General features: G+C 68.1%; 48 protein-coding genes, 2 tRNA genes and 1 pseudogene (1 of these 51 running past the window's edge). 33 read left to right on the top strand and 18 right to left on the bottom strand.

Going from position 1 to position 57,671, the window contains the following annotated elements:
* Positions 1–390 carry the 3' portion of a PHP domain-containing protein gene (locus VH571_RS06970; protein WP_423263890.1) on the top strand. Its footprint begins 465 nt before the window's first position, so 390 of the gene's 855 nt are visible here — the last part of the coding sequence; the start codon falls outside the window, past its left edge; its stop codon occupies positions 388–390.
* A gap of 170 nt (positions 391–560) precedes the next feature.
* Here the strand turns inward: VH571_RS06970 and VH571_RS06965 are convergent, their stop codons facing one another.
* Entirely contained in the window at positions 561–2,030 is a 1,470-nt protein-coding gene (locus tag VH571_RS06965; protein WP_423263889.1) for a DEAD/DEAH box helicase, read from the bottom strand.
* 98 nt (positions 2,031–2,128) lie between these two features.
* On the opposite strand from VH571_RS06965, the gene VH571_RS06960 reads away from it, so the two are divergent.
* Positions 2,129–2,854 carry a ferritin-like fold-containing protein gene (locus VH571_RS06960; protein ID WP_423263887.1) on the top strand — a complete coding sequence of 242 codons (726 nt, stop codon included), beginning with the start codon at positions 2,129–2,131 and terminating at the stop codon, positions 2,852–2,854.
* Between the two features lie 69 nt (positions 2,855–2,923).
* On the opposite strand, the gene VH571_RS06955 is transcribed toward VH571_RS06960, so the two are convergent.
* The gene (locus VH571_RS06955; RefSeq protein WP_055963010.1) at positions 2,924–3,226 is read right to left on the bottom strand and encodes a hypothetical protein; all 303 of its coding nucleotides are present in this window, start codon (positions 3,224–3,226) and stop codon (positions 2,924–2,926) included.
* A gap of 2 nt (positions 3,227–3,228) precedes the next feature.
* Positions 3,229–3,453 carry a DUF3107 domain-containing protein gene (locus VH571_RS06950; protein ID WP_055963008.1) on the bottom strand — a complete coding sequence of 75 codons (225 nt, stop codon included), beginning with the start codon at positions 3,451–3,453 and terminating at the stop codon, positions 3,229–3,231.
* Between VH571_RS06950 and VH571_RS06945 the strand changes: the two genes are divergently transcribed.
* From VH571_RS06945 to VH571_RS06935, 3 genes are read left to right on the top strand one after another with little or no spacing between them, the layout of a single operon-like run.
* Positions 3,446–3,577, top strand: a complete 132-nt coding sequence (locus VH571_RS06945) for a hypothetical protein (protein ID WP_255521726.1) — start codon at positions 3,446–3,448, stop codon at positions 3,575–3,577. The genes VH571_RS06950 and VH571_RS06945 overlap by 8 nt on opposite strands.
* A gap of 10 nt (positions 3,578–3,587) precedes the next feature.
* Positions 3,588–6,746 (top strand): PD-(D/E)XK nuclease family protein, encoded by a 3,159-nt coding sequence (locus tag VH571_RS06940; RefSeq protein ID WP_423263885.1) that lies wholly within the window; start codon positions 3,588–3,590, stop codon positions 6,744–6,746.
* Complete coding sequence (locus VH571_RS06935) at positions 6,743–10,000, top strand: UvrD-helicase domain-containing protein (protein WP_423263884.1); 3,258 nt, start codon at positions 6,743–6,745, stop codon at positions 9,998–10,000. The genes VH571_RS06940 and VH571_RS06935 overlap by 4 nt, the downstream gene beginning before the upstream one ends.
* A 78-nt stretch (positions 10,001–10,078) precedes the next feature.
* Here VH571_RS06935 and VH571_RS06930 read toward each other — a convergent pair whose 3' ends face one another.
* The gene (locus VH571_RS06930; RefSeq protein ID WP_055963003.1) at positions 10,079–11,089 is read right to left on the bottom strand and encodes a phosphotransferase; all 1,011 of its coding nucleotides are present in this window, start codon (positions 11,087–11,089) and stop codon (positions 10,079–10,081) included.
* A 73-nt stretch (positions 11,090–11,162) separates the two neighbouring features.
* On the opposite strand from VH571_RS06930, the gene nudC reads away from it, so the two are divergent.
* Both nudC and VH571_RS06920 read left to right on the top strand, forming a co-directional pair.
* On the top strand, positions 11,163–12,113 hold the full coding sequence (nudC, locus tag VH571_RS06925; protein WP_055962999.1) for an NAD(+) diphosphatase: 951 nt from the start codon (positions 11,163–11,165) through the stop codon (positions 12,111–12,113).
* Between the two features lie 14 nt (positions 12,114–12,127).
* The gene (locus VH571_RS06920; RefSeq protein WP_055962997.1) at positions 12,128–13,840 is read left to right on the top strand and encodes an ATP-dependent helicase; all 1,713 of its coding nucleotides are present in this window, start codon (positions 12,128–12,130) and stop codon (positions 13,838–13,840) included.
* Here the strand turns inward: VH571_RS06920 and VH571_RS06915 are convergent.
* Positions 13,818–14,267: pseudogene (locus VH571_RS06915) on the bottom strand (hypothetical protein); the annotation flags it as partial. The gene VH571_RS06920 and the pseudogene VH571_RS06915 sit on opposite strands and share 23 nt — an antisense overlap.
* Positions 14,268–14,660: 393 nt before the next feature.
* A complete protein-coding gene (locus VH571_RS06910) occupies positions 14,661–16,025 on the bottom strand; it encodes a zinc-dependent metalloprotease (RefSeq protein WP_055962994.1) in 1,365 nt (454 codons plus the stop codon).
* Between the two features lie 125 nt (positions 16,026–16,150).
* On the opposite strand from VH571_RS06910, the gene VH571_RS06905 reads away from it, so the two are divergent.
* The 3 genes from VH571_RS06905 (at position 16,151) to VH571_RS06895 (ending at position 20,859) form a co-directional block, all read left to right on the top strand.
* Positions 16,151–17,278: a YlbL family protein gene (locus tag VH571_RS06905; RefSeq protein ID WP_423263883.1), complete on the top strand. Its 1,128-nt coding sequence runs from the start codon at positions 16,151–16,153 to the stop codon at positions 17,276–17,278.
* A gap of 139 nt (positions 17,279–17,417) precedes the next feature.
* Positions 17,418–20,405: a UPF0182 family protein gene (locus VH571_RS06900; protein ID WP_423263882.1), complete on the top strand. Its 2,988-nt coding sequence runs from the start codon at positions 17,418–17,420 to the stop codon at positions 20,403–20,405.
* A 380-nt stretch (positions 20,406–20,785) separates the two neighbouring features.
* Positions 20,786–20,859, top strand: a tRNA-Met gene (locus VH571_RS06895).
* Between the two features lie 105 nt (positions 20,860–20,964).
* Here the strand turns inward: VH571_RS06895 and VH571_RS06890 are convergent.
* Positions 20,965–21,705, bottom strand: coding sequence for a FadR/GntR family transcriptional regulator (locus VH571_RS06890; RefSeq protein ID WP_423263881.1), 741 nt, complete (start codon positions 21,703–21,705; stop codon positions 20,965–20,967).
* A gap of 289 nt (positions 21,706–21,994) precedes the next feature.
* Here VH571_RS06890 and VH571_RS06885 point away from each other — a divergent pair, with 289 nt between their 5' ends.
* Genes VH571_RS06885 through VH571_RS06855 form a run of 7 tightly spaced genes read left to right on the top strand, consistent with a single transcriptional unit; the run spans position 21,995 to position 29,185 of the window.
* Positions 21,995–23,302 carry an MFS transporter gene (locus tag VH571_RS06885; RefSeq protein ID WP_423264019.1) on the top strand — a complete coding sequence of 436 codons (1,308 nt, stop codon included), beginning with the start codon at positions 21,995–21,997 and terminating at the stop codon, positions 23,300–23,302.
* A complete protein-coding gene (locus VH571_RS06880) occupies positions 23,302–25,047 on the top strand; it encodes a dihydroxyacetone kinase family protein (protein ID WP_423263879.1) in 1,746 nt (581 codons plus the stop codon). Before VH571_RS06885 ends, VH571_RS06880 begins: the two co-directional genes overlap by 1 nt.
* Positions 25,048–25,101: 54 nt before the next feature.
* A complete protein-coding gene (locus tag VH571_RS06875; RefSeq protein WP_423263878.1) occupies positions 25,102–25,605 on the top strand; it encodes a ribose-5-phosphate isomerase in 504 nt (167 codons plus the stop codon).
* Positions 25,602–26,387 (top strand): triose-phosphate isomerase family protein, encoded by a 786-nt coding sequence (locus VH571_RS06870; RefSeq protein WP_423263876.1) that lies wholly within the window; start codon positions 25,602–25,604, stop codon positions 26,385–26,387. Before VH571_RS06875 ends, VH571_RS06870 begins: the two co-directional genes overlap by 4 nt.
* Positions 26,384–27,211: a sugar phosphate isomerase/epimerase family protein gene (locus VH571_RS06865; protein ID WP_423263874.1), complete on the top strand. Its 828-nt coding sequence runs from the start codon at positions 26,384–26,386 to the stop codon at positions 27,209–27,211. Before VH571_RS06870 ends, VH571_RS06865 begins: the two co-directional genes overlap by 4 nt.
* A complete protein-coding gene (locus tag VH571_RS06860; protein ID WP_423263873.1) occupies positions 27,208–28,116 on the top strand; it encodes a phosphogluconate dehydrogenase C-terminal domain-containing protein in 909 nt (302 codons plus the stop codon). Before VH571_RS06865 ends, VH571_RS06860 begins: the two co-directional genes overlap by 4 nt.
* 55 nt (positions 28,117–28,171) lie before the next feature.
* Positions 28,172–29,185 (top strand): glycosyl hydrolase family 18 protein, encoded by a 1,014-nt coding sequence (locus tag VH571_RS06855; protein WP_423263871.1) that lies wholly within the window; start codon positions 28,172–28,174, stop codon positions 29,183–29,185.
* 68 nt (positions 29,186–29,253) lie between these two features.
* On the opposite strand, the gene VH571_RS06850 is transcribed toward VH571_RS06855, so the two are convergent.
* On the bottom strand, positions 29,254–30,525 hold the full coding sequence (locus VH571_RS06850) for an exonuclease domain-containing protein (RefSeq protein WP_423263870.1): 1,272 nt from the start codon (positions 30,523–30,525) through the stop codon (positions 29,254–29,256).
* Positions 30,526–30,607: 82 nt separating this feature from the next.
* Between VH571_RS06850 and VH571_RS06845 the strand changes: the two genes are divergently transcribed.
* Positions 30,608–31,417, top strand: coding sequence for a carbon-nitrogen hydrolase family protein (locus tag VH571_RS06845; RefSeq protein WP_423263869.1), 810 nt, complete (start codon positions 30,608–30,610; stop codon positions 31,415–31,417).
* Positions 31,418–31,555: 138 nt separating this feature from the next.
* Here the strand turns inward: VH571_RS06845 and VH571_RS06840 are convergent, their stop codons facing one another.
* A complete protein-coding gene (locus tag VH571_RS06840; protein ID WP_423263868.1) occupies positions 31,556–32,755 on the bottom strand; it encodes an aminotransferase class I/II-fold pyridoxal phosphate-dependent enzyme in 1,200 nt (399 codons plus the stop codon).
* 168 nt (positions 32,756–32,923) lie between these two features.
* Here VH571_RS06840 and VH571_RS06835 point away from each other — a divergent pair, with 168 nt between their 5' ends.
* The 6 genes from VH571_RS06835 (at position 32,924) to VH571_RS06810 (ending at position 39,163) form a co-directional block, all read left to right on the top strand.
* Positions 32,924–34,507 carry a trypsin-like peptidase domain-containing protein gene (locus VH571_RS06835; protein ID WP_423263867.1) on the top strand — a complete coding sequence of 528 codons (1,584 nt, stop codon included), beginning with the start codon at positions 32,924–32,926 and terminating at the stop codon, positions 34,505–34,507.
* Positions 34,508–34,598: 91 nt separating this feature from the next.
* On the top strand, positions 34,599–35,675 hold the full coding sequence (locus VH571_RS06830; protein WP_123942774.1) for a glycosyltransferase family 2 protein: 1,077 nt from the start codon (positions 34,599–34,601) through the stop codon (positions 35,673–35,675).
* A gap of 2 nt (positions 35,676–35,677) precedes the next feature.
* Complete coding sequence (locus VH571_RS06825) at positions 35,678–36,487, top strand: CDP-alcohol phosphatidyltransferase family protein (protein WP_055962971.1); 810 nt, start codon at positions 35,678–35,680, stop codon at positions 36,485–36,487.
* A 26-nt stretch (positions 36,488–36,513) separates the two neighbouring features.
* The gene (locus VH571_RS06820) at positions 36,514–37,368 is read left to right on the top strand and encodes a glycosyltransferase family 2 protein (protein ID WP_423263866.1); all 855 of its coding nucleotides are present in this window, start codon (positions 36,514–36,516) and stop codon (positions 37,366–37,368) included.
* A 96-nt stretch (positions 37,369–37,464) separates the two neighbouring features.
* On the top strand, positions 37,465–38,760 hold the full coding sequence (locus tag VH571_RS06815) for a CDP-glycerol glycerophosphotransferase family protein (RefSeq protein WP_423263865.1): 1,296 nt from the start codon (positions 37,465–37,467) through the stop codon (positions 38,758–38,760).
* Positions 38,761–38,848: 88 nt separating this feature from the next.
* Entirely contained in the window at positions 38,849–39,163 is a 315-nt protein-coding gene (locus VH571_RS06810) for a helix-turn-helix domain-containing protein (RefSeq protein WP_123942767.1), read from the top strand.
* Positions 39,164–39,238: 75 nt separating this feature from the next.
* Here the strand turns inward: VH571_RS06810 and VH571_RS06805 are convergent, their stop codons facing one another.
* The 5 genes from VH571_RS06805 to VH571_RS06785 all read right to left on the bottom strand — a co-directional run bounded on the left by VH571_RS06805 (position 39,239) and on the right by VH571_RS06785 (position 42,762).
* Complete coding sequence (locus VH571_RS06805; protein WP_423263864.1) at positions 39,239–39,472, bottom strand: hypothetical protein; 234 nt, start codon at positions 39,470–39,472, stop codon at positions 39,239–39,241.
* A gap of 136 nt (positions 39,473–39,608) precedes the next feature.
* The gene (locus VH571_RS06800) at positions 39,609–40,454 is read right to left on the bottom strand and encodes a hypothetical protein (RefSeq protein WP_423263863.1); all 846 of its coding nucleotides are present in this window, start codon (positions 40,452–40,454) and stop codon (positions 39,609–39,611) included.
* A 10-nt stretch (positions 40,455–40,464) separates the two neighbouring features.
* Entirely contained in the window at positions 40,465–41,220 is a 756-nt protein-coding gene (locus tag VH571_RS06795) for an ABC transporter ATP-binding protein (RefSeq protein ID WP_055962961.1), read from the bottom strand.
* Positions 41,220–42,032, bottom strand: a complete 813-nt coding sequence (locus tag VH571_RS06790; RefSeq protein WP_423263862.1) for an ABC transporter permease — start codon at positions 42,030–42,032, stop codon at positions 41,220–41,222. The genes VH571_RS06795 and VH571_RS06790 overlap by 1 nt, the downstream gene beginning before the upstream one ends.
* A gap of 37 nt (positions 42,033–42,069) precedes the next feature.
* Positions 42,070–42,762: an NTP transferase domain-containing protein gene (locus tag VH571_RS06785; RefSeq protein WP_055962958.1), complete on the bottom strand. Its 693-nt coding sequence runs from the start codon at positions 42,760–42,762 to the stop codon at positions 42,070–42,072.
* A gap of 293 nt (positions 42,763–43,055) precedes the next feature.
* Between VH571_RS06785 and VH571_RS06780 the strand changes: the two genes are divergently transcribed.
* From VH571_RS06780 to VH571_RS06770, 3 genes are all read left to right on the top strand, one after another.
* The gene (locus VH571_RS06780; protein WP_423263861.1) at positions 43,056–44,561 is read left to right on the top strand and encodes an ABC transporter ATP-binding protein; all 1,506 of its coding nucleotides are present in this window, start codon (positions 43,056–43,058) and stop codon (positions 44,559–44,561) included.
* Entirely contained in the window at positions 44,537–46,102 is a 1,566-nt protein-coding gene (locus tag VH571_RS06775; RefSeq protein WP_423263860.1) for a hypothetical protein, read from the top strand. Before VH571_RS06780 ends, VH571_RS06775 begins: the two co-directional genes overlap by 25 nt.
* Before the next feature lie 77 nt (positions 46,103–46,179).
* On the top strand, positions 46,180–46,455 hold the full coding sequence (locus VH571_RS06770) for a DUF3039 domain-containing protein (protein ID WP_123942759.1): 276 nt from the start codon (positions 46,180–46,182) through the stop codon (positions 46,453–46,455).
* Positions 46,456–46,515: 60 nt separating this feature from the next.
* Here VH571_RS06770 and VH571_RS06765 read toward each other — a convergent pair whose 3' ends face one another.
* Complete coding sequence (locus VH571_RS06765) at positions 46,516–47,766, bottom strand: nicotinate phosphoribosyltransferase (protein WP_423264018.1); 1,251 nt, start codon at positions 47,764–47,766, stop codon at positions 46,516–46,518.
* Positions 47,767–47,959: 193 nt separating this feature from the next.
* Between VH571_RS06765 and murI the strand changes: the two genes are divergently transcribed.
* The 3 genes from murI to VH571_RS06750 are packed head-to-tail and all read left to right on the top strand — an operon-like array spanning position 47,960 to position 50,198.
* On the top strand, positions 47,960–48,826 hold the full coding sequence (gene murI, locus VH571_RS06760; protein WP_423263859.1) for a glutamate racemase: 867 nt from the start codon (positions 47,960–47,962) through the stop codon (positions 48,824–48,826).
* Positions 48,823–49,551 carry a ribonuclease PH gene (gene rph, locus VH571_RS06755; RefSeq protein WP_423263858.1) on the top strand — a complete coding sequence of 243 codons (729 nt, stop codon included), beginning with the start codon at positions 48,823–48,825 and terminating at the stop codon, positions 49,549–49,551. Before murI ends, rph begins: the two co-directional genes overlap by 4 nt.
* A gap of 2 nt (positions 49,552–49,553) precedes the next feature.
* Complete coding sequence (locus VH571_RS06750) at positions 49,554–50,198, top strand: non-canonical purine NTP pyrophosphatase (RefSeq protein ID WP_423263857.1); 645 nt, start codon at positions 49,554–49,556, stop codon at positions 50,196–50,198.
* A 108-nt stretch (positions 50,199–50,306) separates the two neighbouring features.
* Here the strand turns inward: VH571_RS06750 and VH571_RS06745 are convergent, their stop codons facing one another.
* From VH571_RS06745 to VH571_RS06735, 3 genes are all read right to left on the bottom strand, one after another.
* The gene (locus VH571_RS06745; RefSeq protein ID WP_423263856.1) at positions 50,307–50,987 is read right to left on the bottom strand and encodes a DedA family protein; all 681 of its coding nucleotides are present in this window, start codon (positions 50,985–50,987) and stop codon (positions 50,307–50,309) included.
* Between the two features lie 162 nt (positions 50,988–51,149).
* Positions 51,150–51,231, bottom strand: a tRNA-Leu gene (locus VH571_RS06740).
* Between the two features lie 42 nt (positions 51,232–51,273).
* Entirely contained in the window at positions 51,274–52,536 is a 1,263-nt protein-coding gene (locus VH571_RS06735; protein ID WP_423263855.1) for an MFS transporter, read from the bottom strand.
* Positions 52,537–52,622: 86 nt separating this feature from the next.
* Here VH571_RS06735 and mnmA point away from each other — a divergent pair, with 86 nt between their 5' ends.
* The 3 genes from mnmA (at position 52,623) to VH571_RS06720 (ending at position 57,636) form a co-directional block, all read left to right on the top strand.
* Positions 52,623–53,750: a tRNA 2-thiouridine(34) synthase MnmA gene (mnmA, locus tag VH571_RS06730; RefSeq protein WP_084816215.1), complete on the top strand. Its 1,128-nt coding sequence runs from the start codon at positions 52,623–52,625 to the stop codon at positions 53,748–53,750.
* Between the two features lie 9 nt (positions 53,751–53,759).
* Positions 53,760–56,042 carry an NAD-dependent DNA ligase LigA gene (ligA, locus tag VH571_RS06725; RefSeq protein ID WP_423263854.1) on the top strand — a complete coding sequence of 761 codons (2,283 nt, stop codon included), beginning with the start codon at positions 53,760–53,762 and terminating at the stop codon, positions 56,040–56,042.
* A 187-nt stretch (positions 56,043–56,229) separates the two neighbouring features.
* A complete protein-coding gene (locus VH571_RS06720; RefSeq protein WP_423263853.1) occupies positions 56,230–57,636 on the top strand; it encodes an alpha/beta hydrolase in 1,407 nt (468 codons plus the stop codon).
* Positions 57,637–57,671 lie beyond the last annotated feature (35 nt).

Below are 57,671 nucleotides of genomic sequence, written 5' to 3'. Positions count from 1 at the left end.
GCCGGGATCCTGCACTGGCGCAGTGGGTACTACGAACCGCACGAGGCGCCCTCGCCCCTGCTCGGCATCCGCATCATCCGTGCGGCAGGTGGCGTGCCTGTGCTCGCGCACCCGGCCACCCGCGGGCGTGAGGCGAACCTGCCGCAATCCCACTTGCTCGAGCTCGTCGAAGCCGGGCTCGGCGGCGTCGAGATCAGCCACCGCGACAACACCGAGGGCGGCAAGCAGACGCTGCGCGCGCTCGCCGACGAGTATGACCTCATCGTGACCGGGTCGAGCGACTACCACGGCGAGGGCAAGCCCAACCGGCTCGGCGAGAACACTACCGAGCCCGAGCAGCTGGAGCGCATTATCGACCGAGCGACCGGGGCGGCGCCGTTCGTCGGCTGATTCGCCAGACGAGTCTCGGCGGTGGGGCCCGCGCCCTGCACCCCTCCCGAATTCGAAGGAGATCTTGGAGACACGCCGCGCCGATCCGCCTCACTTTCGCGAAACGGCGCGGATCTCCTTCAAATTCGGAACAGGGCTGGGGACAGAGCCCGGTCGAGCTGGGCCCCTCGCTACTCCTGAGGAGCCTGCGAGGTCGACGACTGCTCGCCGGCCGGGCGACGTCGGCGGTTGCGGCTGCGTGAGCGTGCGGGCCGAGCCTCGCCCTCGGTCGACTCGGCGGGCGCGCTGGTCTCGGTGACGGGGGAGGAGGATCCTGCGCTGTCGCCGCCCCGGGTGCGCGAGCGACCCGAGCGACCGTCGGAGGAGCGGCCCTCAGACGAGCGCCCCTCGGAGCGCCCACCCGACGAACGGCCACCGGTCGACGGTGCCGTGCGGGGCGGGACCTCGCGCGACGTCGGCTTGAGCCGGCCGCGGGTGCCCTCGGCGATGTCGAGGTCGGTGAAGAGGTGCGGGCTCGACGAGTAGGTCTCGACCGGCTCGGGCATGTTCATCTCGAGCGCGCGGTTAATGAGGGCCCACTTGTGCAGGTCGTCCCAGTCGACGAAGGTGACGGCGATACCGGTCTTGCCGGCACGGCCGGTGCGGCCGGCACGGTGCAGGTAGGTGTCGTGGTCGTCGGGCACCGTGTGGTTGATCACGTGCGTGACGTCGTTGACGTCGATGCCTCGGGCCGCGACGTCGGTCGCGATCAGGATGTCTTTCTTGCCGGCCTTGAAGGCGGCCATGGCCCGCTCGCGCTGCTCCTGGTTGAGGTCGCCGTGCACCGCCGCAGCGCTGAACCCGCGGTCGTTCAGCTCTTCGACGAGCTTGGCCGCCGCGCGCTTGGTGCGGGTGAAGATGACGGTCTTGCCGCGACCCTCGGCCTGGAGGATGCGCGCGATGACCTCGTCTTTGTCGAGCGAGTGCGCGCGATAGACGACGTGCTTGATGTTCGCCTGCGTGAGGCCCTCGTCGGGGTCGGTGGCGCGGATGTGGATCGGCTTCGTCATGAAGCGGCGCGCGAGGGCGACGATCGGCCCGGGCATAGTGGCCGAGAAGAGCATGGTGTGGCGGGTCGGCGGGATCTGGGCGAAGATCTTCTCGATATCGGAGAGGAACCCGAGATCGAGCATCTTGTCGGCCTCGTCGAGCACGACCTCGGTGACGTCTTTGAGGTTGAGCAGACGCTGGCCCGCGAGGTCGAGGAGCCGACCCGGGGTGCCGACGACGATCTGCGCACCGTCTTTGATCTGCTCGACCTGGCCCTCGTACGCCTTGCCGCCGTAGATCGAGACGATCTTCGTGTCGGGGCGGTTCGCCGTGGCGATCTCGAGGTCTTGGGTCACCTGCACGCACAGCTCGCGGGTCGGCACGACGACGAGCACCTTGACGCCGGGGGCCGGGTGGTGGCCGATGCGCTGGATGATCGGGAGGCCGAAACCGAAGGTCTTGCCGGTGCCGGTCTTCGCCTGGCCGATGATGTCTTGGCCGGAGAGAGCGAGCGGAATGGTCTGGGTCTGGATCGGGAAGGGCTCGACGATGCCCTTTGCCGCCAGTGCATCGACCATGTCCTGGTCGATGGAGAGGTCGCTGAATGTCAAGTGTGGCCCTGTTTCATATAGAGGGGTAAGCCCACAGTTTAGCCGGTCGCATGCAAGCCCTCACCGGACGCCGGGCCGCAACCCTCTAAGGTGGTGCCGTGGTGTCATGGAGGGGGTTCCGGTTCGGTCGGTCGTCGACCGCCGGTCAGCGTCCCCGACCCGCCCCGAGGCCCATCCCGGTGAGCCGAGTCGAGCTGGGCGATTTCACTCCCGATCTCGACGTCTATCTCGGCCTCGTGGCCTACTTCCAGCTCGCTCTGTTCGAGTCGCTCGGCCACGCGTCGAGCCTGGCCCCGTCTACCCGCACGAAGGCGCTGACCGGCGTGATCGCGGCGTCGACCCTCGAGCGACACAAGGCCATGCTCACCCTGATCGAGCGCGCCGACAAAGACGCGTCCGACGTGATGCAGCCGCACGCCGATCTGATCGACGACTTCCAGCGTCGCACTGCCGGCCGCGACTGGCACGAGGCCATGCTGGCCACCTACGTGGCAGCCGGCCTGCTCGACGACGTGTTCGTCCGCCTCGCCGATGGTCTGCCGGGCGACTACCGCGATCGCGTGGTCGCCGGTCTCGAAGTCGATGCCGAGAGCGATGAGACCGCGATCGTCGCCGAACTGTCGCTCGGGATCGGAGCCGATCCTCGCCTGGCCTCACGGCTGGCGCTCTGGGGTCGTCGTCTCGTCGGCGACACCCTTCTGGTGGCCCGCGCGGCGATCGCGGCCTCGCACCAGTCGGCCGACGACGAGCGACTCGAACCGGTCTTCACCGAGTTGATCGCCGCTCACACCCGGCGGATGGACGCCCTCGGCCTGACGGCCTAGTCGTCAGCGAGACTGGCGCGCCGGCAACACGGCAGGATCCGGCACACCGCCGCACCTGCTAAACGCACTTCAGGCGGTCTTACGACCCTGGAACAGCTCTTCGAGTAACTCGCGATCAGCGGCCTCGCGGCGCCGGGCGAAGACGCGCGCGACGCCGACGGCGGTCAACGCGGCGACGAGGAGCGTCACGATCCAGATCCAGCCGGCGTCCGACTTCCACTCGAGCCAAGTCAGGACCTCCCAGACCACGATGGCGGCCGAGGTCGACCAGCCGGCGACCCAGAACAACCCGCGCGTCGCCTGCCCGGGGAGGGCGAAGTGCACGATGAGGCCGATCAGGGCACCGCCTAGAGCGGCGAAGAGGAGTTCCACCGTTAGCTGACGAAGCCGACGCGGCCGCGCTCGACGCTGCCGACCTCGACGTAGGCGAGACCCGACGTGGGCACGATGTAGACCTTGCCCTTGCTGTCTTTCAGGGTGAAGTACGTCTTGCTTCCGTCGAGGGCCTCGGCGACGACCTTCTCGACGTCGGCCGGGGAGTCGTTCGACTCGAGGGTGATCTCACGGGGGCTGTTGGCGATACCGATGCGAATGTCCACGAGCACGACGATATCCGACTTCGTCGAAGCCCGCGGGCGGCGTTCACTCTGGGCAGAAGAGCCGAGGATCCCCGTGGTCGCCAGCCGTCGGATCCTGCGCTTCGATGTCGGCGGCAGCCGCTAGCGTCGACAGCGTGATCGCACCCCTCGATGCTTCCCAGCGCCTCGTCCTCGAGCTTGCCGACGGCGAGAGTGCCGCCGTGATCGGCGCCCCCGGGTCGGGCAAGACGACGGCGCTGATCGAGTTCGTGCTCGATCGGGTGCATCGCGACGGGTGGGGCCCGGCGGCCGTGCTGGCTCTGTCGCCGACGCGCGGGTCGGCCACCGCGCTCCGAGACACCCTCGCGGGGCGCCTCGACATCCCGTCGCCCGGCCCTCTCGCTCGAACGATCTCGTCGCTCGCCTTCGACATCGTCGGGCACGCGGCGCGGCTGGCGTCGAGCCCCGCGCCCACGCTGCTCACGGGCGGAGAGCAAGACGCCATCATCCGCGACCTTCTCGACGGGCATCTCGACGAGGGCACCGGGCCTGCCTGGCCCGACGAGCTCGGCCCGGTCGTCCGAGGTCTGCGGGGGTTCCGCACCGAGCTCAGAGAGGTGCTGATGCGCGCGACCGAGCACGGCATCGACGCGAACCGGCTTCGCGAGCTGGGTGCGACGAACGGTCGTCCCGAATGGAGCGCCGTCGCCGACTTCGCCGACGAATACCACGCTGTCGTCGACGGCCTCCAGGTGTCGGCCCTCGACGCCGCCGAGCTCGTCGACTACGCGGTCGCAGCCCTCGACCGGGGCGAGTCGTCGCCTCTCGTGGCCGACTTGAAGGTGATCGTCGTCGACGACGCCCAGGAGGCGACCGAGTCGACCCTCGCGCTGCTGCGAGCATTCGCCCGACGGGGAGTGGCCATCGTTGCGTTCGGTGACCCCGATCTCGCCACCAACGCGTTTCGCGGCGGCTCGCCCGACGTTCTCGGCCGCCTCGCCACCCGACTGGGCCTCTCCCGGGTCACGACCATCACGCTCGAATCGGTGCACCGGCACGAGCCCTCGCTGCGCGGGTTCGTCTCGTCGATCACCGAGCGGATCGGCACGGCGGGTGCCGGGCGGCAGCACGCGGCACTCTCGGCGGCGCCCGAGTCGTTGGGCGCCGCTGCACTGCAGCGCATCGAGTCGGACAGCCCGGCGCACGAGATCGCGTCGGTGGCCCGGGCGCTCCGCGAACACCATCTGTTCGGCGGGGTTCCGTGGTCGAAGATGATTGTCGTCGTCCGCAGCGGTGCTCTGGTGCCCGCGGTGGCGAGATCGCTGCACCTGGCCGAGGTGCCCACCCGCACGCCGATCGCCGGTCGGGCGGTGCGCGACGAATTCGGCGCCCGGCACCTGCTTCTCGCCGCCTCGGTCGCCACGGGGCGCGACGCCCTCACGCCGCTCGTCGCGGGCGAATTGCTCGCCGGGCCGCTCGCCGGCTTCGACTCCCTCAGCCTTCGCCGCCTTCGCCTCGCTCTCCGGGCGGAGGAGCTCGCGGGCGGCGGCACCCGATCCGCCGACGAACTGCTGGTCGAGGCGCTCTCCGGGCCGGGCCGCTTCGCCACGATCGACTCCCGCTTCGCTGCACGGGCCGGGCGCTTCGCGACGAGCCTCGACCGCGCCCGCGCCGATGCGTCGAAAGGCCTCAGCATCGAAGAGATCCTCTGGGGGCTCTGGGAGCGAAGCGGCCTCGCCGACGAGTGGAGCGCGCAGTCGCGGGGGCACGGCATCGTCGCCTCCGAGTCAGACCGGCAGCTCGACGGGGTCGTGGCGCTCTTCACCTCGGCCAAGCGATTCGTCGAGCGATCGCCCGAGGCCTCGGCGCTCGCCTTTCTCGACGCGATGATCGACGCGGATGTGCCCGAAGACACGCTGTCGCCGCAGGCGCTCGCCGAGACCGTGCTCGTGACGACCCCGTCCGGGGCCATCGCGGCCGAGGTCGACGTCGTGGTCGTGGCCCGACTGCAAGACGGGGTGTGGCCGAACCTGCGGGTGCGGGGCGGGCTGCTCTCTCCCGACGCTCTGGTCGAGGCGGCGGATGGGGATCCTTCGGTGTCGTCCGTCGGTGAAGTGCCTCCCGACGGAGCTCCTGCCGGGTCGTCTGCCGCAGGCTCCTCCGCCGGGGCTTCCACCGGGGCGTCCGTCGTCGACCGCCGGGCCGGCGTGCTCTCCGACGAGCTCCGGATGTTCGCGCTCGCCGTCTCGCGGGCCCGTCAGCAGGTCATCCTGTCGTGCACGGCTAACGACGACGAGTCGCCGTCGATGTTTCTCCGCCTGCTGCCGCCCACCACCCCGCTCGTCGACGTGCGGCCGCCCCTGTCGCTGCGGGGCCTCGTGGGCCACCTCCGACACGCGCAGCTCGCCTCCCGCAGCGCCGTCGACTCGGCCGATGCCGCGATCGGCCTGGCGCGCCTCGCAGCGGCCGACGTCGCGGGCGCCGCCCCCGGCGAGTGGTACGGCCTTCACGAGCCCTCCACCCTCGACGAGCTCGTCGACCTCGACGATCCCGAGGCCCGAGTGCGAGTCTCGCCGTCGGCCATGGGCAGTTTCGAGGAGTGCCCGCTGCACTGGTTCGTCGACCGGTTCGGCGGCTCGTCGTCGAGCACAGCCATGGGGCTCGGCACGGTGATCCACGACGTGATGGAGAACGCCGTCGAGATCGACGCCGACTCGCTCTGGAGGAGCGTCGAGGCGCGCTGGGGCGAGCTCGAATTCGAGTCGGAGTGGATCGGAGCCGCGGAGAAGAAACGCGCCCGCGCCATGACCGAGAGCCTCTCGGCCTACCTGACCGACTTCGTCGCGAGCAACTCCACGCTGCTCGGCGCCGAGTCGGCTTTCGAGCTCGACGCGGCGCCCGCCCTCCTCCGCGGGATGATCGACCGGGTCGAGCAGCAGGCCGACGGAAGCGTCGTCATCGTCGACCTCAAGACCGGCAAGTACGCCCCCTCGGCTCCCGAGGCGGAGAAGAACCCGCAGCTCGGCAGCTACCAGCTGGCGCTCGCCGAGGGCGCGCTCGAGGCAGCGTCGGCCGATTCGCCCCGGGGCGGTGCGAAACTCCTGTTCGTCGCGGTGTCGACCGCCAAGAAGCCCTACATCGAGCGATCGCAGACGGCATTCGACGGGGAGGCCCTTACGGCCTTCCGAGAGCGCGTGCAAGACGACGCCCGCGGCATGGCGAAGCGCGTGTTCGAGGCGCGGATCGACGAGCACTGCCTTCAACGGCACGGTGGCTCGTGCCGAATTCACGTGGTCGGAGAGGTCACCCAGTGAGCGATTCTTTCGACGAGGGTGTCGCCGTGTCTACGCTCTCAGTTCAGTACTCCGCCATCGACATCGCCGAGGCCCTCGAGCTGCCTCCGCCCACGATCGAGCAGCGCGCCGTCATCGAGGCGCCGCTCGAGCCGGCCCTGGTCGTCGCGGGCGCCGGCAGCGGAAAGACCGAGACGATGGCGAGTCGAGTCGTCTGGCTGCTCGCCAATGGATTCGTCACAGTGCCCGAGGTGTTGGGGCTCACCTTCACACGCAAGGCGGCCGGCGAGCTCGGCGAAAGGATCGGCCGGCGGATCGACCTCCTCGTCGAGCGCGGACTCCTCGACACGCAGCGCGACCCGTTCGAGACGCCGACCGTGTCGACCTACAACGCGTTTGCCAACGCGATCTTCCGCGATCACGCGTTGATCGTGGGCCGTGAGAGCGAGTCGCAACTGCTCGGCGAGGCATCGGCCTGGCAGCTCGCCCGCTCCCTCGTCGTCAGGAGCACCGACGAGCGTCTCGCCACCCTCGGCAAGTCGGTCGACCAGATCACCGAGGCCGTCCTGTCGCTGAGCCACGCCCTCGGCGAGAACGTCGCCGACCCCGCCGCAGTGTCGGCCATGGCCGACCGTTTCCTCGACGTCGCCTCCCTGCCGTTCAGCGGTAGAGCGCCTCGTCCCCACGTGCGACGGGCAGCGGCAGCACTCGAGACGCTTCCCCCGCTCGTCGACCTCGCGACCGCGTTCGCCGACGAGAAGGCGCGTCGGGGCTTCGTCGAGTTCTCGGACCAGGTCGCCCTCGCCCTCGAGGTCTGCGAGACATCCGTCAGCGTGGTGGGGGAGTACCGCGACCGGTTCAAAATAGTGCTGCTCGACGAGTACCAAGACACCAGCGTCGTTCAGACCCGGCTGCTCTCGCGCCTCTTCGGCGGCACGGCGGTCATGGCTGTCGGTGATCCGCACCAGTCGATCTACGGCTTCCGGGGCGCGAGCGCAGCGAACCTCGGGCGCTTCCCGGTCGACTTCGACGCGCGACCCGATGCCTCGTACACGCTCTCGACGAGCTGGCGAAACCCGGTCAGGGTCCTCGACTCGGCCAACGTGGTCGTCGACGAGTTGTCCCGCAGGTCTGACGTCGCGGTCGGCACGCTCGCGGCCCGCCCGAACGCGCCGCTCGGCGAGGTCAGCGCGGCCTTCGCCGAGACCCTGCCCGAAGAGGCAGCCGCGGTGGCCGAGTGGTTCGAACGGGAGCTGCGGATCCTGAATCCCGACGGTACGAAGCGCACCGCCGCCGTGCTCTTCCGCTCCAAGAAGAACGTGCAGGCCTTCGCTGCGGCCCTGCGTGCGCGCGGGGTGCCGTTCCACATCCTGGGGGTGGGCGGCCTGCTGTCGAGGCCCGAAATCGTCGACCTGGTCAGCTGCCTGCGCGTGTTGCACGATCCGGCAGCCGGGTCGGAGCTGATTCGGCTGATGGCCGGGGCCCGATGGCGCATCGGCATCCACGACATCGCGATGCTTCGCGAGGTCTCGTCATGGCTGTTCCAACACGACCACGCTCAGCAGAAGCTCCCCGACGAGGTGCGCGCCCGACTGCGGGCTTCCGTCGCCGCGGGCGAAGACGGGTCGATCGTCGACGCCCTCGACTTCGTGGGCACGGCTCCCGAATCGCACGGGCAGCTGCGGCGATTCAGCCCGGAGGGCCTCTCGAGGCTGCGGGCGCTCGCCCGACAGCTGGCCTTCCTACGCAACCGGGTCGGGCTCGATCTCGTCGACCTCGTGGCCCTGGTGCAGCAGGAGATGCTCCTCGACATCGAGGTGGCGGCGGTCAGCGGCTCCGTTCACGGCCGGGCGTACCTGCAGGCGTTCGACGATGAGGTCGCGGGCTATGCGGCCACCGACGAGTCGGCCAGCCTCGCCGGGTTCCTCTCCTGGATCAGCGCGGCCGAGCGCCGTGACGACATGGGGCCGCGCTCCGACGCCAGCGAGGCCGGCGTCGTTCAATTGCTCACCGTGCACGGGTCGAAGGGCCTCGAATGGCAGCTCGTCGCCGTGCCCCGGCTCGTCGAGGGCGAGCTGCCCGGCACAGCTCGCGAAGGCAACGGCTGGGTCGCGTTCGGCGAACTGCCCTACGAGTTCCGCGGCGACGCGATGGAGCTCCCGGTGCTCGCCTGGCGCGGAGCCGAAGACCAGAACGAGTTCCACGAAGCCGTCGAGGTGTTCCGTGACGAGCTCAAGCAGCGACACCTCGCCGAAGAGCGTCGACTGGCCTACGTGGCCCTCACCCGTGCGCAAGACGCCCTGCTGCTGACCGGGTCGTTCTGGGCCACGCAGAAGCGACCGCGAACGGCCAGCGTCTATCTGCGCGAGCTCGCCGAGGCGGAGATCATCGACGCGGGCCTCTTACCCGACGCGTCGGCGTTCGAGGAGAACCCCCTGGCGGCGGAGTACCGCACCCCCGAGTGGCCGTTCGACCCGCTCGGTGCCCGGCGACCCGCGGTCGAGAACGCCGCAGCTTTTGTGAAGACCGCCATCGAGCGACACGACGACGACGCGGGCCGCTGGAACGCCGACATCGAGCTCCTGCTCCGCGAACGGCAGGCGGCTCGAGAGAACGCGGTTGTGACGGCTCTTCCGCAGCGCATCCCCGCGTCGCGATTCAAAGACTACGTCGACGACCCGGCGGCAGTGGTCGCTGCGCTTCGGCGGCCGTTGCCCGAGAGGCCCTATCGAGCCACGCGTCTCGGCACCCTCTTCCACGACTGGGTCGAAGCGCGATACCGACCCACCGGCCGACTCGAGACCCTCGACTCCGGCGGGCTCGATCTCGACCTCGACGAGGGCGAGCGCGGTGTGCTCGCCGCGGGAGTACCGATCGATGTCGACGACGCCCGTCGGCTGGCAGAGCTGCAGGCGACCTTCGAGGCGTCGGAGTGGGCTGAACTCGAACCCGTCGACGTCGAGCTCGAGATCCACCTGCCCCTCGGCTCTCGCACCGTCATCTGCAAGATCGACGCCGTGTTCGAACGCGACGGCCGCTTTCAGGTCGTCGACTGGAAGACCGGCAAGGCGCCGCGCGACGCCGACGAGCTCCAACTCAAGCAGCTCCAGCTCGCGCTCTACCGGGATGCCTACGCCTCATTCCGGGACATCGACCCGGGTCAGATCGACGCGGTGTTCTACTTCGTGGCCGACGACGAAAAGCTCGAGCCGAGCCACGTCAGCGACCGCGATGAGCTCGAGAAGCTGTGGGGTGGCGTCGAAGCGAGGCTCTGACCGAGCCACGGGCCTCCCTGCCGGCGGGCCCGCCGAACCGGGCGCAACCGGCGGAAACCGGTCAGGACGGGCACCGCGTCAGGCGGACTCGCTCCGGTGTCGCTCCGTCGCCGCCAGCAGGTTCTCGACGCCGGCGACGTCCAATGCCTCGGTCGACCCCGACACCAGCGGACGCTCGTCGGACTGCTGCACCGAGTCGACCAGCCGAGACATCATCGCGACGGCGTCGTCGACGACCTCGGTGTTCTTCGTGTGGCTGCCGTGCAGCAGATACCGCGCGAGATCGAGCTCGTGGTACAGCGTCGCGCGGTTGCGGAGCTGGCGCTCGCTGGTGCCGCGGGCCGCAGCGTACGCATCGAAGACCGCATCGACGCTGTCGTCGTTGGGGGCTCCGAGCACCCAGGCGAGGTCACGCGCAGGATCCGCGATCTGCAGCTCGTGCCACCCCAGAATTCCGCTGATCCGGTCGCCCGACACCAGCACCGACGAGGCCTCGAGCGATCCATTGATCACCGTCGGCTGGAACTGCCAGAGCTGAGAGTCTTGAATCGCCGACTCCCAGCGCTCCACGAGAGCGGCGGGGAGGAGCCCCGTCGCCGCGGCGCGGTCGACCACGCTGGCGGACGACCGCATGGCCTCGAAGGGCGTGTGACTGGTGAGCCCCGAGTCGGTGACGAAGCTGGTGGGGAGCGAGTGGATGGCCGCGATGGCGGCTCCGACCGACGACGGGAGGCCGGATCCTGCGATCATCTCGGAGACGTCGAGGGGCTCGCCCTCGAGGTAGTCGTAGAGAATCGCTCGCGTCTCGGCGATGGGTGCCTGGCCGCGATACGACGGCACTCCGAACGAGAGCCGGCTGCGGACTCCCTGGCTGAGCGCGCGGATGGCCACGAGATCGGCGGATTGCTGAGCTTCGGCGCGAGTCGTTCTCGGAACCCGGATGATCCACTCCTCGCCACCCGAGCCGGAGAGTCGAGCGGAGTCGAAATCGCCGGCGCCGATGGAGCCGTGCGGGCCGGCTCGGCGGACGTCGAGGTCAGCGACGGCAGCCGTCGCCAACGCGGCTAGAGTGAAGTGGGATCTGGCCATGCCGTAAGGGTAGGCCGACAGCCACGGCCTGCCTCGTGCGCCACGCTGGTTCCTCGAGTCGATTGGTGGTCGGATGCCTGAACGTTCCTCTGGAAGCCAGGAGTCGTTCGCGGCGAAGCTCCCGCTCTCTCGGCACCAGATCGATCGTGACTACCTCACCCGGGAGCGCGAGGGCCTTTTTCCTGAACTGCTCGCCGATTCGGCGACACGCGTGGTGCCGGTGTGGCACGGGCGCGCGCTCTTCGCCGGGAGCTCGTCGATCTCCCTGTTGTCACCCGATGCGATTCCGACGCAGTCCACTCTCGTCTACCTGGGGCGCTCTCTCGACCCCGATGCCCCAGAACCCGTCGGCACTCCGATCGTCGCGGCGATTCTCGACGACGACCAGGCGGCGACCCTCGCGTCCGAGGAGGAATGGGGCAACCTCCGGATGTTCGCGACCGGGCTGAGCGACCGGGATGCCGGGCTCGCCACCGAAGCGATCGCGATCGCGAACTGGCACGCCTCGCACCGGTTCTCGCCGAGAACGGGGCGGCCCCTCGTGCCGGCGAAGGGCGGTTGGGTGCGGATCGACCCCGATGACGGCCACGAGATCTTCCCGCGCACCGATCCCGCGATCATCGTCGGTGTTACCGACGAAGACGATCGACTGCTGCTCGGCTCCAATGCCCTGTGGGAGAAGAACCGGTTCTCGCTTCTCGCCGGGTTCGTCGAGCCCGGTGAGTCGCTCGAACACGCCGTCCAGCGCGAGATCTTCGAGGAGTCGGGTGTGCGCGTCGTCGACCCCGTCTATCTCGGTTCGCAGCCCTGGCCCTTTCCTGCCTCTTTGATGGTGGGCTTCCGCGCGACCGTCGATCCGGCCGACCCCGGCACCCTCGAGCCCGACGGCGCGGAGATCATCGACCTCCGCTGGTTTACCCGCGACGAACTTGCTGGCGCCGGCGACAGCGTGATTCTGCCCGGCCGCTCCTCGATCGCGCGCGCGATCATCGAGGACTGGTTCGGCGCCGAGCTCGACGACTGATCGGCGAACGACCGATGGAGGCCGCCGACCTGATCGCAGGTCTCGACGAGCAGCAGCGCGTCGCCGCAGAGACACTTCTGGGGCCCGTCTGCCTACTCGCCGGGGCCGGCACGGGAAAGACCCGGGCCATTACGCATCGCATCGCCTACGGTGTCGCGACCGGTGTCTACGCGCCGAACCGAGTGATGGCACTCACCTTCACCTCACGGGCCGCGGCCGAGCTTCGAGGGCGTCTTCGAGTGCTGGGCGCCGGGGGAGTGGCGGCCCGCACCTTCCACGCCGCCGCGCTCTCCCAGCTCGCCTACTTCTGGCCGCAGACCATGGGTGGCACGATGCCGCGGTTGCTCGAGAGCAAGGCCAAGCTCGTCGCGCACGCGTCGGAGACCCTCCGGCTTCGGCTCGACACCGCCAGTCTTCGCGACCTCTCGGCCGAGATCGAGTGGCGAAAAGTCTCGCGTTTGACGATGGAGGAGTACTCGCACTCCCTCGCCAGCCGGGCTCTGCCTCAGAACGTCACACCGGAGCAGGCCCTCGACCTTCACCAGGCCTACGAAGACATCAAGGATTCGCGCAGGCAGCTCGACTTCGAGGACGTCCTGTTGGCGACGGCGGGGATGCTGGAACTCGAAGCGCGAGTCGCGCAGCAGGTGCGCGAGCAGTACCGCTTCTTCGTCGTCGACGAGTATCAGGACGTCTCGCCCCTGCAGCAGGATCTGCTCGACCTCTGGCTCGGCGATCGCAACGACGTGTGTGTCGTGGGTGACGCCAGCCAGACGATCTACTCGTTCGCCGGAGCGTCGTCGGAGTACCTGCTCGGTTTCGGCTCTCGCTACGACAACGCGACCGTGCTTCGACTCGAACAGAACTACCGCTCGGCCAGGCCGATCGTCGAGACCGCCAATGAGTTGATGCGGGGTCGGCCCGGTGCCCTCCACCTGCATCCCGCCCAGTCGGCCCCCGGCCCCCTGCCGCGCATCACCGACCACTCGTCGGATTCGTCGGAGGCCCGTGCCGTCGCCGAATCGATCGCCGCCGAGATCCGTGGGGGAACGCCACCCGAGTCGATCGCCGTGCTCTTTCGCGTCAACGTGCAGACCGCTGCTCTCGAGCGCGCACTCGAAGACGCGGGCGTGAGCACCCGCCTGCACGGGTCGACCCGGTTCTTCGATCTGCGCGAGGTCAAGCAGGCGCTCATGATGCTGAAGGGCGCCGCGGTGAGCATCGTCGACGAGCCCCTCTTCAAAACCGTCAGCGACGTGCTTCGCTCGCTGGGCTGGGCGCAAGAACCCCCCGAGCAACGGGGCGCCGTCCGTGACCGCTGGGAGTCGCTCAACACCCTCATGGGTCTGGCGGAGTCGGCGGTGCCGGGCACCACCCTGCGCCAGTTCGTCGACGAACTCTTCGCTCGCCAGGTCGGCCAGCACGAGCCCACGATGTCGGCCGTGACGCTTGCCACCCTGCACTCCGCGAAGGGACTCGAGTGGGAGAGCGTCTACATCGTCGGCTTGAGCGAGGGGCTGATGCCGATCAGCTACGCGAAGACGTTCGAGGGCATCGACGAAGAGCGGCGCCTCCTCTACGTCGGCGTCACACGAGCTCGGCAACGGCTGAATCTCTCGTGGAGCCGGACAGGCCAGGGCCGATCGATGCAGGAGCGTCGACCGAGCCGGTTCTTGGAGGAGCTCCGCATCCGCAGTCGGGATGAGGTCGGCTCACCGACGTCGTGACCTCCCCGGTGTCGACGTCGAGCATCTCGAGCACCGCGTCGGGAAGGCGATCGGCGCTGCCCGTCAGCCGGTTCAGCGCTCGCCGACTCGCCCGAACGGCGATCTCGCCGACGAGGAGTGGCGAGTGCTCACGAGGCGGGCGCCCCCAGAGCTGACCGGCGATGGCACCCCAAGCGGAGTCGACGTCGGCCCGGTGCAAATCGAGACACCGGCAGCAGGCAGTCACCCCGGGCACGACTACCGGGCCGATCCGCGCGAACGAGTCTCCGGTGACGACGCAGAGGTGCGGAACGTCTCGCCGGAGCCACCCTGCCGTCACGACCGGGTCGTGAACGTGCGACGACACCGCGATGGCGAGGGCGGGTGTCTCGCCGGCGTCGTCGTGGGGGAGATCGCGGTAGACCCGCACCCCCTCGGCGGTGAGCATCGCGGCGATCGAGGCGGAGAGACCGGAGGATCCCGGCACCTCGACGATCGGCCCCTCGCCGGGGCCGGGTGACACCAGTGCGGGCCGGAGCCGCTCGACCAGCTCTGCGACCTCGTGATCGGGGCAGCCGACCCGCTGAGCGATCGGCGGTGTGCCGGAGCGGCCGTGGCCGGCGGCGATGGCGGCGATGATGCGCTCTTGCTTGGTCGTCACGCCGTCGAGTACGGCTCGGGGACGGTCGACGCCGATCTGCAGAGTCTGCGGATCGCGCCACACGAGAGGAAGACGGGGATCGAGTCGGATGTCCATGCCCACAAGCATCGACAATCCGCGCAGTTCGCGCTGGCGTTGTCCACAGGCCCCGATCCAGAGGCCCAGCGGGGCCGAGTCGAGCTAGCTCCGCGGATCCTCGGCGGTTCCGTCTTCGGCCTCGCGGGGGCGGTCGTCGCTCACGTCGTTGAGGAGGTCTTCGATGGCGCGGTCGACGTCGTCCGGCTCGGGCTGGCCGCCCGTCAGTCGCGCGATCAGGGCCTGGGGGTCGTCGATGTCGTCGCTGGTGGGGACGATATCGGGGTGGGCCCAGAGCGAGTCGCGAACCTCGCCACCGGCGGCGTCGCTGACGGCCTGCCACATGGCGGCCGCCTCGCGAAGTCGGCGCGGACGGAGTTCGAGCCCGACCAGAGTCGCGAATGCCGACTCGGCGGGGCCTCCGGCGGCGCGCCTCCGGCGAACGGTCTCGGCGATCGACGACGACTTCGGCAGACGTTCGGTGGCCTTGGCCGTGACCACGTCGACCCACCCCTCGATCAGGGCGAGGGTCGTCTCGAGGCGAGCCAGCGCGGCGAGCTGCTCTTCTGTCTTCGGCGGGATGAGGGCACCGCTCGCCATGGCCTCGCGCAGCTCTTCAGGATTCGACGGGTCGAAGTCGGCGGCGAGCTCTTCGAGCCGACCGGTGTCGATCGAGATGCCCTGCGAGAACTCCCGGATGGACGAGATGAGGTGCAGGCGCAGCCACCGGGCGTGGCGGAACAGGCGAGCGTGCGCGAGTTCACGGACAGCCAGATACAGCTGGACCTGATCGATTGGAATATCGAGACCTTCACCGAACGCGGCCACGTTCTGCGGAACGAGAGCGGCCTGCTGGTCGTCGAGGAGGGGGATTCCGACATCGCCGCCGGAAACGACCTCGGTCGAGAGCTGACCCACGACCTGGCCGAGCTGCATCGCGAACAGAGCGCCGCCCACGTTTCGCATCACCTGGCTGGCGCCCGCGAGCATCTCGCGCATTTCTTCGGGCGCCTGGTCGCGGAGCACGCTGGTGAGCGAGTCGGCGATGGAGTCGGCCACCGGCTCGGCGAGCTGGCTCCACACCGGCATCGTCGCCGAGGCCCATTCGGCCCTGGTCATCAGGCGGGGCTCGACAGTGAGCTCGGCCACGTGCGCGACCTCGTCGAGCCAGAGGGCCGCGACGTGGAACGCCTGCTCTAGGGCGCTCACCTGGCCGGGAGACGTCTCAATCGCCGATTGCGTGGCGATGCTGGCGGACTGCTCGGTGGCGAGCGTCCAGTCGATCCCGTCGCCCGAGCGGCTGACGGCCGACTGGAGCTGACTCATGAGCCGTGCCATGAAAGCGGGATCATTGGGCAGGCCAGCTGCCCCGACGAGCTTCGACGGGTCGATCTCGGAATCACCCGAGAGGAACTGCCGGAGCATGTCGCGGAACTCGTCTTCGGGGCCCGGCTGCGAATCTTCAGACATGGCAACTACGCTATCTCCTGGCCACACGAACAGTCTGGGATTCGCCCGCTTCTCGCAAGGTCCGCCTCTGCGCCCAGGGCGAACAGCCCGCAGCTGTTCGTCGCTCCCCGAAAGGCAGTACCGAGTTGGCTCGATTCGTCACCCCCGCCTCCCGCCCGAATGCCCCGGCTCGACGAGGGTGGCTCGGCCCAGTGGTGCTGGCTATCGCCCTCCTCATCGGCATCGTCCTCTCCGTCCTCCCGGCGCCGTACCTCATCGAGCAGCCGGGCCCGGTCTTCGACACCCTCGGCACGAACGAGTTCGACGGTAAGCAGACGCCCCTCATCACGATCGAGGGCCACGAGACGTACCCGACCGCGGGTTCGCTCGACCTTCTCACCGTGAGCGTTCTGGGCAACCAGGCGCAGCGACCGAACTGGGCAGAGATCGTCAGCGCCTGGTTCGACCCCAGCAAGGCGGTCATCCCGGTCGAGGCCATCTACCCGACGGGCGTCTCGAACAAGCAGGTCGATCAGCAGAACACGATCGACATGGAACAGAGCCAGAAGTCCGCCATCACGGCCGCCCTGGCACACGAAGGGTTCGACGTCACGACGAAGATCGCCGTGAGCGCGGTCGAGAAGGGAAGCCCGGCCGACGGGGTCTTGAAGAAGGGCGACGTGATCCGGTCGATCAACGGCACTTCACTGTCGAAGAACAGCGACGTCGATTCCCTCCGAGCGCTGGTGGCCGAGAACGGAACGAAACCCGCGAAGATCACGTACACCCGAGGATCCTCGAGTGGCTCGTCTGGCACGACCCTCCGCACTGCCACCGTGACCCCCGTGGAGCAAAGCGGCACGTACCTCCTCGGCATCGGCGCCAGCGTGGCCTACACGTTCCCCTTCACGGTCTCGCTGAAACTCGCCGACGTCGGAGGGCCGAGCGCGGGTCAAATGTTCGCGCTCGGAATCATCGACAAACTCACTCCGGGCGAGCTCAATGGCGGCAAGAAGGTGGCCGGCACGGGCACCATCACGGCGGGCGGCACGATCGGTGCCATCGGCGGGATCCGGCAGAAGATGTACGGGGCGCGCGACTCGGGCGCCACGGTGTTCCTCGCCCCCAAGAGCAACTGCTCCGAGGTGACAGGGCACATTCCGTCGGGTCTCGACGTCTACGCGGTGTCCGATCTCGATGATTCGGTCACAGTGCTGGAGACGATCGCCGACAAGGGCGACACGGCCGCGCTGCCGACCTGCCCCGCGTCCTGACCGGCGCGACTCGGCCTGCCATGAGGTCGGTCGGCACCCGATGCACGGGTTCTCCACAGGCTGTTCGCCACTCGGCGTAGCTCGGAGGTTGGGCACATAGGATGGCCACTCCACCTCTCCATCAGCCAGGAGCAACCTCTTGACTTCCTCTGCATCAGCGTCGTCGGCCGTCACCGGTCGTCGTTCGCCGCGAGTTCCCGTCCTCGTCACCATCGGCATTCTCGCCGGTCTCGTGATCCTCTTCTTCCTCTTCTCGGGGCTCGCGACCGACTACCTCTGGTATCAGCAGCTCGGGTTCACCCGCGTGATCATGACGCAGTGGATCGCCGGCACCGCGCTCTTCTTCATCGGGTTCCTCGGCATGGCGCTTCCCGTGTACGCGAGCATCGACATCGCGTTCCGCTTCCGTCCCGTCTACGCCAAGCTCAATTCGCAGCTCGACCGCTACCAGCAGGTCATCGAGCCGCTCCGCCGCACAGTGATGTTCGGTATTCCGATCGTGCTCGGGCTCTTCGGGGGCATCGCCGCCTCCACGCACTGGGCCATGGTCTTGCAGTGGTTGAACCGCACCCCGTTCGGCAAGACCGACCCGCAATTCGGTCTCGACGTCGGGTTCTACGTCTTCTCGCTCCCGTTCTACCAAGGGCTCGTGGGCTTCGCGTCGGCGGTCGTGCTCCTCTCCGTCATCGCCGCGCTCGCGACTAGCTACCTCTACGGCGCCCTGCGCTTCTCCGGTCGCGAGGTGCGCATCTCTCGCGTCGCCCGCATTCAGATCGCGGTCACCGCAGCCCTCTACCTCGCGCTTCAGGCAGTCAGCCTCTGGCTCGACCAGTACGCCACCCTGACCGACGGCTCGGGCAAGCGCATCGTCGGCGCCACGTACACCGACGTCTTCGCGGGCATCCCCGGCAAGCAGATCCTGGCCTACGCCGCCGCGGTCGTCGCGATCCTCTTCATCGTCACTGCGGTCATTGGCCGCTGGCGCTTCCCGATCATCGGAACCGTCGCGCTGCTCGTGATCAGCCTCCTCATCGGGGCGATCTACCCGTGGATCATCCAGCGCTTCACCGTCGTCCCGTCCGAGAAGAGCGTGGAGTCGGCGTACATCCAGCGCAACATCGAGGCGACCCGCGATGCCTACGGTGTCTCCGATGTGAAAGAGGAGAAGTACGAGGCGAAGTCGAGTGCGACAGAGGGCGCTCTGGCGAGCGACGCGGTGACCACCGAGAACATCCGAATCATCGACCCCGCGCTCGTCACCGAGACCTTTGCTCAGCTGCAGCAGCTGCGCCAGTACTACTCGTTCGCCGACAAGCTCGACGTCGACCGCTACCGCATCGACGGCAAGGTGCAAGACACCGTCATCGGCGTGCGTGAGCTCGACACGGCCGGCCTCGGCTCGGCCAACAACGACTACAACTCCACGTTCGTGTACACGCACGGCTATGGCGTCGTGGCCGCTTACGGCAACCAGCGCAACGGTTCAGGTGAGCCGGTGTTCCTCGAATCCGACATCCCGGTCAAGGGCAAGCTCGGCGACTCATCCGATTACCAGCCTCGCGTCTACTTCGGAGAGAAGAACCCCGCCTACTCGATCGTGGGGGGCAATCAGAGCAAGAACATCGAGCTCGACTATCCGTCCGGCTCGAACGACGAAAGCGGAAACCCCACCACGAACTACACGGGCGATGGCGGGCCCAAGCTCGATAACGTCTTCAAGAAGCTGATCTACGCGATCAAGTTCCAGTCCGAGCAGATCGTCCTCTCCGATGCGGTCAACAACGACTCGCAGATCCTCTACGACCGCGATCCCGCCACCCGCGTGAAGAAGGTCGCCCCCTATCTCACGCTCGACGGCGATCCGTACCCGGCTGTCGTCGACGGCAAGGTCCTCTGGATCGTCGATGCCTACACGACGAGCGACGACTACCCCTACTCCGATCAGCAGAGCCTGTCGAACACGGTTGCGGCTGATAAGAGTGCCCAGAGCGCTTTCGCCTCTGACAACATCAACTACATCCGCAACTCGGTCAAGGCGACCGTCGACGCTTACTCGGGCAAGGTCACCCTCTTCGCGTGGGACAAAACCGATCCGATTCTGCAAACCTGGCAGAGAGTGTTCCCCTCGACGGTGAAGCCGATGAGTGAGATGAGCAGCACGCTGCTCAGTCACGTGCGCTACCCCGAAGACCTGTTCAAGATGCAGCGTGCGACTCTGGCCACGTACCACGTGACAGACGCTGGGTCGTTCTTCTCGGGCGACGACGCCTGGGCTATTCCGACCGACGCGTCCGATACGACGTCGACCAAATCAGCTGAGCAGCAGCCTTACTACCTGACCATGAAGCTCCCGGGTCAAGACGCGGCGTTCCAGCTGTACACGACGTATCAACCCCAACAGGCGACCGCGGCGAACGCGCGAAATGTGCTGACGGGCTATCTCGCGGCGAATTCCGACGCCGGGTCGACCAAGGGGCAGGTCTCGAGCGACTACGGCAAGTTGACTCTCCTCACCCTGCCTAAAGACGACAGTGTGCCAGGGCCCAACCAGGTGCAGGCAAACTTCAACTCGAATACGGCGGTCGCGAACACTCTCACGCTCTTGCGGCAGGGTGACACCTCCGTCAAACGAGGCAATCTGCTGACCCTCCCCGTCGGTGGAGGTCTCCTCTACGTGCAGCCTGTTTACGTCCAGTCGAACTCCTCCGGTTCGTACCCGATCCTGAGCAAGGTGCTCGCTTCCTTCGGCGGCAAAATCGCGTTCGAAGACACGCTTCAAGAAGCGCTCGACTCGATCTTCGGCGGCAACGCGGGGGCTTCGACGGGTGACAGCGGAGTTCCGACGACGGGTGACGGTACGACCGGCAGCGGTAGCGGCTCGACCGGCAGCGGCTCGACCGGCAGCGGCTCGACCGGTGGAGGGTCCACATCAGGATCCGGCGCGACGTCGGGCAGCACCGGCTCCGGGGCCGGCACCAGTGCAGCCCTCGACTCGGCGCTTGCAGACGCACAGAAGGCCCTCGACGACCGCAAGGCTGCCTACGCCTCGAACGACCTGGTGGCGGCTGCCGAGGCGGACGCCGCGCTCCAGAAGGCCGTTGAGGCGGCCGTGAAGGCGTCGGAGTAGATCCCGGCGACTAAGCGACTAGCTGCCAGCACGAACGCCGTCGTGCACCCGAGTTCGGGTGCACGGCGGCGTTCGTCGTTGAGGCCGCTGCAATTGCGGGGTCGGTGCGGAGCGGCCGGGCGCGGATGCAGAAGTCTTTTCGTGATCTCGGGTGGCCGGATCCTGAAGTCAGGTGAAGGGGCTTGGAATGCGGGAGTGGGGGCGATCAGCGCGCGTCCGTCAGGTGTGCCGGCTGCTTGGCCACCTGAATTCAGGGTCGCGCCGGTCGCGTGCCTGCAGTCAGGAGTGCTTCGCCCGAACACCGGAGGTCACGCGCACGTGACCCGATCCGGCCTCGATTAGACCCGTGCCGGATCCCGTGCTAGAGTCATTTCTTGTGCCGCGGGGTGGAGCAGTTCGGTAGCTCGCTGGGCTCATAACCCAGAGGTCGTAGGTTCAAATCCTGCCCCCGCAACAAAGGAAAGGCCCTTGACCAGCATTTGTTTGGTTGAGGGCCTTTCGCTTTGCCGGGTTCTGCGCCGTGCCAAAGCATGCTCGACATGCTCTTGCACGGCCCAGGTCAGGCGTCAAGGTCGAGGCTGGCGACGCGGTCGCCGGCAGTGCTCATATGCACGCGCATTGCGGCCTCGGCGGCGGCCGGGTCTCGGGCGGCGATCGCCTCGTAGATGCCGATGTGCTCTCGCAGGGCGACTTCACCCTGCTCTCGGTCGCGCAGTCCGCGCTCGACCCAGAGTCGCAGGAGTGAGCGAACGCTCTGCAAGAGGTCGCGCAGCACGACGTTGTCGGCACTTGCGGCGATCTGCAGATGGAAGCGCACGTCCGCCTCCACGAAACGGTCGAGGTCGTCGAGGGTCGCCTTCATCGTCTCGATGTGACTGCCGAGGGCCGCGATCTCGGCGTCCGTGATCCTGCTGGCGGCATAGGTAGCCGCCTGGATCTCCAGCCCACTTCGTACCTCTATGAGCTCGCGGGTACGAGAAGCCGAGAGCATGAGGCCCCAGCTCAGCGTGGTCGGTAGCAGCTCCGACGTGGAGTCGCGCAGGTAGGTGCCGGATCCTGGTCGCACGGTGACGATGCCGAGGATCTCGAGTGCCGCTAGCGATTCGCGAACGGCCGAGCGACCGACGCCCAGCTTTTCGGCAAGTTGCCGCTCGGGCGGCAGGCGTGACCCGGGGGCCAGCTCGCCCGACGTGAGCAGGGAGATGAGTTGCTTGACGACCTCGGCGACGGCTGTTCCTCGCGGGACTGCTTCGAGCTCCAGCCTCAGGGCGCCGGGATCGTCGTCGGGGTAGGCGGGCACGCAGTCAGCCTAGCCGGGCACGATCTCGGCCCCAGTGGGTGAAATTCGGTCTTGTCGGCCAAATTGGTCAACCGGTTGACAGATTTAATCGAAAGAGTCATGCTGGGGGGACGCGCTGGTGATCTCACCGACGCGATCCGACGATGTCGTTGAATGAACAGGAGTCGATGTGGACGCCCCCACCCGCACCACAGGTCGTAGCGCAAACCGCGCCGACACTGCCCCCAACCCGATCGAGAAGTCCGCGATCCGCAAGATCTCGATCCGGCTGGTGCCGTTCGTCGCGTTGATGTTCTTCATCAACTACCTCGACCGCACCGCGATCGGATTCGCAGCTCCGAACGGCATGGAGCAGAGCCTCGGTCTCTCGGCAGCTCAGTTCGGCTTTGCGTCGGGCGTGTTCTTCATCGGCTACATCCTGCTCGAGGTGCCCTCGAACCTGGCTCTCGCCCGCTTCGGCGCTCGTCGCTGGCTAGCCCGCATCATGGTGAGCTGGGGCATTGTCGCGTTCCTCTTCACCTTCGTGCAGGACTTCGCGCAGCTCGCAGGACTCCGCTTTCTTCTCGGAGTCGCCGAAGCCGGGTTCTTCCCCGGGGCGATCCTGTTCCTGAGCCTGTGGGTTCCCGGCAAGCACCGCTCCAAGATCCTCGCGCTGTTCTACCTGGCGCAGCCGCTCACGAGCGTGGTGGGTGCGCCACTTGCCGGGCTCCTCCTTCAGAACGACGGTGCCCTCGGCCTCGAAGGCTGGCGGTTCATGTTCCTCTGCGTCTCGCTCCCGGCCGTGCTGATCGGTGTCATCGCCTGGTTCTACCTGAAAGACAAGCCGTCCGATGCGAAGTGGCTCACCCGTGAGGAGAGCGACTGGCTCGAGACCACGCTCGAGACGGAGAAGATCGGCACGGAGACGAGCGCCACGGGCATCGGCGGCCACGGGGTCGGCCTCGGCCGCGTGTTGAAGAGCGGGCGCGTGTGGATGCTCTCGTTCATCTACTTCGGCTTCATCTACGGCCTCTACGCCCTCGCCTTCTTCCTCCCGACCATCATCGGCACCTTCGAGGAGCAGTTCGGCACCAGCTTCGGCCTGTTCGAGAAGGGCCTCATCACGGCCATCCCGTATCTGCCCGCCGCAGCCGCCCTGTACTTCTGGTCGCGCGATGCGACGAAGCGCGGACTCAAAACCTGGCACATCGCGATCCCCGCGGTCGTCGGCGGCGTCAGCATTCCTGTCGCCCTGTACATGAACTCGCCCGCGGCCACGATCGCCGTCATCACGATCACGGCCATGGCGATCTTCGCCGCCCTGCCTAACTTCTGGACGCTCCCCACGCAGTTCTTGACCGGCACCGCCGCCGCGGCGGGCATCGCGCTCATCAACACGATGGGCAACCTGGCCGGGTTCGCGGCCCCCTACATCACCGGTGCCGTCACCGACGTGACGGGAACGTACCGGGTGCCGATGTTCATCGTCGGATTCTTCCTCCTCGTCTCGGCTCTGTTGATGGTGCTTCTCTCGCGCAAACGCAAGGCGGGGGCCGATACGGGTGCGGCCCCGACGGACGACCGTCCGGCGGCAGCCACGGCGGCGGGTCTCGGCTGATGACGCGCCTCTACAACGAGCCGACCGACTTCGCCGACGAGATGATCGACGGGTTCGTCGCCGCGAACCGTCGCTGGGTGCGCAAGGTGCACGGGGGAGTGGTCCGGGCGACGACCTCCTCGCCGGGGTCGGTGGCCCTCGTGACGGGCGGCGGATCCGGTCATTACCCTGCGTTCGGCGGTCTCGTCGGCCAAGGTCTGGCGTCGGGCGCCGCACTCGGCAACCTTTTCGCCTCTCCGAGCTGGCAGCAGGTCCGCTCGGTCGCCAAGTCGGCCCAGAACGGCGGGGGCGTGCTGCTGAGCTACGGCAACTACGCCGGCGACGTCCTGAACTTCGATAAGGCTCAAGAGAAGCTCCGCGACGAGGGACTCCGCGTCGAGACGGTCACGGTGACCGACGACATCGCCAGCGCCTCCCTCGATGAGAAACGCAAACGCCGGGGCATCGCCGGTGATCTGACGGTCTTCAAGGCCGCCGCCGCCGCGTCTGACGCGGGCTATTCGCTCGATGAGGTCGTCCGCATCGCCCGCAAGGCGAACGAGCGCACCCGCTCCCTCGGCGTCGCCTTCACCGGTTGTTCGCTGCCGGGCTCCGACGAGCCGTTGTTCACCGTGCCCGAGGGTCGCATGGCCGTCGGTCTGGGCATTCATGGCGAACCCGGCATCTCAGAGCAGGACGTCCCCAGCGCGTCCGGTCTCGCCCAGCTCTTCGTCGACGCGCTCCTCGCCGAGCTCCCCGAGGGCGTCGCCGACGCCCGCGGCCAGCGCGTCGCCGTGATCCTCAACGGTCTCGGCTCGATCAAGTACGAGGAGCTCTTCGTCGTCTATGGAGCCGTGGACGCCCTGCTCACCGAAGCGGGCATCGAGATCGTCGAGCCCGAGGTGGGGGAGCTCGTGACGAGCTTCGACATGGCGGGCGCCTCGTTGACGCTGTTCTGGCTCGACGACGAACTCGAGGCGTTCTGGAGGGCCCCCGCGGACGCCCCCGGCTACAAGAAGGGGTCGGTCGACCTGGCTGCCCTCGACGCCGACTTCCACGATGAAGAGGTCTCGACCCTGGTGATCCCCGAGGCGTCCGAAGAGAGCCGCCGTTCGGCCGCACTCGTGCTCTCCGCTCTCGAAGCGGTGAAGGTCACGGTCGACGAGCACGCTGACGAGCTCGGCCGGATCGACGCGGTAGCCGGCGACGGCGACCACGGCATCGGCATGCAGCGCGGGGTCACGGCAGCGGTGGCCGCGGCTCGAGAGGCCGTCGAAAGGGGCGCAGGATCCGAGACGGCCCTCATACGGGCCGGCGACGCCTGGTCCGACCGCGCCGGCGGAACCTCCGGTGCGCTCTGGGGTTCGGCGCTGACCGCGCTCGGTACCGCGCTCACCGACGTCGCACCGGCGTCCGGTGAGCGGGTGGCCGCCGGGGTCGCAAAGGCGACCACCGAGATCCTCGACTTCGGCGCCGTTGTCGGCGACAAGACGATGGTCGACGTGCTCGTCCCGTTCAGCGCGGTGCTGACCAAACGCGTGGAGGCCGGGGAGCGGCTCGTCGATGCCTGGCACGGCGCGGCCGATGTCGCGTCCGCCGCAGCTCGGCAGACCGCGGATCTGCTGCCGAAGATGGGCCGTGCTCGGCCCCACGCGGCGAAGAGCCTCGGAACACCGGATGCCGGTGCCGTGTCGCTCGGTCTCATCGTGCAGACCGTTGCCGGTGTCTTGGCCGATGCGTCGGCGCGCACGACACCTGCCCGCTGACCCGGGCCCCACCCACTCGCACCATCTGAAGCAGCACCTACGAAGGAGAACACCATGACCGAGCCACTGCGCATCGTCGTCGGATCCGACGACGCCGGATTCGACTACAAGGAGATCCTCAAACAGGACCTCGCGGGCAACGATCTCGTAGCGTCGGTGACCGATGTGGGAGTCGATGCCTCGGCTCACACCCCCTACCCGTCGGTCGCGATCGCGGCAGCCGAGATGATCGCCCGCGGAGAGGCCGACCGCGCCCTTCTCGTCTGCGGTACCGGCCTCGGCGTCGCCATCTCGGCGAACAAGGTGGCCGGTATCCGTGCCGTCACCGCGCACGACTCCTTCTCCGTGGAACGCGGAGTCCTGTCCAACAATGCCCAGGTGCTCACGTTCGGCCAGCGAGTCGTCGGCATCGAGCTGGCCCGTCGCCTGGCTCGCGAATGGCTGACCTATACGTTCGACGAGACCAGTGCGTCGGCCGACAAGGTCGACGTCATCACCGCCTACGAGCACTCCCACTCCGACGCGTCGACGCCGGCGGCGGTGGGCTCGAACGCATGACCCTCTCGACGACCGCTCCCTACACGGTGGGGGTGAGCCTCAAGATGTACTTCGGGCACGCCCGCACCGTGGAGTGGGCGACTGCGATCGGCGCTCTCGCCCGCAGGCACCCGGCGATCGAGCTGGGCCTCGTCGAACTGTTCATCGTGCCGACCTTCCCCTCGCTCGTACCCGTGCGCGAGGCACTGGCGGGCGCTCCCGTGCGTCTCGGCGCGCAGGATCTCGCTTGGGCCGACGAGGGCGCCTTCACGGGCGAGGTCTCCGGTGTCGAGCTGGCCGAGATCGGCTGCACCCTGGCCGAGGTCGGCCACGCCGAGCGGCGCTCGCTGTTCCACGAAGACGACGAGGTCATCGCGCGGAAGACCGCGGCCGCTCTCCGCAACGGGCTGACACCCCTTCTCTGCGTCGGCGAGGAAGCGGAGTCGTCGCCAGCCCTCGCAGCCCTCGAGGTGACGGAGCAGATCAAGGCCGCCCTGGCCGCTTCCGGTTCCGGCCCTGTCGTCGTCGCCTACGAGCCGCAGTGGGCCATCGGGGCGCCCGCGCCGGCATCGCCCGACTACATCGCCGCGGTGGTCGCCGAGCTGGAGTCGTTCGTCCTGACGCTCGACGGCCGCGAAGGCAGCCGGGTCATCTACGGTGGCAGCGCCGGTCCGGGACTCCTCACCGATCTCGGCGGCACCGTCAAGGGCCTGTTCCTCGGCCGCTTCGCACATGACCCCGGGGCCGTAGCCACCATCCTCGACGAGGTGCTCGTGCTGTGCGGCGCCGAGGTGCAGGCATGACCGCCGCCTCGCCGACGACCAGGGGTCTCATCGGTCTCAGCACCTACGCCTACTTCTGGCGGTTCAGCGACCGGGTCGCCCGGCCGATGTCTCTCGATGACATGCTTCGCGATGCTTCCGAGCTCGGCGCGGAAGTCTTCCAGATCTGCGACTACGCGCCCCTCGACGACTACTCCGACGAGCGCCTCGCCGGCGTGCGGTCTCTCGCCGAGAGCCATGGCCTGACGCTGGAGGTGGGGACGCGCGGCACGGATCCTGCGCACCTGTTCCGCTACCTCGAGATCGCCGTCGCCCTTGGTGCGACGCTCGTGCGGAGCATGTGGAGCCAAGGATCCGACAATCCGTCTGCCAGCGAGAACGTCACCCGTCTCAAAACCGTGCTCCCTCGCTACGAGGAGGCCGGCGTCACTCTGGCGCTCGAGACGTATGAGCAGGTGTCGTCGATCGACCTCGTCGCGCTTGTCGAGGTGATCGGGAGCCCCAACCTCGGCATCTGCCTGGATCCCGCTAACACCGTTGCGAACCTCGAGCTGCCCGGCGATGTGACCGGACGCTGCCTGCCTCACGTCGTGAACTGGCACGTCAAAGACTTCGACTTCAGCCGCGAGGCCGGCTGGGTCGGATTCTCGCTACTGGGTGCGCCCCTCGGTACCGGACGCCTCGACTACGACGGAATGCGCCGGGCGATCGATCCCGCTCGCCGTGGGATCAGCCAGATCATCGAGCACTGGCTGCCCTGGCAGGGCGACGGCGAGACCACCACCCGCGTCGAAGCGGAGTGGACGAAGAACAACCTGAACTACCTCAAGGAGAAGAACTCATGACCGACATCCTCACGACCCCGGCAGTGACCTACGCGGACGGCCAGGGCTCGGCCGACATCACCGTCGCCGTCATCGGCGCCGGCGGCAAGATGGGCCAGCGCGTCTCGAACAACCTCGCCAAGAGCAGCTACACGACCCTGTATGCGGAGGCCTCGCCGGCCGGCGTCGCCCACATCGAGTCGCTCGGCCGCACCGTTACCGCAACCGACGAGGCCGTCAAGGGCGCCGACGTCGTGATCCTCGCGGTCCCCGACGTCGTGCTCGGGAAGGTCTCCGAGAGCGTCGTTCCCGCGATGAAGTCGGGGGCGATCATCCTCACGCTCGACCCCGCCGCCGCCTACGCAGGGCTGCTGGCCGCGCGTGACGACATCCACTACGCCGTGGCGCACCCCTGCCACCCCAGCGTGTTCCTCGAGCGCACGACCAAAGAGGAGTGGGCCGACACCTTTGGTGGCGTGGCCGCTCCGCAGGAGGTCATTGCGGCTCTCGAGGGCGTCGACGAGTCGTCCCCGGTGCGCGAGCTCGCCACCCAGGTCATCTCGACGATCTACGCTCCCGTCATCGCCGTGCACTACGTCACGGTCAAGCAGCTCGCTGTGCTCGAGCCGACCCTCGTCGAGACCATCGCGTGCATGGTCGGGGCTTTCCTCAAAGAGGCCCTCGAGGAGACCGTCGACGGCGTCGGAGTTCCCTACGAGGCCGCTCGTGCGATGCTCTACGGCCACACCTGGATCGCCCTCACGAACGGTCTGCGGGGCTCCAACCCGTTCTCGGACGCCTGCCACATCGCCATGGACTACGGCCGCGAGTCGATTGTCAAAGACGACTGGAAGAAGATCTTCGACGACAGCGAGCTCGACTCGGTCATCGCGCGCATGCTGAAGATCGACGCCGTCCGTCGCTAGCCTCGAACCCCCGAGACCCACCGTCTCGGGGGTTCTCGCTGGTTAGGCTCAGCGGGTGAACGTCTCTCGAAACTCCCGGTTGTTCGTGTTGATGGCTGTGACCGCCGTTTTCGGCCTGGTGGTCTCCGGATGCACCGCGACACCGGCCAGCGCGGCCCCGACGATGCAGGTCGTCGGCTATGCCGAGGCCGGTTCGACGCCGACCAGCAGGCTCGATGCATCCAAGACCGCTCTCACGACGGTCGGGGTCGACGGCATCAACGTCGAGCGCGGGGGAGCGAGCCTCAGCGCCGTCTCGCCGGAGGCGCTCGCGCTCCTGAAGGCAGCCCACGCGCGGCATGAGAAAGCGGAGCTGCTCGTCGGCAACTTCGACGCGGATCTCGGCGATTTCTCCCCGGCCATCGGTGACGCGCTCCTCGGCTCGCCGACGAATATCGACTCTGTCGTGGCGCTGCTGGCCGCCGAAGTGCAGAAGCACGGCTGGGACGGCGTCACCATTGACCTCGAAAGCCTGTCGTCGAAGTACCCGACGGGGTTGACGAGTCTCGTCTCCAAACTGAATTCGGTTCTGGGGGCGGGCAAGAGCGTCTCGATCTGCCTGATGGCGACGACGGGTCGCTACGCCGATCTCGGCTACGACGTGCGCGGCCTGGGGCGTGCGGCCGACCACGTCGTCCTCATGGCCTATGACCAGCACGGTCCGACCTGGACGAAAGCCGGCCCGGTGGGCGGCCTTCCCTGGCTGAAGAAGACGATGGCGCCGCTTGTGCGCACGGTTCCCGCGGCGAGGATCCAGCTCGGCATCGCCGGGTACGGCTACACCTGGCCCGCAAAGGGCGACGGCACGCAGATGTCGGATGGCGCGGCGCGCGCACTGGTCAAGCGGGCGAAGGCGAAGGCCGTCTGGAGCACGACCCAGCTCGAGTGGCACGCAACCCTGTCGAACGGCACGGTGGTGTGGTGGTCCGATGCGAAGTCGTACCGTGCTCGTCTCGCCTACGCGAAGCAGCTGCGCATCGGGGGTGTGGCCGTGTGGTCGCTCGGCCTGAGCGATCCGCTGACTCGCTGACTGGCAGAGCCGCTGGCTACCTCAGCCGTTGAGACGAGCCCGGTCGCGGCTGCTCACCGCGACGTGCGCTACCCGGCAGCGAGCACACGCCGAAGATCCGCCTCAGCCGCAACCGGCACCCCGTAATCGCGTGCCTTCCGGGCCTTGCCCGACAGGGACGTTGGATCGGCGGCGACGAGCAGCGTTGTCCTTTTGGTTACCGCTGGCCATGCGACGACGCCAACCATCGCAAGAAGTCGCTCGATCTCGGCCCGGGGCAGCCACATGTCTCCGGTCAGTACCACGACGTCACCGGGATTGAGGGTGACCGAGTCGGTCCGAATGAGGGTCGCGCCGGCGAAGGATCCGGCCACCGGCGGCACGAGTGCGGCCTCCTGCATCTCTGCGGGGATGTCGAGCATGCGGCCGACTGCGTCAAGCTCGCTCCGTTCTTCGGCCGTGAGGATGCCGTCCATCCACACCGCATCGACAAGCGCCCGAAAGTAGTCCTCATGGAGAGAACGGCGACGCGCGGGCATGATCGCGAGCATGGCTGCGAGCTCCCGCAGCTCATCGGCTTCGTCGAGCGACAGGTAGCCGTCCGAGAGGGCCCGGTCGAGCATGGCCGCGTATTCCGATTCGCTGTCGGTTGTCTCTAGCGCCGGCAGGTGGGTCGCGGCGTCGGCGAGAGCGGTGGATTTCTGCGGTGCAACGTGGTTCGCGGTCGCCTCGACGTCAGCGACAGGAAGGCGGGGCCGAGGAGTCCACGAGGATCCCGGCCACGTAGTCAGAGGCCAGCGCAGTGTCGCTGCCCGGTCGCCCCATGCCGCCCACTCCCGCGTGTCCTCCTGCCCGACTCTCAGGTACTGACCGAGCAGTTGCGCCGTCGCCCTTGCATCCGCCAGCGCCTCGTGCGCGTCGGTCAGATCGATGTCGAACGCGGCACAGCAGTCGGCCAACTTCCGGCCCGACCCCGGCAGATATCGCGACGCCAGCTTCATCGTGCAGAGGGCACGATCGGTGTCGAGTGGCGACTCGAGGCCGACTCGGTCGAGTTCGGCGCGGAGGAAGTCGACCTCGAAGCGCGCGTTGTGAGCGACGACGAGTCGGCCCGCGAGCCGGTCGAGGAGCTCGCCGGCCACGTCGCGAAAGGACGGAGCGTCCGCCACGTCACTGCCACGGAGTCGATGGATATGGGTCGGGCCGAGGTCGCGACCCGGGTTGACGACGGTCTCGTATTCGCCCTCGATCTCGCCACTCGGCGAGACCTGAACGATGCCGACTTCGATGACACGATCGTGCCGGGCCGGCCAAAGGCCGGTCGTCTCGAAGTCGATCACTGCATAGCCGTGGTGCGCCAAGTGTTCCCCCAAACCCGAACGGATGCCTTCCGATAGTCATCGTGTCAGAAAGCGCCTCGCCGAGCGCGGCTAGGGTGGCGACATGACCGACACCATGCTCGCCGCAGTGGCCCAGTTCGCTCCGACGGCCGACTTCGAAGCCAACCTGCGGGTCATCGACGAGCTGGCAGCGAAGGCCGCGGCGCGCGGGGCGAGCGTGGCGGTGTTTCCGGAGTACTCCTCGTTCTTCGAGGCGCAGCTCGGGGTGAACTTCGTCGGGGGCGCTCAGCCGATCGACGGACCGTTTGTGCGCGGGCTGGGCTCCATCGCGTCGAAGCACGGCCTGTACGTGGTGGCGGGATTGGTCGAGACGCGGCCATCGGATCCTCGTCGCTTTGCCAACACGCTCGTGGCGGTCGACCCGAGGGGCGGAGTAGTCGCGACGTATTCGAAGCTGCACCTCTACGACGCGTTCGGATCGAAGGAGTCGGAGTGGGTCGTCGCCGGCGATATCGAGGCCCCGCAGACGTTCGAGATCGAGGGCTTCCGGGTGGGGCTCCAGACCTGTTACGACGTGCGCTTTCCCGAGGTGACTCGCACTCTGGTCGACGCCGGCACCGAGGTCGTCCTGCTGCCCGCCGAGTGGGTGCGGGGGCCGCTGAAAGAGCATCACTGGCGCACACTCGTCACGGCGCGGGCCATCGAGAACACCATCTACATCGCCGCAGCCGACCACGTGCCGCCGATCGGTGTGGGCAACAGCATGATCGTCGACCCGTTCGGCGTCGAGATCGCGACCCTCGGCGACGAGACCGGCATCGCGGTCGCCGAGATCTCGCGCGAGCGGCTCGAGCACGTTCGGCAGGTCAACCCGGCGCTGGCGCTGCGTCGCTTTCGGGTGACTCCGGCCTGACGGCGGGTACACGGGGGCCATTCTGCGAGCGATCCGGAGCAGACACCCCCGCACGGCAGTAACGGGTGGGAATGCAGCGGCGGATCGCTCTCAAATTAGCGGCGTGCCGCGAGCGGCGACCGGCGAGCGGCCAGCGGACTAAGCGCCGAGACGCGACAGCCGCCCGACGGCCTCCTCGAGCACCTCGAACCTCTTGCAGAACGCGAACCGCACCAGCGACGAGTACTCCTCGGCGAGATCGGCGTGGCAGAACGCCGAGATCGGCACGCCGACCACCCCGGCCAGCGACGGGAGACGGCGGCAGAGGTCGACAGCATCGTCGAAACCGAGCCCCGCGGCGTCGGCGACCACGAAGTACGAGCCGCGCGGCGTCGAGGTCGGCAGGCCGGCCGCCTCGAGCCCCGTCCGGAGCAGATCGCGTTTGCGCTGCAGTGTGGCGGCGATTCCGCTGAAGTAGGTGTCGGGCAGGCCGAGGCCGACGGCGATGGCGGGCTGGAACGGGGCCCCGTTCACGAATGTCAAAAACTGCTTGACCGCAAGGATCCGGGTCACGATCTCGGCCGGGGCCGTGAGCCACCCGATCTTCCAGCCGGTGGTGGAGAACGTCTTCCCGCCGCTCGAGATCGTGACGGTGCGTTCGGCCGCTCCGGGCAGGGTCGCGATCGGGCGGTGTTCGGCGCCGTCGAACAGCAGGTGCTCGTAGACCTCGTCGGAGACGAGGAGGGCATCGTGCTGGTGGGCCAGCTCGACGAGCAGACGCTTGGTCGTCTCGCTGAGGACGCTGCCGGTCGGGTTGTGCGGGTCGTTGAGCAGGATGATCCGGGTGCGGTCCGTAATGGTTCGACGCAGTTCGTCTTCGTCGACCTCGAAGTCGCGGCCGCGAAGGGCGACAGTGCGGTGGTCGCCACCGGCGAGCCCGATGACGGCGCCATACGAGTCGTAGAAGGGTTCGAGGGTCACGACCTCGTCGCCCGGCTCGACGAAAGCGAGGAGCGTCGCCGCCAGGGCCTCGGTCGCACCGGCGGTCACGAGTACCTCGGTGACGGGGTCGACATCGAGGCCGTAGAAGCGCTTCTGGTGCGAGGCGACGGCCTCGAGGAGCACTGGCATGCCACGCCCGGGCGGGTACTGGTTCACGCCGTCGGTGATGGCTCGGCGGGCCGCCTCGAGAACCTCCTCGGGCCCGTCTTCGTCGGGGAAGCCCTGACCGAGGTTGATCGCGCCGGTCGCCGCGGCGAGGGCGGACATCTCGGCGAAGATCGTGGGCGCGAGGTGCCCGTGACTGTCGAGGAGCATGGCGCCGCGAGCGGCGCGTTCCCAGGGGGCCGGTGTCGTCATGGCATCCTCGTCAGGTCTCGGAGCGGAAGCGCTCGTGGCCGGGGTCGGCGTTCTCGGCTGACCCTTACAGAGCCAGCCTATGATGTGAAATCAGTTCGCTCGCGGTGTGTCGGAGGTCCAGGAGGATCGCCGGCAGGGCCGTCGAGACACGAAAGGATCCCTCCGCGCATGAGTCAGTTCCCCGGCAGCGACAGCTCTTCCGAGAACGACCGTTCATCCGAGAACGCCGGCCCTTCCGACAACCCGGGTTCGTCTGAGACGAACCCGACGGAGCCCCTCGCCGACACGACCTCACCCGTCGTCCCCGAGCAGCGCTCGCCGTGGCAGGCCCCGGTCGGCGCACCGGCTCTCCCCGGTGAGACCCCCTCTTCTCTGGCCGACACACGTCCCGCACCCGCGCCGACCTCCGGTGTGCACCAGGCGCCGCCGTCGCTGTCGCACGCCCCGTACGCGGGAGCTCACTCCTCGGCCTTCGGCACGCTCCGAGAGAACGGCGCGCCCGAGCCGGCCGCCGAAGCAGGTTCCGACGATGTCTGGCAGCGCCCCGCCTCCTCTCGGCGCAAGCGAAGCGGCCTGGGCGGCTTCGTCGCGGTCGCCGCGGTGGCCGCCGTCATCGGCGCTCTCGTTGCCACCGGGGGCTATGCCCTTCTCGGTCGTGGTGCGACTGCGGCCACCGGCGGAACGAGCGATACCCTCTCGATCGGCCACTACAAAGACGCGTCGCTGATCACCGCGGTGGCGGCGAAGGCGACCCCGTCGGTCGTCACCATCGGCGTGACGTCGGGCTCTTCGGGTGGCACGGGTTCGGGCGTCATCCTCACGAGCGACGGCTACATCGTCACGAACACCCACGTGGTGACCCTCGACGGAGCGAGCTCGACCGGAACCGTGTCGGTGACGACCTCGGGTGGCCGGGTGTACTCCGCCAAGGTGATCGGTACGGATCCTCTCGTCGATCTGGCGGTCATCAAGATCGACGCGACCGGCCTCACTCCCATCACGTTCGCCGACTCGTCCAAACTCAATGTCGGCGACACGACCGTGGCGATCGGCGCCCCCCTCGGGCTCTCGAACACCGTCACCGACGGCATCGTGTCGACCCTCAACCGCAGCATCACGGTCGCCTCGTCGGCCGTCCCCGACACGGGCGGCGACACCTCGGGCGGCTCGCAAGACAACAACGGCCAGGGCCCGTTCAGCTTCGACAACGGCCAGGGCAGTTCCGGTTCGACGACATCGACCATCGCACTCCCCGTGATCCAGACCGACGCGAGCATCAACCCGGGCAACTCGGGCGGTGCCCTGCTCGACACCGACGGCAAGCTCATCGGCATCAACGTGGCTATCGCCAGCGCCGGCGGATCGTCGTCGTCGAGCAGTGCCGCTGGCAGCATCGGGGTCGGGTTCTCGATCCCGTCGAAGCTCGTCGAGCGCGTGGCGAACGACATCAAAGACACCGGATCGGCGACGCACGGCCTTCTCGGGGCTTCCGTCGACGACGCGACGAGCGACACGTCGGCGACGCAGACCGGTGCCCTCATCAAGACCCTGACCTCGGGTGGCGCCGCTCAGAAGGCGGGCCTCCGTGCCGGCGACGTCGTCACGAAGTTCGACGGCATTCAGGTGACCAGCGGCACCGATCTCTCGGCCCAGGTGCGCGTTCTCGCGGGCGGTTCAACGGCCTCGCTGACGTACATCCGCGATGGCAGCACCAAGTCGCTGACGGTGACCCTCGGCACGCTCAAGGGATGACGCCCGGCAACCGGACGGAGACGCCCTGGTAAGCTCGTCCGGATTTCCCCGGACGGCGCCCGGCCGACCGTCAAACCCATGCCAGGACGACATGAGCACCCACGATCGTGACGATGCCCTCGGCGGCGACTCGGTCGACAGTCGCACCGTCGGCGTCTCATATGTGATGCCCGTCTTGAACGAGGTGCACGAGATCGAGTCGGCGGTGGCGTCGCTCATCGCCCAGGATCACGAGGGCCCCTTCGAGGTGCTCCTCGCCCTCGGGCCGAGCGTCGACGGCACGAACGAGGTCGTCGCGCGACTGGCTCAGGCCGACCCGAGGATCCGATCGGTCCCGAATCCGATCGGCTCGACTCCCGCGGGCCTGAACGTCGCGATCCTCGCCTCGAGGTTCCCCGTGACCGTCCGCGTCGATGCGCACTCCGTGCTCCCCACCGACTACACGCGGCTGGCCGTCGAGACCCTTCTCCGCAGCGGGGCCGACAACGTGGGCGGCATCATGCACGCGGAGGGGCGCACCCCCTTCGAGAAGGCCGTTGCGCGCGCCTACGGTAGCCGCGTCGGTCTCGGTGGCACTCCGCATCACGTGGGAGGCAAGGAGGGCCCGGCCGAGACGGCCTACCTGGGTGTCTTCCGACGCAGTCGCCTGATCGAGGTCGGCCTGTTCGACGAAGACATCAAGCGCGGTCAAGACTGGGAGCTGAATCGGCGCCTCCGCGCGTCGGGCGGCACCGTGTGGTTCACCCCCGCCCTGACCGTGACGTATCGGCCCCGGCCGAGTCTCGGCAAGCTCGTCCGCCAGTTCGTCGCCACGGGTATTTGGCGCGGTGAGCTCGTGCGCCGATTCAAGCTCGCCAACTCGCTCCGCTACCTCGTACCGCCCGCGATGGTGCTCGGGGTGGGTGTCGGTGCACTGGTCGGCATCGTCGGCATCATCGGCGCCGTCCTCGGATCCTGGGCGGGGTGGTTGCTCGTCGGCTTCGCCGTTCCGGCCGTCTATCTCGTGTTCGTCGTCGTGGCCACTCTGACGGCCGCCCGCGAGGAAGACGCACGGACGAGACTGTGGTTTCTCGTAGTGTTGCCCTGCATCCATTTCGGTTGGGGGCTCGGCTTTGTCGCCGGGTTCCTCTCGCTGACCAAGAACATCACCGCCCACGTCGGAAGGTAAGAATGTCGCCTTCGCCCGGATCGAGACCCTCGTCGATCGCCGAGCTCAAGCGCGTCGCGCAACCACCGGAGGTGCGGAGCCGGGCCAATGCCGAGCACTGGACCGCCTCGCTCTACCTGCGTGACATCTCGCCGTACCTGACCTGGGTGCTGCTGCGCACGAGCATCTCGGCCAACGGTGTCACCGGGCTGATGATTCTCGCCGGGTGGGCGACCGCCTTCTCGCTGCTGATTCCCGGTATTGCCGGGCCGTTGCTCGCTCTCGTACTCGGGCAGGTGCAGATGCTGATCGACTGCTGCGATGGAGAGGTGGCCCGCTGGCGCGGCACGTCGTCGCCGGCCGGGGTGTTCCTCGACAAGGTCGGGCACTACACGACCGAGGCGCTCATTCCGGTCATGCTGGGGTTCCGGGCGGCGGGATTCCCGTTCCAGGCCCCGGCCGACTTCCTCTGGACCACCCTCGGGTTGACGTTGGCGCTGATCATCGTCTTGAACAAGGCGTTGAACGACATGGTGCACGTCGCCCGGGCGAACGCCGGTCTCGACAAGCTCGAAGACAAGCGCGGGGGAGTGACCGTGCCGAGCGGTCGCCTTCTGGCGCGGCTGCGGCGAGCTGCCCGCTTCGTGCCGTTCCATCGGCTGTATCACTCGGTCGAGCTCACGATGATCATCTTCGTGGTGTCGATCGTCGGCATCTTCGTCGGTCAGATGCACGCCGACCGTCTTCTCCTCCAGATCCTCACGCCGCTGTCGCTGCTCGCCCTCGTCGGGCACTTCGTGGCCATCATGTCGTCGAAGCGGGTGCGATCCTGAGCGTTTCGCCGCCTGTCCGGCCGACGGTGGGCGTCGTCAGCCTGACCCAGGGGCGTCGACCGGACGACCTGCGGGCCGGGCTCCAGTCGGTCCTGCGGCAGATCGACGTCGAGCTCGACATCGTCTGCGTGGGCAACGGGGCTGATCCCGGCACGCTTCCGGGCGGCGTCCGATCGCTCGTGCTCCCTGAGAACGTCGGAATCTCAGCCGGGCGCAACCGGGGGGCGGAGGCTGTCTCGGGTGACTACGTGTTCTTTCTCGACGACGACGCCGCCCTCGCCTCCGACACCTTCCTGGCCGACGCGATCGCCCTCGTCGAGACAGCGGGTGACATCGGCCTGCTTCAGCCGCGCGTGACCGACCCGCGCGGTGTCGGAGACCCGCGCCGATGGATCCCTCGTCTGAAGAAGGGGCCGGCCACCGACTCGAGTGACGTCTTCTCGGTGTGGGAGGGCGCGACCCTCCTACGTCGGAGCGCGTTCGACGCGTGCGGCGGCTGGGGAGAGCCCTACTTCTACGCCCACGAGGGCATCGAGCTGGCCTGGCGGGTCTGGGCGCAGGGCCTGCGCGTCTGGTACGCGGGCGACCTAGTGGCTCACCATCCCGCCATCGACCCGGCGCGTCACAGCCAGTACTACCGGCTCAACGCCCGCAATCGCGTGTGGTTGGCCAAGCGCAATCTGCCGTGGCCTCTCGTGCCGGTCTACGTCGGATCTTGGACTCTGGTGACCCTGGTGCGGTGGGGTCGTCGACCCGACCGCATGCGCCCCTGGCTCGCTGGATTCCGAGAGGGGTGGTCTTCGGCTCCCGGGGGGCGCCGGTCGATGGGCTGGCGGACGGTCATCCGGATGACCCGCGCCGGGCGCGCTCCGATTCTCTAAGGCGGGTTCTGCAATGCTGAGAGAGAGCGGAATCGGTCGGGCCACCAGACCCGTCGCCGGTGCCGCCACCGCCGTCAACCACTTCGAAGGAGCCTGATGCCGATCGTTCGAGATCTCGGTCTCGCCCTCGGGCTGGTCAAACGCTCGGTGCGCGCCCGTCGCACGCGCAAGCAGCTGGCGAAACGCGACCTGACCCTGGCAGCGCCTCGGCCGGGTGTCGTGCGCGTCGCGGTCTATTTCGCCGACGGGCCGGTGAATCTCTATCAAATTCGGCAGTGGTACGCGCCTTTGGCGCATCTCAACAAGACGACCCCGGTTGCGATCGTCGTGCGAAGCCCCGCGACGATGCTGGCGCTGCTGGACGAGTCGCCGGTTCCGGTGGCCTATGCGCGCCAGGTCGCCGACCTGGAGGCCTTCGTCGAATCGCAGCCGATCGCGATGACCCTGTACGTCAACCAGAACTCTCGCAACTTCCAGATGATGCGATACGGGCGCATGTGGCACGTCTTCGTCAATCATGGCGAGAGCGACAAGATGTACATGACGACGAACCAGTTCAAGACGTACGACTACGCGTTCGTCGCAGGCAAGGCGGCATTGCAGCGGCTCGGCGCGAAGCTCTGGGACTACGACCTCGACCGTCGGGCCATTCTGATCGGGCGCCCCCAGGCGGACCACTTCGCTGGCGCACTGCCCTATACGCCCGACGGCCGCATCGTCGTCCTCTACGCTCCGACCTGGGAGGGCGACCGCCCCGCCGCCGCGTACGGGTCGATCGCGTCGCACTCGGCGCTCGTGCCGGCGCTGCTGGCGACCGGCCGGCACCGGGTCGTCTATCGGCCGCATCCGCGCAGCGGGGTGCGCGACCCCGACTATCGCGCGGCTCACGAGGGCATCAAGCGTCTGATCGAGGAGGCGAACCGCAAGGATCCCACTGCTGGTCACCTTTTCGACGACGGACCCGACCTCGGCTGGCAGCTCGCTGCGGCCGATGTCGCGATCACCGACATCTCGGCGATGGTCTACGACCGGCTGGCCACAGGTCGACCGTTGCTTATTGCACGACCGGTCTCACCCGAGGCCGAGGTCGACGAGGGGGGTTACCTCGGGTCGGCCGAGTGGGTGACGGCCGATCAGGCTAGCGACATCGTTCGATTGGTCGACCGGGTGCTTCTCGACTCCGACGCGCGGGAGCGCCTCGACTTCTGGGCCGAACACCACTTCGGCGACACGACTCCGGGGGTGGCGACCCGCCGATTCGAGTCGGCCGTCGCGCTTCTCGAGAGCCGGTGGCACGAGTTCGCGGCACAGAGCCCGCGCCCGGAGGCGTCACCGTCGGGTGACGCTTCTGAGGCGGGGCCAGATGACGGCGACGACTCTCACCGCGACTAGTCACGAATAAGGCATATACAAATGAGGCATAAAGAGTGCCTCTTTATATAGTCTGGACATGCTGACGTGGGTGCCGTATTCGTAGGGTATGCCTGCTCCCAGTTCTGAAGCGTCACGCCTCGTCGGCGAACGGATCAAGGCGGAACGACTACGGCTGGCCCTCAGCCAAGACGAGGTCGCTCACCTGGCGGGCATGAACGTCTCGAACTACGGCAAGATCGAGCGCGGCATCGGCAACCCCGTGCTGCACACGCTCGTGCGCATCTCGGCAGTTCTCGACATCGACCCGGCACAGCTCGTCGCCGGACTCACCGCAGATCACCTCCCGGCGCTTCTGGAGGCGTTCAGCGCCGCCGACTATGTCGCCGAGCAGCGCCGTCGAGCCGGGCGCCAGCCCAACTGACGGAGCGACCCGGCGGCGACGCCACCGGCCTCAGAAGCTAATGCGCCAGAGGTACTCCTCGCCATCGGGGCGGAATCAGCGCACGACGACGATCGAGTCGGTGCTCTCCACCCCGATGAGGGTGAGTCGGGCGCTTCTGCCCGGCTCGAGGGTCAGTGGTTCGAGCGGGACCAGGTGGCCCGACCCGAGCAGGGTCGCTCGGAGGTTGATGACCCTCTCGTCACTCATATTGACGAGGCGGATGACGTGCGGAGCATCGTCGCGGTCGATCCAGAACGGGACGGGGTAGGCAGGGGCGTGGCTTCTCATGGGACGACCCTAAAAGGGGCCTACGACGAATGGCCCGGCACCCCTGTGGAGGGCGCAATTGCTGGGGATAACCCCGAGGGGCGGGGGTCTGTGGAGGCGCAGACGACCCCGTGTGCCGGGGAACTGCAGACGGCGGTCAGGATCCTAATTCGACCGGAAACGACGCGGGCGGCGGCCCGAAGGCGGTACGGGAGCTCGTGACGACCCGGCGACCGAGCGTGTGATTGCCCACGCCACCGATCACGGCACCGATGCCGAACGGAATCGCGCGCCCGATGATCGACGTCGACTGCGAGCGGAGGAAGCGCTTAGTGAACTCTTTGCGCACGAGCCCGGAGAGACCGGAGAGCGACGCCTTCGGAAGACGCTCGGCGACGAGGTCGCCCCAGAACGCCGATCGCGCGGGGCCCGAGCCGATGGCCTCGCCCGCGAGCTGCTTGACCAGGTCTGCGCCCGGCCCGCCGAGCATCATCGCCATGACGATGGTGCGAGCACGTTCGGGGTCGGTCACGGCGACACCGTGCACCTCGGTCACCGACTGGGCATAGAGGGCGCTGGCCTCGAGGAAGTAGGCCGTCTCGGCCCCGGAGAGGGCGAGGGAGAGCGGAATGCCGATGCCGGGGATGACGGCGCTCGCTCCCACCGCGGCCCCACCCGTCGTCACGGCGGCGAGGTATTCGCGCTCGAGAGTGCGGAGGATCTGCGCCGGGGTGTGATTCGGGTGACGGCGTCGAAGCTGGCGCACGTGACTGACGACGACCGGGTGCTGAACCGTCAGGACCCGGTTCAGAGTGCGCTGCCATTTGGGGCTGTCGGTATCGCGCGTCAACTCACGACCGACCTCGCGCAGTTCTTGACCCTGGATCGGAACGGCCCAGGTCTCGTCGACCGCCGAAGAACGGGAATCGGCCTGATCGACCTTCTCGAGAGAGGCTCGGTCGAGTTCGGCCTTCTCGAGGGCTGCTTTCTTGGATCGTCGCATCCTCGTGACATTACGCCTTGGTCTTGGGAGCCAGATCGGCGTTGTACCTCGCCAGCGCCTCGGTGATCGGGCCGTCGAACACCAGCGCCCCCTTGTTGAGATAGAGACCGCGGGTGCAGAAGCGCCGGAGGTCTTTCTCGTTGTGCGAGACGAAGAACAGCGTGCGACCCGCGCTGAGCATCTCTTCGATGCGGCGGTAGCACTTCTCCCGGAACGCTCGGTCGCCGACCGCGAGCACCTCGTCGACCAGAATGATGGGCTCTTCGAGGCGCGAGATCACCGAGAAGGCGATTCGCACCTTCATGCCGCTCGACAGGTGCTTGTAGGGCGTGTCGACGAAATCGGCGATCTCGGCGAAGTCGATGATCTCATCGAAGGCTTCGTCGATCTCGGCCCGTCGCATACCGTGGAGGCCCGCGGTCAGGTAGACGTTGTCGCGCACGCTGAGGTCGCCCACGAAGCCGCCGGTGATCTCGATGAGCGGCGCGACGCCCTTCTCGACCGACACGCGTCCCTCATCGGGCAGAACGACCTCGGCCACGAGTTTCAGCAGGGTCGACTTGCCCTGGCCGTTTCGGCCGACGACCCCGATCGACTCGCCGGGCTGTACCTCGAACGAGACGTCGCGGAGGGCCCAGAACTCGCCCGGTCTGGTGCGACGGCTGCTGTCGGCGAAGAGGTCTTTGAACGACCGACGGGCGCGACGATTGCGGCGGTACCGGATGCCGGCGCCCGAGACCCGGATGACGGGATGGTTCTCGCCCATCAGATCTCCTTCAAGACGGCGCGCTCCGAGGCGCGGAAGACGAGGATCCCGACGAACAGAATCACCACCGACATGAGGGCGGCGACGACGACCTCCAGCGGTCGGAGCTGATCGGGGAAGAATGCCGATCGGTAGAGCCCGAAGATGCCGCTGAGGGGGTTGAACGCCGCGACCACGTGAAAGGACTCGGGGAGGTTCTTCGTGCCGTAGATGATGGGCGACGCGTAGAAGAGGAAGCGCAGGATGAGCTTGACGGCGCGCTCGAGGTCGCGGAAGAAGACGACGAGCGGCGCGATGATGAGGCCGAGGCCAGTGACGAGGATGGCCTGCAGGATGATCGCCAGCGGGAAGAACACCACCTCCCAGTGCAGCGGGGCCCGGGTGATCAGAGCGAAGATCGCTAGCACGGGGAGGCTGAACAGGAATTCGATGCCTTTGGAGGCCACGATCCGGTTGACCCAGATGGTGCGGGGGATCTTCGTCGACCGGACCAGCTTCGCGTCGGAGGTGAACGCCTTCGTGGCATCCGACACCCCACCGGTGAACCACTGCCAGGCGAGGAGGCCGCTGAGCAGGAAGACGATGTACGGCTCTTCGCCGACGTCGCGCTTGAAGACGACCGTGAAGACGAAGAAGTAAATCGCGCTCATCAGCAGCGGGTCGAGGATCGACCACAGGTAGCCGAGCGCACTCGTCGAGTAACGGACCTTGAGATCGCGCGACGTCAGCAGCCAGAGCACCTGCCGGTAGCGCGCGAGACCGGTCGCTCGGGGCGGGGCGATCGTGCTCGAAGAGGGAGGGAAAGTCGTCACGGGAGTCCTATGTCGTCAGGACACCCCGCCGAACGCGTCAGACGAACAGGTTGGCGCGCTCGAGGTCTTCCGCGAAGTCGACCTCGACGGCGTAGAGGTCGGAGATGTCCACCGGTACGAAGCGTAGGGCATTCTGTTCGATGCCCAGCTCGATGCCGCGCTCGAAATAGTCTTGGCTGTCGACGCGACCGAGCTGGCGAATCAGGTCGGCCTTGTCGGCCTTCGAGACGAAGTTGATACCGACGGCCTCCCCGAGACCGTGCTTGACCTGCTTGGAGAGCTCGTCGATGAAGCCCTCGGCGTCGGTGGTGTATTTGACCTCTTCGTCGGAGACGCTCGAGGTGTTGACCGAGACGAACGACTGGTCGGACGAGATGTACGGCACGGCGCGGGTGAGGGCTGCGGGGTCGAAGACGACGTCGCCGTTCATCCAGAGCACACTCGACGACCCGGTCGCCTTGAGGGCGCGAAGCAGGCTCTTCGAGGTGTTGGTCTGGTCGTACTGCTCGTTGTAGACGAAGCTCGCGGTCGGGAAGGCCTCGACGATGTGCTCGTACTTGTACCCGACGACGACGGTGATCTTCACGTCGGCACCGAAGGCGCTGCGGATGTTTTCCATCTGCTGCTGCATGATGGTGCGGCCGTCGGCCAGCTCGGTGAGGCACTTCGGAAGGGAGCGGCCGAGGCGCGTGCCCATACCTGCTGCCAAAATAACGATCTGCGTGCTCATGCGTGTCTCCTCTGGTTCGAACCCGGCCGGGCGCTTCGCCCGGGGCGAGAGCAGCCCGTGCGTTACCGACTGTTCGTCGTCGTCACACCTGGGGTTTGTCGTCTGCGGCACAGCGATGTGCAATCTGAGAGTACCGGCAAAGCGTGATAGGGGGACGGATTGTCAGGTGTTTGTCGCCTATTCGTGACGTCGGCGACTCGCCTCGGGGAGGCGGGGACCGGGATCCTCGACCGGTTGCTACGGTTGAGCGTCCGGGAAGAAGGACGACGACCACTCGTGCATTGGGGGACACCGTGAGCAACACGGAAGGCGCAGACGGCGGGGTCGCACACGGGCAGGGCGACCAGATCGAGACCGGCGGGGCACCCGCCGACAAGGCGGTTCCGGTGACGCGCACACCGGCTGCGAAGCGGACCCCGGCGACCCCGGGCGCTCGCAAGCCCACGCCGAAACGGACGCCCGCGACCGCCCGCCCGGCGGCTGCCGCGAAGACGACTGGTGCGAAGACCACTGCCTCGAAGCCGGCGGGGGCGTCGCGCACGACGGCCGCCTCCAAGACGGCCGCAGCCAAGGCGACCGCGGCGAAAGAAGCGGCGGCGAAGGTGAAGGCCGAGGCGGCCAAGGCTGCAGCCGACGAGAGCGAAGCCGTCGCCGATTCCGACTCGTTCGCCGACGAGGCCGAGCCGGTCGTCCGTGTGACGCCGGCCCGCGCACCGCGCGCATCCGCCGCGACGCGAAGGCGCACGTCGCCCTCGCCCTCGCCGTCGCCGTCGGCGGAAGCGCCTGTCGTGATCGCGTCCTTAGAGCCGGAGGTACCCGCAGAGCCGGAGGCACCCGCAGAACTCCAGGTCGAGCCGGAGCCGGACGAAGCTCCCGAGGCGGAGCCCGCTCCCGAAGCCGAGCCCGCTCGAGACGCCGAGCCCGAGGCGGACGCGACCGTTGCCCCGATCGCCGAAGACGATCCCGAGACGGAGGTCGACGAGACCCCGCTGCCCGAGTCGGATCCTTCAGCCGATGCCGCTCGCGAGAGCGCGCCCGTCGTGCTCTCGATCAAGGGCCTGGTGAAGCGCTACGGCGCGACGACGGCCGTCGAGAACATCGACCTCGACGTGCACGCGGGCTCGTTCTACGGAATCGTCGGGCCGAACGGCGCAGGCAAGACCACCACCCTGTCGATAGCGACCGGGCTGCTCCGCCCCGACGAAGGAACCGTGACGATCCTCGGCGACGACGTCTGGAGCGCCAAGGAGTCATCGAAGGCCAAGAGATCGCTCGGCGTGCTGCCCGACCGGCTGCGGCTGTTCGATCGGCTCACGGGGGCGCAATTCCTCTACTACGCCGGCACGCTCCGGGGCCTCGACGGTGCCACCGCTCGCAAGCGGACCGCCGACCTCGCCGAGGCATTCGGCCTGCAGGACGCCCTCGGACGCCTCGTCATGGACTACTCGGTCGGCATGACGAAGAAGGTCGCACTCGCGGCCGCGATCATCCACTCGCCCCGACTGCTGATCCTGGACGAGCCGTTCGAGTCCGTCGACCCCGTTTCGGCCGCGACCGTGACCGAGATCCTCCAGCGCTACGTGCGCGGCGGCGGCACCGTGCTGCTGTCGAGCCACAGCATGGATCTCGTCGAACGCATCTGCGACAGCGTCGCCGTGATCGTCGACGGGCACGTCCTGGCCCAGGGAACGGTCCACGACGTGCGGGCGGGTCGCTCGCTGCAGGAGCGGTTCGTCGAATTGGCCGGCGGGGGAGCAGCGACGGAGGGGATGGAATGGTTGCACAGCTTCTCCGACTGAGGCTGCTCTCGATCGCGAACCTCGTGCGCTTCGGCCTGCGTCCGGCCTTCGCCACGGTCGTGCGAGTTGTCATCGTGCTCGCGGCCTCGATCGCGGTCGCGACGCTGACTAGCCGTCTTCGTTTCGACCCTCTGCCCGAGGTCCAGGCGCTCGTCGTCGGAGGGGGCGCCCTTCTGCTGGTGGCGTTCCTCGTCGCACCGTTCGCCTCGTCACGCCCACCGTGGGGAGACCCGCGTCGCCTGTACGGCTACCCGATCGGCACCGACGCCGCGGCCGGCGGTCTCGCTCTCGCCGGGGCCATCGGGTTGCCGACGCTGTCGCTGCTGATCCTCGGCGCCGGCTACGTCCGGTCGTTCGGCGAAGGGTCGGGCATCGCCGCTCTGGCCGTCGTGTCCGCCGTTCTCGCGGGGCTCACGGCACTCCTCCTCGCGCTGGTCGCCTCGACGATCAACACGATGATCACCGGGCGCCGTGCTCGCGACCTCCTCGCGGTCGGAGGCGTGGTCGTCGCCCTCGTGCTGGTGCCTCTCGTGATCGACCTCATCCGCGTCGTGCTTCCGGGCGGATACCGAGGATCCGGCACCGTCGCGTCTCTCCTCGCCGCGACGCCCTTCGGTGCCGCGGTTGCCCTCCCCGGCCACGCCGCCACCGGCAGCACCGGTCGCGTGGTCGCCGACGTCGTCGTTGCCCTGCTCACGCTCGCCGTGCTGTGGTGGGTCTGGCGGATGCTGGTGGAGCGCGCCCTGCACCGCCCGCCGGCGCCCACTCTCGAGGCCGAGCGAGTGAGCCTCGGCTGGTTCGATTTCACTCGGGGAACACCCGGCGGTGCCATCGCCGCGCGCAGCCTGACGTACTGGGTGCGCGACGCCCGATACCGCTGGTCGCTCGTGATCCTCCCGTTCCTCCCGGTGCTCATCGTGCCTCTCGGAATCGCGGGCATCGACTGGCGTCTGCTCGCTCTCATCCCCGTGCCGGTCATGTGCCTGCTGCTCGGCTTCCTGCCCCACAACGACGTGGCCTACGACAACACGGCCCTCTGGATGCACATCTCGGCGAATACGCGCGGGCTCCCCGATCGCCTCGGACGGCTGACCCCCGCCCTCGTCATCGGCATCCCTCTGGCCCTTGTTGGCTCGCTGGTAGCCGTGGCCCTGCGGGGCGACTACACCGCCTACGGCCCTGAGCTGGGCATCTGCGTCTCATTGCTCTTCTGCGGCCTCGGCCTGTCGAGCATCCTGTCGGCGGCCTTGCCCTACGCGGCCGTCCGCCCCGGTGACGATCCGTTCCAGCAACCCCAGTCGACGAGCTCGGCGGCCGGCTGGTCGCAATCGCTGCTCGTCGGCGGGGCTGTCCTCCTCAGCGTGCCGACCGGTGTGATGGCGATCGTCGCAACGCTCGACGGGCGCAGCGACCTGGCGTCGGCCGCTCTCGGGACGGGCCTCGGCACCGGAGTCGTCGTGCTGGTGGCGGGAGTCGCCATCGGGTCGTGGGTGTTCTCACGCCGAGCCCCCGAGCTGCTGGCGTTCGCGCTGCGGAGCTGACCCGCGCCGGGTGCCGGGGCGCAGGATCCTTCGGGTCGCCCTTCAGAGGACGCGGCGGGCGGCGTACGATGGTCGGCATGAGCGACACGGGTAGCGGAAGCGAAATCACCGGCGGCGGAACAGACGTTCTCGACCGCGAGTTGGAGAAACTCCTCAACGAGGAGGCCATCGAGCCGGGCGACCACGAACGTTTCTCGCACTACGTGCCGAAGAACAAGATCATGGAGTCGGCGCTGTCGGGCAAGGCCGTCAAGGCGCTCTGCGGCAAGAAGTGGACTCCGGGTCGCGACCCGGAGAAGTTCCCGGTCTGCCCGACGTGCAAGGCGATCTACGAAAAGATGAAGTCCGAGTAGAGGCCTTCTCGGCTCGACTCTCTGCTGACGGGCCCGGGGTCTCGGCCCGTCCGGCCCCGCTCACTCGTAACGGGTTGGGATGACTGGCTCGCCGCGACCCAGGCTGAATGCCGCCTGCGGCAGCTCGCCCACGGCGGCTTCGCGGTGCGCTCGGGCACGGAGGACGCCCTCGGGGCCGGTCCAGCGCTCGTCGATCATGCCGTCCGTTACTAGCGGCACCAGCAGCGTCCGTTCGGAGGGGCCGACTTCAGTCGAGCCAACCCGGACGATCTCTTCGGACGCGATTCCCTTGCGCCGGGCCCGGACGGCGAACTTGCGACCGCCGACGGTGGCCTTCTCGGCGGATTTCTTGCCGACCGATACCCACTCGCCGCAGTCGTCGCGGTGCGCCACCAGCTTGAAGACCATGGAGGCGGCCGGGTGGCCCGAGCCCGTGACGACGCTGGTGCCGACACCGTAGCTGTCGACGGGGGCTGCCCGCAGCGCCGCGATCGTGAACTCGTCGAGGTCGTTAGTGACGGTGATGTTCGTGCCGGTGGCACCGAGCGTGTCGAGCTGGCGCCGCACCTGCGCGACGAGCTGGGGGAGGTCGCCCGAGTCGATGCGAACGGAGCCGAGCTCCGGCCCGGCCACCCGCACGGCCGTCTCGACCGCAGCCTCGATGTCGTAGGTATCGACGAGAAGCGTCGTCGCCGGGCCGAGGGCGTCGACCTGCGCGGTGAAGGCGGCCTCTTCGGTGTCGTAGAGGAGCGTGAAGGCGTGGGCGGCCGTGCCCATCGTCGGGACTCCCCAGGTGCGACCGGCCTCGAGGTTGCTCGTTGCTCCGAAGCCGGCGATGAACGCGGCACGTGCCGCCGCGACAGCGCTCCACTCTCCGGTGCGCCGCGAACCCATCTCGGCGAGGGGTCGCCCGTCTGCCGCCGCGACCATGCGCGCCGCAGCGCTGGCGACGGCGGAATCGTAGTTGAAGACGCTCAGCGCGAGCGTCTCGAGGAGGACCGCCTCGGCGAATGTCGACTCGATGATGAGCAGGGGCGAGTTCGGGAAGAAGAGTTCGCCCTCGCGGTAGCCCCAGATGTTGCCGGTGAACCGGTAGTCGGCGAGCCAGTCGATCGTGGGGGCGCCCACGACGTTCTGCTCGCGCAGCCACTCGAGCTCCGGTTCGCCGAAGCGGAAGCGCCGGAGCTCTTCTAAGAACCGGCCGGTGCCGGCGACGACGCCGTAGCGGCGGCCCGGCGGGAGGCGCCGGGTGAACACCTCGAACACGCTCTCGCGAAGGGCGGTGCCGTCGCGGAGGCCCGCGTCGAGCATGGTGAGTTCGTACCGGTCGGTCAGGAGTGCACTGGTCACGCAGCCAGCCTAGGCCCCGCCATCGTGCCGCGGGCTTCTTGCAAATTCGAAGGAAAAACCCGCGGACGCCGACGAAGTCATGCCGATCGCGCGGGCTCGAGCGCGCGGATCTCCTTCCAATTCGGTAGCGGCCCGACCGGTAGACTCGACCATCGTGACGGACGCACCCATCGGAGTCTTCGACTCGGGCGTCGGCGGCCTGACCGTCTCCCGGGCGATCATCGACCAGCTGCCGCGGGAGTCGATCCGCTACGTCGGCGACACGGAGCACATGCCCTACGGCCCTAAGCCGATCGCCCAGGTACGCGAGTACGCGCTCGCCGTCATGGACGACCTCGTGGCCCAGGGCGTCAAGCTGCTGGTCATCGCCTGCAACACGGCCTCCGCGGCCGTGCTCCGAGATGCTCGCGAGCGCTACACCGGCCCGCACGGCATCCCCGTCGTCGAGGTGATCCAGCCGGCCGTGCGCGCCGCGATGAAGCAGACGCGCACCCGAAGAGTCGGCGTGATCGGCACCTCCGGCACAATCGACTCGCGGGCCTACGAAGACGCTTTCGCGGCGGCCCCCGACCTCGCTCTCTTCACGCAGGCCTGCCCGCGATTCGTCGAGTTCGTCGAGGCGGGAGACACCTCCAGCGCCGAGCTGCGCGCGGTCGCCGAGGAGTACCTCGCCTCGCTCCGCGACGCCCGCGTCGACACCCTCGTGCTCGGCTGCACGCACTACCCGCTGATGTCGGCAGCCATCCAGTACGTCATGGGCCCCGATGTGACCCTGGTCTCGAGCGCCGAAGAGACCGCCAACGACGTCTACTCGACGCTGGTGGCCCACGACCTCGACCGGCGCGATGGCGCTGCGCCCCTCTACGACTTCCAGGCCACCGGTGCCGACCAGGCGGGCTTCATCCGACTCGCCAAGCGTTTCCTCGGCCCCGAGGTCTCGACGGTGAGCCACCTCGAGACCGGAACGATCGATCTTCCCCCGGGATTCCGGGCGAACCGAACCAAGGAGAACTCCGCATGACAGAACGCGCCGACGGCCGACAGACAGACCAGCTCCGCGAGGTCACCATCGAGCTCGGCTGGAGCCCGCAGGCGGAGGGCAGCGCCCTCGTCAGCTTCGGCAACACTCGCGTGCTCTGCACGGCGTCGTTCACGAACGGCGTGCCGCGCTGGCTCGCCGGCAAGGGCAAGGGCTGGGTCACCGCCGAATACGCCATGCTGCCGCGCGCCACGAACTCCCGCAACGACCGCGAGAGCGTCAAGGGCAAGATCGGGGGGCGCACGCACGAGATATCCCGCCTCATCGGCCGCAGCCTCCGCGCCGTCGTCGACATGAAGGCCCTCGGCGAGAACACGATCGTGCTCGACTGCGATGTGCTCCAGGCCGACGGCGGGACCCGCACGGCTGCCATCACCGGCGCCTACGTCGCGCTGGCCCAGGCGATCCAGTGGGGCAAAGACAACAAGTTCATCGCCCAGAAGGCCTCGCCCCTCTCCGACAGCGTCTCGGCCGTCTCCGTCGGCATCATCGACGGCGAACCGATGCTCGACCTCGCCTACGTCGAAGACGTGCGCGCCGAGACCGACATGAACGTCGTCGTCACCGGTTCGGGCACCTTCATCGAGGTGCAGGGAACGGCCGAGGGTGCCCCCTTCGACCGCGACGAGCTCAACTCACTGCTCGACCTCGCGCTGGCGGGCGCCGTCGACCTCAGCGCGATCCAGAAGCGCACCCTGGAGGTGTGACCGTGGCACCCTCGACCGTGAAAGTCGTCCTGGCGACGCACAATGCCCACAAAGTAGCCGAGCTCCGTCGGATCCTGGGCGATGCCCTCGACGGAGTCGAGCTCCTCACCTACGACGGCCCAGAACCGGTCGAAGACGGCGACACCTTCGAGGCCAATGCCCTCATCAAGGCGCGGGCCGCCGCCGAATACACCGGGTTGCCGGCCCTCGCCGATGACTCGGGTATCGCCGTCGACGCCCTCGACGGGGCCCCGGGCATCCACTCCGCCCGCTACGCCGGCACTCGCGACGACGGCGACAACCTCCGCCTCCTGCTGACCAATCTCGATGCCCTCGGCGGCGCCGATCGCAGCGCCTCGTTCGTGTGCGCCGCGGCGCTCGTCATACCGCCGTCGGTCGCCTCCGTCGGGCCCGACGGCCCGGCCGAGTCGGTCGAATCCGACGAATACGTGGAGCTCGCGACCTGGTCAGGGCACGTTCTCGACAAGGCGTCAGGATCCGGCGGCTTCGGCTACGACCCGATCTTCTGCCCCGCCGGTGAGAGCCGCTCGGCAGCCGAGCTCAGCACGGCCGAGAAAGACGCGACGAGTCACCGGTCGCAGGCGTTCCGGGCACTCGCGCCGCGGGTTGCCGCGCTGGTCTCGTAGGGCCCAGCTCCGACTTCGAGGCCAATCCGACGTGGAACGGCCAATCCGACTGGCCGCGGCACGTCGGGTTGGCCGTTTCATGTCGCCTTGCCGAGCGGCTGCGGCTGGCTAGGCCTGAGGGGACGCCTGCGCCTCTTCGAGCTTCTTCGCCTTGCGCGACGAGCTCATCACCTTGATCACGATCGGAACGACGGTCGCCGCGACGGCGCCCAGCAGGATCAGGTCGATGTAGTTCTCGACGAACCGCGCCACCGGCGGGATGTGGCCGATGCCGAAGCCGATCATCGTGATGCCGAAGCCCCAGGCGATGGCTCCGATCGCGTTGAAGAGCGAGTACCGGCGGTAGTGCATGTGGGCGATGCCCGCGGCAAGGGGCAGGAACGTGCGGATCACGGGCACGAACCGCGCGAGAATGACGGCGCCCGACCCGAAGCGGGTGAAGAACTCGTTCGTCTTCTTGACGTTCTCGGACGAGAAGATACCGCTGTCTTTCCGCTCGAAGATGCGCGGCCCGAACTTGTGCCCGATCAGATAGCCGAGCTCGCCCCCGAGGAACGCCGCGACCGCGATGAAGAGCGCGATCAAGACGATGGGCATGCCGAGGCCGCCCGGTGTGGTCGCCGCGAGGACGCCCGCGAGGATGAGCAGGGTGTCGCCGGGAAAGATGAAACCGATCAGAAGGCCGGTCTCGGCGAAGATGATGGCGCAGATGCCGAGCACTGCCCACGGCCCGAACGCGTGAATGAGGGCCTCGGGATCGAGGAAGGGGATCGCGGCGAGCGGCAGCATGGGGAGAACTCCAGGAAGTACGAACCGAAGGAGGTCGGTGCGCCCGCTTCGTGATCGGGGCAAGCGTATCGGACACGGAAGACAGCGACTCTGGGGTAACCCCCGAGGATCTCTCCGGTATTCCGGGCCGCCCGAACGCTCGTGCGGGAGCTCTGCTTACAGTGCGGGAGAAGGGACTTGAACCCTCACGCTCGAAAGCACAGGAACCTAAATCCTGCGTGTCTGCCAATTCCACCACTCCCGCGGCGAGACGAGTGTACCCGGCAGCGCGGCACCGGGGGCCTCGTCAGCGCTTCAGATGCGGCTGGTGCGGCGAATACCGCGGCACATAGCGGAGCAGGATCCCGGCCCCGACGAACCCGAGCACGCCCATGACGCCGGACGCGAGCGAGATCGACACGAGCGCCGTGATCCCGGCGATCAGCAGGGGAGCGGCCGCGCTGCCGAAGTCGCCCGTGAAGCGCCAGGCACCGAGGAACGGTGCCGGGTCGGATTTGTCGGCGAGGTCGGCGCCGAGGGTCATCAGGATTCCCGATCCGATGCCGTTCGCGACCGACATGAACATGGCGACGCCGATGAACCACGTCACGTTGTTCGGGAGGGCATGCGTGACCGATAGCACGAGGTACGAGAGACCGAGCCCCACCATGCAGGGCATCGCGCTCCACATCCGCCCCCAGCGATCCATGATCTGGCCGCTCGTATAGAAGAGGGCGAAGTCGATCGCCCCGGCGATACCGATGATGAGCGCCGTCTGCGACGAGCCGATGCCGATCGAGACCGCCCAGAGGGGCAGGATCACCTGGCGCCCGGCGCGCATGGCACCGATCAGCGCCGCACCGCTGCCGAGCTTCACGAGCACGCCGCGGTGCTTCCAGAGGGTGGGGAACAGGCCCTTCGACTCGGTGCCGACCTCGACCTCGCCGGTGGTGGGAGCGGCGCCGGGGTGGCGCAGCGACCTCGTTGCGAGCGCTGCTGCCGGATCCTTGATCACCAGGAGAACGCCGGCTGCTGCCAGGCACGCGACGATGTGGATCCAGAAGGCGGACTGCACGGCGCCGGTCAGATGGATGAGCCCGGCCGAAAGGAAGGGGCCGACGAAGTAGCCGAGACGGAAGACTCCGCCGAGGCTCGACAGTGCGCGGGCGCGGATCTCGGGCGGCACGAACGAGGTCATGAACGCGTGGCGAGCTAGGGCGAAGACCGCGGTCGAGAGTCCGATCAAGAAGACGCCGATTGCGAGCACGACGACGTTCGGCGAGAAGACGCAGACGAGCAGGCCGACGACGCTGACCAGGGCCGCGCCGATCATGGCGGTGCGCTCGCCGATGCGAGAGACGAGCCAGCCGCTCGGGATGTCGCCGAAGAGCTCGCCGACGAGGATCAGCGAGGCGACGAACGCCGAGAGTGCCAGGGTCGCACCGAGGTTGTCGCTCGCCACCGGGATGATCGGGATGATCGCGCCCTCGCCGATCGCGAAGAGGGCGGCGGGGAGGAAGGCGGAGAGTGCGACGGATCGCATCGAGAAGGATCCGTCGGCGCTGGTCATCGAAGACGACTCTAGACCCGAGATGGCAGAGCCCCGAGACGGCAGAGCCCCGAGACGGAAGAGCCCCGAGACGTAGACTGGTTCGCATGAAGGTTCTGGCAGCGATGAGTGGCGGCGTCGACTCCGCCGTAGCGGCAGCCCGGGCAGTCGACGCCGGGCACGACGTGGTGGGAGTGCACCTGGCGTTGAGCCGGATGCCGGGAACACTGCGCACCGGCAGCCGTGGCTGCTGCACGATCGAAGATTCGATGGACGCCCAGCGGGCCGCGAACATGATCGGCATCCCCTACTACGTGTGGGATTTCTCGGAGCGGTTCAAGCTCGACGTGGTCGACGACTTCGTCGCCGAGTACACCGCCGGCCGTACCCCGAACCCGTGCATGCGCTGTAACGAGAAGATCAAGTTCGCCGCCCTGCTCGAGAAGGCGGTGGCCCTCGGCTTCGACGCCGTCGCGACCGGTCACTACGCCTCGATCGAGATCGACGCCGACGGCAACAAAGAGCTTCACCGGGCGAGTGCCTGGGCCAAAGACCAGTCGTACGTGCTCGGCGTGCTCACCAAAGAGCAGATCGACCACTCGATGTTCCCGCTGGGCGCCACGCCCTCCAAGGCCGAGGTTCGTGCCGAGGCGGCGGCCCGGGGCTTCACGGTCGCGCAGAAGCCCGACAGCCACGACATCTGCTTCATCCCCGATGGCGACACCCGCGGCTGGTTGGCCGACCGGGTCGGCGCAGAGCAGGGCGAGATCCTCGACCGCACGGGCGCTGTGATCGGTCAGCACGAGGGTGCGCACGCCTTCACCGTCGGCCAGCGGAAGGGTCTCAACATCGGCTATCCGTCGGACGACGGCAAGCCCCGCTTCGTGCTCGAGGTGCGCCCGAAAGACAACGCCGTCGTGGTCGGCCCGAAAGAGGCCCTCGACATCCGAGAGATCGCGGGCTCGAAGTTCTCCTGGGCCGGAAAAGCTCCCGAGGATCCCACGGAGCCCTTCGCCTGCGACGTGCAGATTCGCGCCCATGCCGATCCCGTTCCCGCGGTCGCCCGAGTGTCGGCGGTCGAGGGTAGAACTGAACTTGTCGTCACACCCGACGAGCCCCTCAACGGAGTGGCTCCCGGCCAGACGGCCGTCGTGTACGTCGGCACCCGTGTGCTCGGTCAGTGCACGATCGACCGCACGGTCAGCGCCGTGCCGGTTCCCGTTCCCTCTTTCTAGGAGTACCGCATGGCCGAGGCCACCCCGACGACAGACCTCGAGGCGGCCCGCGATGAGGCCCAGTCTCTGACGACCCGGATCCTCGAACTGCGCGACCAGTACTACGAGGGCAACGCCTCGACGGTGTCCGACGCCGACTACGACAAGATGGTGCACCGCCTCGACGAGATCGAGCGCGAGCACCCCGAGCTGCAGTCGCCCGACAGCCCGACCCAGACCGTGGGCGGCCGGGCCGAGACCACGCAGTTCGCCCCCGTCGAGCACGCCGAGCGCATGCTCAGCCTCGACAACGTCTTCGACTTCGACGAGCTCGCCGAGTGGGCCGGCAAGGTCGAGCGCGACGCCGGGGCGGAGCGCGTGCGGTTTCTCTCCGAGCTCAAGATCGACGGTCTCGCGATCAACCTCCGCTACGAGAACGGCGTGCTCGTCACGGCGGCGACCCGGGGCGACGGTGTGGTCGGCGAAGACGTCACCGGCAACGTGCTGACGATGGGCACGATCCCCGAGCGCCTGTCGGGCACGGGGCATCCTCCGCTCGTCGAGGTCCGCGGCGAGATCTTCTTTCCCGTCGCCGAGTTCGATGCGCTGAATGCCGCGCAGCTCGCCGCAGGAGAGCGTCTGTTCGCCAACCCGCGGAATGCTGCCGCGGGCTCCCTCCGGCAGAAGGAGGAGGGCAAGAGCCCCGAGAAGAAGGCGCTCATGGTGAAGCGGCTCAAGGGGCTCCGCATGCTCGTCCACGGCATCGGCGCCTGGCCGGTCCGTGAGCTCGAGGCCTCCACCGATGTGACGGCCCAGTCTGAGATCTACGGCCTGCTGGGGTCGTGGGGCCTGCCCATCTCGACTCACTTCCGCGTCTTCGACACCGTCGCCGAGGTCGAGAAGTTCATCACGAAGTACGGTGAGCAGCGCGCATCGGTCGAGCACCAGATCGACGGCATCGTCATCAAGGTCGACGACCTCGGCCTGCACGAAGAGCTCGGCGCGACATCGCGGGCCCCGCGCTGGGCGACCGCCTTCAAATACCCGCCCGAAGAGGTCAACACGAAGCTCCTCGACATCGTCGTCAGCGTCGGGCGCACCGGTCGGGCGACGCCGTTTGCGGTGATGCAGAAGGTCGAGGTCGCCGGCTCCGAGGTGCGGCAGGCGACGCTGCACAATCAGCAGGTCGTCAAGGCGAAGGGCGTGCTCATCGGCGACACCGTCGTGCTGCGCAAAGCCGGCGACGTGATCCCCGAGGTCCTCGGCCCGGTGGTCGAGCTCCGCGACGGCACTGAACGCGAGTTCGTCATGCCCGAGCACTGCCCCGAGTGCGGCACGAAGCTGGCGCCGGCCAAAGAGGGCGACATCGACCTCCGCTGCCCCAACAGCAAGAGCTGCCCAGCGCAGGTGCGCGGTCGGGTCGAGCACATCGCCTCGCGCGGTTCACTCGACATCGAGGGCCTCGGCGAGGTGGCGGCGGCTGCGCTGACCCAGCCACTCGAACCGAAAGAGCCCCCGCTCCGCACCGAGGCGGGCCTCTTCGAACTGACGATCGACGACATCCTGCCGATTCGCGTGATCGTGCGCGACTCCGAGACCGGCATGGAGAAGCTCGACGGCGACAAGCCGAAGGTCATGTCGCCGTTCCGGGTGGCAAAACTGCAAGAAGACGGTTCACCGACGCCTTCGAAGCGGGCGGAGGTGCTGCTCGAAAACCTCGAAAAGGCGAAGATGAGCCCGTTGTGGCGGATCCTGGTCGGTCTTAGCATTCGCCACGTGGGGCCGGTCGCCGCGCGCGCGCTCGCCGACTACTTCGGGTCGCTCGACGCGATCCGCGCTGCCTCCCGCGACGAACTCGCGGCGGTCGACGGAGTGGGCGGCATCATCGCCGACGCCCTCCTCGCCTGGTTCGAGGTCGACTGGCACGTCGAGATCATCGACCGGTGGACCGCCGCGGGCGTACAGTTCACGACCCCCGGCCACCCCGGGCCCGGGGCTGCCGTGTCAGCCGGGGGAGTCCTCGCGGGTCTCACGGTCGTGGCCACGGGATCGCTCGAGGGGTTCTCGCGCGAGGGCGCCCAGGAGGCCATCTTGGCTGCCGGGGGCAAAGCCGGAAACAGTGTCAGCAAGAAGACCGACTTCGTCGCGGCCGGGCCGGGCGCCGGTTCGAAGCTCACGAAGGCTGAAACCCTCGGGGTACGCATCATCGACGCCGCCGAATTCGCGATCCTTGTCACGACGGGCCCGACGGGGCTTGACGACCCCAGTGAGGGGGATGAGGGTATCCCCAGTTCGGGTGACGATACCGAGTGATTCCACCCCAGTACTGGTCACAGGAGGCGTCGCGCTCCTAAGCTGTGTGCTAGCTCATCGATCTCGTCTGTAGGGGTACAAGATTCGGGTGGGCTAGTAGAGGAACCCCGACGTGCTGTTCTTTGCCGCAGCCATCCTGATTTCCTCGGTCCACGTGCTTGGTGTGGCCGGGCCTACAGCCGTGCCCATGAGCGACGCGACCGCCCAGCAGGTGTCGGCGCCGAGCCACCACGTGTCGGCCACGGCGACGCCTGTCTCCCTGGTCGACAGCCGCATCGCACCCGGTCGAGAGATCCGCTCGGCCGTCTCGCTCGCGCCCGCCGTCGCGGCCGGCGATCTGACCGCCTGCCGGGGCGAGGTCACCGACGCTGCCGCGTGTCTCGACGGCCTCGGCACCGCTCCCGTCGCCACGCTCGAGAGGTTCGGCCGTTCACTCGACTCCGACACCGGCGAAGACGTTGCCTTCGCGACGGCCATCGGGCGCCAAGGATCCGCCACAGCCACGAGGTCATGGTGGCAATCTCTGGGGCTCGAGCGCCGCACCGCCCTCGCCACGGCTCTGCCGTCGATCGTCGGCAACCTCGAGGGCATCCCCTACAAGATCCGCGACGAGGCCAACCGACTCACCCTGGAGAGCACGCTCCAGCGCCTGAGCGGCCGGGCCGCGCAGTCGCACGAGGCCGTCGGCGGGTCGGCGGAGGCCCCACGAGTGGCCATGCTCGACCAGGTGCAGGCGGCACTGGCAGCGGGTGCCGACCGGAGTCTGCTCTCACTCGACACCGTGTTTCCGGGTCGGGCCGCCGTGGCGGTCGGCGATGTCGACCGCGCGGCCAACGTCAGCGTGATCGTGCCGGGCATGCTCTACACGGTGACGACGCAGATGGTGAGCCTCACCGGGGCCGCCGCTGATCTGCAGAGCTCGCAGACGTTCTGGTCGAACACCCTCTCGACGTCGGTCTCGCACCACGTCGCCACCTCGGCGGTGGTCGCGTGGATGGGCTACAAGACGCCGGGCCTGACGAACGTGCTCGGAATCGGTCTCGCCACGACGGGCGCACGGCAACTCGAAGACGCCATCCAGGGGCTCGACGCCGATCGCCGAACGGACATGCCGCGGGTCACCCTCATCGCGCACTCCTACGGATCGACGACCTCGACCATCGCCCTGTCGTCCGGTCGCATCCGGGTCGACGACTTCGTGGCCATGGGGTCGCCCGGAAGCGTGGTCGCAACGGCGTCGAAGCTCGACGTCACGGCCGGTCACGTCTTCGTCGCGGCGGCGGCCCTCGACCCCGTGGCGGGCAGTGCGGTGTTCGGGGCCGATCCCGGATCGATGGCGTTCGGGGCGAAGGAGCTCAATCTCGGGGCGATGGTCGATCCGTATACCGAGCAGCGAGTCACGGCCGTCGTCTCGCACAACGAGTACTTCACGGCCGGTAGCCACTCGATGCGCAGCCTCGCGCTCATCGGGATCGGTCGCGGCGACCTCGCCGACGGCCGACGGCCCGACCCGGGCGCGCCCGAGCTCACGAATAGCCCGTCGCTCGGGCTGGTACGGCCCCAAGACATCAACCGGGAGTCGGTGGGTGCGTAACGCTGACTCGCCTCCGAGCGCGGGGGAGGGCAGCG

The organism is Frondihabitans sp. 4ASC-45, from assembly GCF_049472575.1.
Taxonomy (GTDB): Bacteria; Actinomycetota; Actinomycetes; order Actinomycetales; family Microbacteriaceae; genus Frondihabitans.
Note: the sequence above shows the minus strand (reverse complement) of the source record. Positions and strands in the feature narration are given on the sequence as shown.

What these genes read in the sequence shown, in the direction of transcription:
- VH571_RS06910 (WP_055962994.1), bottom strand. Translation starts at nt 16,025, where the DNA reads ATGTCTGAAGATTCGCAGCCGGGCCCCGAAGACGAGTTCCGCGACATG.
- VH571_RS06830 (WP_123942774.1), top strand. Translation starts at nt 34,599, where the DNA reads ATGAGCACCCACGATCGTGACGATGCCCTCGGCGGCGACTCGGTCGAC.
- VH571_RS06870 (WP_423263876.1), top strand. Translation starts at nt 25,602, where the DNA reads ATGACCCTCTCGACGACCGCTCCCTACACGGTGGGGGTGAGCCTCAAG.
- VH571_RS06875 (WP_423263878.1), top strand. Translation starts at nt 25,102, where the DNA reads ATGACCGAGCCACTGCGCATCGTCGTCGGATCCGACGACGCCGGATTC.
- VH571_RS06735 (WP_423263855.1), bottom strand. Translation starts at nt 52,536, where the DNA reads ATGACCAGCGCCGACGGATCCTTCTCGATGCGATCCGTCGCACTCTCC.
- ligA (WP_423263854.1), top strand. Translation starts at nt 53,760, where the DNA reads ATGGCCGAGGCCACCCCGACGACAGACCTCGAGGCGGCCCGCGATGAG.
- VH571_RS06800 (WP_423263863.1), bottom strand. Translation starts at nt 40,454, where the DNA reads ATGCGACGATCCAAGAAAGCAGCCCTCGAGAAGGCCGAACTCGACCGA.
- VH571_RS06785 (WP_055962958.1), bottom strand. Translation starts at nt 42,762, where the DNA reads ATGAGCACGCAGATCGTTATTTTGGCAGCAGGTATGGGCACGCGCCTC.
- VH571_RS06845 (WP_423263869.1), top strand. Translation starts at nt 30,608, where the DNA reads ATGACCGACACCATGCTCGCCGCAGTGGCCCAGTTCGCTCCGACGGCC.
- VH571_RS06920 (WP_055962997.1), top strand. Translation starts at nt 12,128, where the DNA reads ATGGAGGCCGCCGACCTGATCGCAGGTCTCGACGAGCAGCAGCGCGTC.
- VH571_RS06885 (WP_423264019.1), top strand. Translation starts at nt 21,995, where the DNA reads ATGTTCTTCATCAACTACCTCGACCGCACCGCGATCGGATTCGCAGCT.
- VH571_RS06720 (WP_423263853.1), top strand. Translation starts at nt 56,230, where the DNA reads ATGAGCGACGCGACCGCCCAGCAGGTGTCGGCGCCGAGCCACCACGTG.
- VH571_RS06765 (WP_423264018.1), bottom strand. Translation starts at nt 47,766, where the DNA reads ATGCTCGACGCGGGCCTCCGCGACGGCACCGCCCTTCGCGAGAGCGTG.
- VH571_RS06880 (WP_423263879.1), top strand. Translation starts at nt 23,302, where the DNA reads ATGACGCGCCTCTACAACGAGCCGACCGACTTCGCCGACGAGATGATC.
- VH571_RS06770 (WP_123942759.1), top strand. Translation starts at nt 46,180, where the DNA reads ATGAGCGACACGGGTAGCGGAAGCGAAATCACCGGCGGCGGAACAGAC.
- VH571_RS06860 (WP_423263873.1), top strand. Translation starts at nt 27,208, where the DNA reads ATGACCGACATCCTCACGACCCCGGCAGTGACCTACGCGGACGGCCAG.
- VH571_RS06865 (WP_423263874.1), top strand. Translation starts at nt 26,384, where the DNA reads ATGACCGCCGCCTCGCCGACGACCAGGGGTCTCATCGGTCTCAGCACC.
- VH571_RS06930 (WP_055963003.1), bottom strand. Translation starts at nt 11,089, where the DNA reads ATGGCCAGATCCCACTTCACTCTAGCCGCGTTGGCGACGGCTGCCGTC.
- VH571_RS06795 (WP_055962961.1), bottom strand. Translation starts at nt 41,220, where the DNA reads ATGGGCGAGAACCATCCCGTCATCCGGGTCTCGGGCGCCGGCATCCGG.
- VH571_RS06815 (WP_423263865.1), top strand. Translation starts at nt 37,465, where the DNA reads ATGCCGATCGTTCGAGATCTCGGTCTCGCCCTCGGGCTGGTCAAACGC.
- mnmA (WP_084816215.1), top strand. Translation starts at nt 52,623, where the DNA reads ATGAAGGTTCTGGCAGCGATGAGTGGCGGCGTCGACTCCGCCGTAGCG.
- VH571_RS06805 (WP_423263864.1), bottom strand. Translation starts at nt 39,472, where the DNA reads ATGAGAAGCCACGCCCCTGCCTACCCCGTCCCGTTCTGGATCGACCGC.
- VH571_RS06810 (WP_123942767.1), top strand. Translation starts at nt 38,849, where the DNA reads ATGCCTGCTCCCAGTTCTGAAGCGTCACGCCTCGTCGGCGAACGGATC.
- VH571_RS06825 (WP_055962971.1), top strand. Translation starts at nt 35,678, where the DNA reads ATGTCGCCTTCGCCCGGATCGAGACCCTCGTCGATCGCCGAGCTCAAG.
- VH571_RS06835 (WP_423263867.1), top strand. Translation starts at nt 32,924, where the DNA reads ATGAGTCAGTTCCCCGGCAGCGACAGCTCTTCCGAGAACGACCGTTCA.
- VH571_RS06945 (WP_255521726.1), top strand. Translation starts at nt 3,446, where the DNA reads ATGTCCACGAGCACGACGATATCCGACTTCGTCGAAGCCCGCGGGCGG.
- nudC (WP_055962999.1), top strand. Translation starts at nt 11,163, where the DNA reads ATGCCTGAACGTTCCTCTGGAAGCCAGGAGTCGTTCGCGGCGAAGCTC.
- VH571_RS06840 (WP_423263868.1), bottom strand. Translation starts at nt 32,755, where the DNA reads ATGACGACACCGGCCCCCTGGGAACGCGCCGCTCGCGGCGCCATGCTC.
- VH571_RS06775 (WP_423263860.1), top strand. Translation starts at nt 44,537, where the DNA reads ATGGTTGCACAGCTTCTCCGACTGAGGCTGCTCTCGATCGCGAACCTC.
- rph (WP_423263858.1), top strand. Translation starts at nt 48,823, where the DNA reads ATGACAGAACGCGCCGACGGCCGACAGACAGACCAGCTCCGCGAGGTC.
- VH571_RS06745 (WP_423263856.1), bottom strand. Translation starts at nt 50,987, where the DNA reads ATGCTGCCGCTCGCCGCGATCCCCTTCCTCGATCCCGAGGCCCTCATT.